The 55,693-nt window shown below is 69.4% G+C and carries 56 protein-coding genes (2 of these 56 only partly in view); 27 read left to right on the top strand and 29 right to left on the bottom strand.

The features are described from left to right. The 3 genes from HWD99_RS08070 to HWD99_RS08060 all read right to left on the bottom strand — a co-directional run. Window positions 1-124, bottom strand: partial view of a ZIP family metal transporter gene (locus HWD99_RS08070; RefSeq protein WP_241795712.1) — the start only. Its footprint begins 581 nt before the window's first position; 124 of the gene's 705 nt are visible here — the first part of the coding sequence; its start codon is at window positions 122-124; its stop codon lies beyond the left edge, outside the window. 71 nt (window positions 125-195) lie between these two features. After that, on the bottom strand, window positions 196-987 hold the full coding sequence (locus HWD99_RS08065) for an NAD(P)H-dependent oxidoreductase (protein ID WP_241795711.1): 792 nt from the start codon (window positions 985-987) through the stop codon (window positions 196-198). 49 nt (window positions 988-1,036) lie between these two features. Next, window positions 1,037-2,401 carry an MFS transporter gene (locus tag HWD99_RS08060; protein WP_241795710.1) on the bottom strand — a complete coding sequence of 455 codons (1,365 nt, stop codon included), beginning with the start codon at window positions 2,399-2,401 and terminating at the stop codon, window positions 1,037-1,039. A gap of 97 nt (window positions 2,402-2,498) precedes the next feature. Here HWD99_RS08060 and HWD99_RS08055 point away from each other — a divergent pair, with 97 nt between their 5' ends. After that, window positions 2,499-2,903 carry a helix-turn-helix domain-containing protein gene (locus tag HWD99_RS08055; RefSeq protein WP_241795709.1) on the top strand — a complete coding sequence of 135 codons (405 nt, stop codon included), beginning with the start codon at window positions 2,499-2,501 and terminating at the stop codon, window positions 2,901-2,903. A 51-nt stretch (window positions 2,904-2,954) separates the two neighbouring features. Then, window positions 2,955-4,400, top strand: a complete 1,446-nt coding sequence (gene argG, locus HWD99_RS08050; RefSeq protein ID WP_241795708.1) for an argininosuccinate synthase — start codon at window positions 2,955-2,957, stop codon at window positions 4,398-4,400. A 60-nt stretch (window positions 4,401-4,460) separates the two neighbouring features. Here the strand turns inward: argG and HWD99_RS08045 are convergent, their stop codons facing one another. After that, a complete protein-coding gene (locus HWD99_RS08045; RefSeq protein WP_241795707.1) occupies window positions 4,461-5,090 on the bottom strand; it encodes a GntR family transcriptional regulator in 630 nt (209 codons plus the stop codon). A 205-nt stretch (window positions 5,091-5,295) separates the two neighbouring features. Between HWD99_RS08045 and HWD99_RS08040 the strand changes: the two genes are divergently transcribed. The 4 genes from HWD99_RS08040 (at window position 5,296) to HWD99_RS08025 (ending at window position 11,372) form a co-directional block, all read left to right on the top strand. Beyond that, window positions 5,296-5,913: a TetR/AcrR family transcriptional regulator gene (locus HWD99_RS08040; RefSeq protein ID WP_241795706.1), complete on the top strand. Its 618-nt coding sequence runs from the start codon at window positions 5,296-5,298 to the stop codon at window positions 5,911-5,913. After that, window positions 5,910-6,716 carry a hypothetical protein gene (locus tag HWD99_RS08035; protein ID WP_241795705.1) on the top strand — a complete coding sequence of 269 codons (807 nt, stop codon included), beginning with the start codon at window positions 5,910-5,912 and terminating at the stop codon, window positions 6,714-6,716. Before HWD99_RS08040 ends, HWD99_RS08035 begins: the two co-directional genes overlap by 4 nt. Next, on the top strand, window positions 6,713-8,548 hold the full coding sequence (locus HWD99_RS08030; RefSeq protein ID WP_241795704.1) for a YhgE/Pip family protein: 1,836 nt from the start codon (window positions 6,713-6,715) through the stop codon (window positions 8,546-8,548). Before HWD99_RS08035 ends, HWD99_RS08030 begins: the two co-directional genes overlap by 4 nt. 145 nt (window positions 8,549-8,693) lie before the next feature. Beyond that, on the top strand, window positions 8,694-11,372 hold the full coding sequence (locus HWD99_RS08025; RefSeq protein ID WP_241795703.1) for a penicillin acylase family protein: 2,679 nt from the start codon (window positions 8,694-8,696) through the stop codon (window positions 11,370-11,372). Window positions 11,373-11,386: 14 nt separating this feature from the next. Here HWD99_RS08025 and HWD99_RS08020 read toward each other — a convergent pair whose 3' ends face one another. The 4 genes from HWD99_RS08020 to HWD99_RS08005 form a co-directional block, all read right to left on the bottom strand. Then, the gene (locus HWD99_RS08020) at window positions 11,387-12,007 is read right to left on the bottom strand and encodes a TetR/AcrR family transcriptional regulator (protein WP_241795702.1); all 621 of its coding nucleotides are present in this window, start codon (window positions 12,005-12,007) and stop codon (window positions 11,387-11,389) included. An 18-nt stretch (window positions 12,008-12,025) separates the two neighbouring features. Beyond that, window positions 12,026-13,324: an ABC transporter permease gene (locus HWD99_RS08015; protein WP_241795701.1), complete on the bottom strand. Its 1,299-nt coding sequence runs from the start codon at window positions 13,322-13,324 to the stop codon at window positions 12,026-12,028. Further along, window positions 13,321-14,037 (bottom strand): ABC transporter ATP-binding protein, encoded by a 717-nt coding sequence (locus tag HWD99_RS08010; protein ID WP_241795700.1) that lies wholly within the window; start codon window positions 14,035-14,037, stop codon window positions 13,321-13,323. The genes HWD99_RS08015 and HWD99_RS08010 overlap by 4 nt, the downstream gene beginning before the upstream one ends. Window positions 14,038-14,138: 101 nt before the next feature. Beyond that, entirely contained in the window at window positions 14,139-15,500 is a 1,362-nt protein-coding gene (locus HWD99_RS08005; RefSeq protein ID WP_241795699.1) for an MFS transporter, read from the bottom strand. A 105-nt stretch (window positions 15,501-15,605) separates the two neighbouring features. Between HWD99_RS08005 and HWD99_RS08000 the strand changes: the two genes are divergently transcribed. Next, the gene (locus HWD99_RS08000; protein ID WP_241795698.1) at window positions 15,606-16,367 is read left to right on the top strand and encodes an alpha/beta fold hydrolase; all 762 of its coding nucleotides are present in this window, start codon (window positions 15,606-15,608) and stop codon (window positions 16,365-16,367) included. Window positions 16,368-16,406: 39 nt separating this feature from the next. Here the strand turns inward: HWD99_RS08000 and HWD99_RS07995 are convergent, their stop codons facing one another. From HWD99_RS07995 to HWD99_RS07965, 7 genes are read right to left on the bottom strand one after another with little or no spacing between them, the layout of a single operon-like run. Beyond that, window positions 16,407-17,222 carry a DUF2510 domain-containing protein gene (locus HWD99_RS07995; protein ID WP_241795697.1) on the bottom strand — a complete coding sequence of 272 codons (816 nt, stop codon included), beginning with the start codon at window positions 17,220-17,222 and terminating at the stop codon, window positions 16,407-16,409. A gap of 15 nt (window positions 17,223-17,237) precedes the next feature. Next, window positions 17,238-17,627 (bottom strand): monovalent cation/H(+) antiporter subunit G, encoded by a 390-nt coding sequence (gene mnhG / locus HWD99_RS07990; protein ID WP_241795696.1) that lies wholly within the window; start codon window positions 17,625-17,627, stop codon window positions 17,238-17,240. Next, entirely contained in the window at window positions 17,624-17,893 is a 270-nt protein-coding gene (locus HWD99_RS07985) for a monovalent cation/H+ antiporter complex subunit F (protein ID WP_091228603.1), read from the bottom strand. The genes mnhG and HWD99_RS07985 overlap by 4 nt, the downstream gene beginning before the upstream one ends. Further along, on the bottom strand, window positions 17,890-18,468 hold the full coding sequence (locus HWD99_RS07980) for a Na+/H+ antiporter subunit E (RefSeq protein WP_241795695.1): 579 nt from the start codon (window positions 18,466-18,468) through the stop codon (window positions 17,890-17,892). Before HWD99_RS07980 ends, HWD99_RS07985 begins: the two co-directional genes overlap by 4 nt. Then, the gene (locus HWD99_RS07975; RefSeq protein WP_241795694.1) at window positions 18,465-20,018 is read right to left on the bottom strand and encodes a Na+/H+ antiporter subunit D; all 1,554 of its coding nucleotides are present in this window, start codon (window positions 20,016-20,018) and stop codon (window positions 18,465-18,467) included. The genes HWD99_RS07980 and HWD99_RS07975 overlap by 4 nt, the downstream gene beginning before the upstream one ends. Next, window positions 20,015-20,656 (bottom strand): Na(+)/H(+) antiporter subunit C, encoded by a 642-nt coding sequence (locus HWD99_RS07970; protein ID WP_241795693.1) that lies wholly within the window; start codon window positions 20,654-20,656, stop codon window positions 20,015-20,017. The genes HWD99_RS07975 and HWD99_RS07970 overlap by 4 nt, the downstream gene beginning before the upstream one ends. Continuing rightward, a complete protein-coding gene (locus HWD99_RS07965) occupies window positions 20,656-23,619 on the bottom strand; it encodes a Na+/H+ antiporter subunit A (protein ID WP_241795692.1) in 2,964 nt (987 codons plus the stop codon). The genes HWD99_RS07970 and HWD99_RS07965 overlap by 1 nt, the downstream gene beginning before the upstream one ends. A 168-nt stretch (window positions 23,620-23,787) precedes the next feature. Between HWD99_RS07965 and HWD99_RS07960 the strand changes: the two genes are divergently transcribed. Continuing rightward, the gene (locus tag HWD99_RS07960; RefSeq protein ID WP_241795691.1) at window positions 23,788-25,335 is read left to right on the top strand and encodes a hypothetical protein; all 1,548 of its coding nucleotides are present in this window, start codon (window positions 23,788-23,790) and stop codon (window positions 25,333-25,335) included. Between the two features lie 142 nt (window positions 25,336-25,477). Here HWD99_RS07960 and HWD99_RS07955 read toward each other — a convergent pair whose 3' ends face one another. Then, entirely contained in the window at window positions 25,478-26,539 is a 1,062-nt protein-coding gene (locus tag HWD99_RS07955; protein ID WP_241795690.1) for a LacI family DNA-binding transcriptional regulator, read from the bottom strand. A gap of 59 nt (window positions 26,540-26,598) precedes the next feature. On the opposite strand from HWD99_RS07955, the gene HWD99_RS07950 reads away from it, so the two are divergent. Then, window positions 26,599-27,849 (top strand): MFS transporter, encoded by a 1,251-nt coding sequence (locus tag HWD99_RS07950; protein ID WP_241795689.1) that lies wholly within the window; start codon window positions 26,599-26,601, stop codon window positions 27,847-27,849. 104 nt (window positions 27,850-27,953) lie between these two features. On the opposite strand, the gene HWD99_RS07945 is transcribed toward HWD99_RS07950, so the two are convergent. After that, a complete protein-coding gene (locus HWD99_RS07945) occupies window positions 27,954-28,301 on the bottom strand; it encodes a response regulator (protein ID WP_241795688.1) in 348 nt (115 codons plus the stop codon). A 147-nt stretch (window positions 28,302-28,448) separates the two neighbouring features. Between HWD99_RS07945 and nucS the strand changes: the two genes are divergently transcribed. Then, window positions 28,449-29,144 (top strand): endonuclease NucS, encoded by a 696-nt coding sequence (gene nucS / locus HWD99_RS07940; RefSeq protein ID WP_241795687.1) that lies wholly within the window; start codon window positions 28,449-28,451, stop codon window positions 29,142-29,144. 84 nt (window positions 29,145-29,228) lie between these two features. Further along, window positions 29,229-29,894 carry an HAD hydrolase-like protein gene (locus HWD99_RS07935; protein WP_241795686.1) on the top strand — a complete coding sequence of 222 codons (666 nt, stop codon included), beginning with the start codon at window positions 29,229-29,231 and terminating at the stop codon, window positions 29,892-29,894. Window positions 29,895-30,139: 245 nt separating this feature from the next. Here HWD99_RS07935 and HWD99_RS07930 read toward each other — a convergent pair whose 3' ends face one another. Beyond that, complete coding sequence (locus tag HWD99_RS07930; RefSeq protein WP_194764439.1) at window positions 30,140-30,346, bottom strand: cold-shock protein; 207 nt, start codon at window positions 30,344-30,346, stop codon at window positions 30,140-30,142. A gap of 552 nt (window positions 30,347-30,898) precedes the next feature. Between HWD99_RS07930 and HWD99_RS07925 the strand changes: the two genes are divergently transcribed. Then, window positions 30,899-31,717: a shikimate 5-dehydrogenase gene (locus HWD99_RS07925; RefSeq protein WP_308220697.1), complete on the top strand. Its 819-nt coding sequence runs from the start codon at window positions 30,899-30,901 to the stop codon at window positions 31,715-31,717. 20 nt (window positions 31,718-31,737) lie between these two features. Here the strand turns inward: HWD99_RS07925 and HWD99_RS07920 are convergent, their stop codons facing one another. Then, window positions 31,738-32,925 carry an MFS transporter gene (locus tag HWD99_RS07920; RefSeq protein ID WP_241795685.1) on the bottom strand — a complete coding sequence of 396 codons (1,188 nt, stop codon included), beginning with the start codon at window positions 32,923-32,925 and terminating at the stop codon, window positions 31,738-31,740. Between the two features lie 131 nt (window positions 32,926-33,056). Here HWD99_RS07920 and HWD99_RS07915 point away from each other — a divergent pair, with 131 nt between their 5' ends. Beyond that, complete coding sequence (locus HWD99_RS07915; protein ID WP_241795684.1) at window positions 33,057-33,506, top strand: MarR family winged helix-turn-helix transcriptional regulator; 450 nt, start codon at window positions 33,057-33,059, stop codon at window positions 33,504-33,506. Between the two features lie 24 nt (window positions 33,507-33,530). On the opposite strand, the gene HWD99_RS07910 is transcribed toward HWD99_RS07915, so the two are convergent. Together HWD99_RS07910 and fdhD are read right to left on the bottom strand one after the other, a co-directional pair. Further along, window positions 33,531-35,876: an FdhF/YdeP family oxidoreductase gene (locus HWD99_RS07910; protein ID WP_241795683.1), complete on the bottom strand. Its 2,346-nt coding sequence runs from the start codon at window positions 35,874-35,876 to the stop codon at window positions 33,531-33,533. Next, the gene (gene fdhD / locus HWD99_RS07905) at window positions 35,866-36,768 is read right to left on the bottom strand and encodes a formate dehydrogenase accessory sulfurtransferase FdhD (RefSeq protein WP_241795682.1); all 903 of its coding nucleotides are present in this window, start codon (window positions 36,766-36,768) and stop codon (window positions 35,866-35,868) included. The genes HWD99_RS07910 and fdhD overlap by 11 nt, the downstream gene beginning before the upstream one ends. A gap of 108 nt (window positions 36,769-36,876) precedes the next feature. On the opposite strand from fdhD, the gene HWD99_RS07900 reads away from it, so the two are divergent. The 5 genes from HWD99_RS07900 to HWD99_RS07880 all read left to right on the top strand — a co-directional run bounded on the left by HWD99_RS07900 (window position 36,877) and on the right by HWD99_RS07880 (window position 41,186). Next, entirely contained in the window at window positions 36,877-38,703 is a 1,827-nt protein-coding gene (locus HWD99_RS07900; protein WP_241795681.1) for a substrate-binding and VWA domain-containing protein, read from the top strand. 8 nt (window positions 38,704-38,711) lie between these two features. Next, complete coding sequence (locus HWD99_RS07895) at window positions 38,712-39,713, top strand: hypothetical protein (RefSeq protein ID WP_241795680.1); 1,002 nt, start codon at window positions 38,712-38,714, stop codon at window positions 39,711-39,713. Between the two features lie 38 nt (window positions 39,714-39,751). Further along, a complete protein-coding gene (locus tag HWD99_RS07890; protein WP_241795679.1) occupies window positions 39,752-39,997 on the top strand; it encodes a type II toxin-antitoxin system ParD family antitoxin in 246 nt (81 codons plus the stop codon). Further along, a complete protein-coding gene (locus tag HWD99_RS07885; RefSeq protein WP_241795678.1) occupies window positions 39,994-40,314 on the top strand; it encodes a type II toxin-antitoxin system RelE/ParE family toxin in 321 nt (106 codons plus the stop codon). The genes HWD99_RS07890 and HWD99_RS07885 overlap by 4 nt, the downstream gene beginning before the upstream one ends. 389 nt (window positions 40,315-40,703) lie before the next feature. Beyond that, the gene (locus HWD99_RS07880; protein ID WP_241795677.1) at window positions 40,704-41,186 is read left to right on the top strand and encodes a hypothetical protein; all 483 of its coding nucleotides are present in this window, start codon (window positions 40,704-40,706) and stop codon (window positions 41,184-41,186) included. A gap of 132 nt (window positions 41,187-41,318) precedes the next feature. Here the strand turns inward: HWD99_RS07880 and HWD99_RS07875 are convergent, their stop codons facing one another. Further along, window positions 41,319-42,014 carry an ABC transporter ATP-binding protein gene (locus HWD99_RS07875; RefSeq protein WP_241795676.1) on the bottom strand — a complete coding sequence of 232 codons (696 nt, stop codon included), beginning with the start codon at window positions 42,012-42,014 and terminating at the stop codon, window positions 41,319-41,321. Then, window positions 42,011-43,081: an FtsX-like permease family protein gene (locus tag HWD99_RS07870; protein ID WP_241795675.1), complete on the bottom strand. Its 1,071-nt coding sequence runs from the start codon at window positions 43,079-43,081 to the stop codon at window positions 42,011-42,013. Before HWD99_RS07870 ends, HWD99_RS07875 begins: the two co-directional genes overlap by 4 nt. A gap of 164 nt (window positions 43,082-43,245) precedes the next feature. On the opposite strand from HWD99_RS07870, the gene HWD99_RS07865 reads away from it, so the two are divergent. Together HWD99_RS07865 and HWD99_RS07860 are read left to right on the top strand one after the other, a co-directional pair. Then, window positions 43,246-44,430 carry a sensor histidine kinase gene (locus tag HWD99_RS07865; protein ID WP_241795674.1) on the top strand — a complete coding sequence of 395 codons (1,185 nt, stop codon included), beginning with the start codon at window positions 43,246-43,248 and terminating at the stop codon, window positions 44,428-44,430. Beyond that, a complete protein-coding gene (locus tag HWD99_RS07860; RefSeq protein ID WP_241795673.1) occupies window positions 44,427-45,053 on the top strand; it encodes a response regulator transcription factor in 627 nt (208 codons plus the stop codon). Before HWD99_RS07865 ends, HWD99_RS07860 begins: the two co-directional genes overlap by 4 nt. Window positions 45,054-45,117: 64 nt before the next feature. Here the strand turns inward: HWD99_RS07860 and HWD99_RS07855 are convergent, their stop codons facing one another. Then, entirely contained in the window at window positions 45,118-45,342 is a 225-nt protein-coding gene (locus tag HWD99_RS07855) for a type II toxin-antitoxin system prevent-host-death family antitoxin (protein ID WP_274618107.1), read from the bottom strand. A gap of 43 nt (window positions 45,343-45,385) precedes the next feature. Further along, window positions 45,386-46,351: a LacI family DNA-binding transcriptional regulator gene (locus HWD99_RS07850; protein WP_241795671.1), complete on the bottom strand. Its 966-nt coding sequence runs from the start codon at window positions 46,349-46,351 to the stop codon at window positions 45,386-45,388. 150 nt (window positions 46,352-46,501) lie between these two features. On the opposite strand from HWD99_RS07850, the gene HWD99_RS07845 reads away from it, so the two are divergent. The 7 genes from HWD99_RS07845 to HWD99_RS07815 all read left to right on the top strand — a co-directional run bounded on the left by HWD99_RS07845 (window position 46,502) and on the right by HWD99_RS07815 (window position 54,199). Further along, on the top strand, window positions 46,502-48,034 hold the full coding sequence (locus tag HWD99_RS07845) for a mannitol dehydrogenase family protein (RefSeq protein WP_241795670.1): 1,533 nt from the start codon (window positions 46,502-46,504) through the stop codon (window positions 48,032-48,034). Further along, window positions 48,031-49,035 carry an L-idonate 5-dehydrogenase gene (locus HWD99_RS07840; RefSeq protein ID WP_241795669.1) on the top strand — a complete coding sequence of 335 codons (1,005 nt, stop codon included), beginning with the start codon at window positions 48,031-48,033 and terminating at the stop codon, window positions 49,033-49,035. The genes HWD99_RS07845 and HWD99_RS07840 overlap by 4 nt, the downstream gene beginning before the upstream one ends. Before the next feature lie 47 nt (window positions 49,036-49,082). Then, on the top strand, window positions 49,083-50,474 hold the full coding sequence (locus HWD99_RS07835) for an MFS transporter (RefSeq protein WP_241795668.1): 1,392 nt from the start codon (window positions 49,083-49,085) through the stop codon (window positions 50,472-50,474). A gap of 97 nt (window positions 50,475-50,571) precedes the next feature. Next, window positions 50,572-51,798, top strand: a complete 1,227-nt coding sequence (gene manD, locus HWD99_RS07830; RefSeq protein WP_241795667.1) for a D-mannonate dehydratase ManD — start codon at window positions 50,572-50,574, stop codon at window positions 51,796-51,798. Beyond that, entirely contained in the window at window positions 51,788-52,441 is a 654-nt protein-coding gene (locus tag HWD99_RS07825; protein WP_241795666.1) for a bifunctional 4-hydroxy-2-oxoglutarate aldolase/2-dehydro-3-deoxy-phosphogluconate aldolase, read from the top strand. The genes manD and HWD99_RS07825 overlap by 11 nt, the downstream gene beginning before the upstream one ends. Further along, a complete protein-coding gene (locus HWD99_RS07820) occupies window positions 52,438-53,391 on the top strand; it encodes a sugar kinase (protein ID WP_241795665.1) in 954 nt (317 codons plus the stop codon). The genes HWD99_RS07825 and HWD99_RS07820 overlap by 4 nt, the downstream gene beginning before the upstream one ends. Window positions 53,392-53,431: 40 nt before the next feature. After that, the gene (locus tag HWD99_RS07815; protein WP_241795664.1) at window positions 53,432-54,199 is read left to right on the top strand and encodes a Pr6Pr family membrane protein; all 768 of its coding nucleotides are present in this window, start codon (window positions 53,432-53,434) and stop codon (window positions 54,197-54,199) included. Here the strand turns inward: HWD99_RS07815 and arr are convergent. The 4 genes from arr to HWD99_RS07795 form a co-directional block, all read right to left on the bottom strand. Further along, window positions 54,192-54,608 (bottom strand): NAD(+)--rifampin ADP-ribosyltransferase, encoded by a 417-nt coding sequence (arr, locus tag HWD99_RS07810; protein ID WP_274618075.1) that lies wholly within the window; start codon window positions 54,606-54,608, stop codon window positions 54,192-54,194. The two genes, HWD99_RS07815 and arr, sit on opposite strands and share 8 nt — an antisense overlap. 66 nt (window positions 54,609-54,674) lie before the next feature. Further along, window positions 54,675-54,923 (bottom strand): hypothetical protein, encoded by a 249-nt coding sequence (locus HWD99_RS07805; RefSeq protein WP_241795662.1) that lies wholly within the window; start codon window positions 54,921-54,923, stop codon window positions 54,675-54,677. After that, window positions 54,920-55,156, bottom strand: coding sequence for a hypothetical protein (locus HWD99_RS07800; protein WP_241795661.1), 237 nt, complete (start codon window positions 55,154-55,156; stop codon window positions 54,920-54,922). The genes HWD99_RS07805 and HWD99_RS07800 overlap by 4 nt, the downstream gene beginning before the upstream one ends. Window positions 55,157-55,272: 116 nt before the next feature. Beyond that, a protein-coding gene (locus tag HWD99_RS07795; protein WP_241795660.1) for a TetR/AcrR family transcriptional regulator C-terminal domain-containing protein crosses the window boundary here: on the bottom strand, window positions 55,273-55,693 show its 3' portion. The gene runs 146 nt beyond the window's last position; only the last 421 of its 567 coding nucleotides appear in the window; its start codon lies off the right edge, out of view; it ends in the stop codon at window positions 55,273-55,275.

The raw sequence follows: 55,693 nt of genomic DNA, 5'->3' as shown, positions 1-55,693 counted from the left end.
CGCCGGCGCCGAACCCCAGCACGATGCCGAGCCAGCGCGGCGGCCAGGTGCGCAGCAACGCGAGCACTGCGCCGACGAACAGGGGCGACGCGGCGACGAGACCCCAGAGGATCGCCTGTGACATGTGCGGCCTCCTTCTGCGGACACTCTGCTTCTGTGGACACTCTGTCACGCGACCGGCGGCGGTCGCAGCCCTCAGCCGCTCACGACACGATGGATGCCGAGGTCGGTGCGCCCGGGCAGCAGGTCCGCTCGCAGTGCGCGGGTGCCGCTGTAGTCGCCGTCTCGAAGGCGACGGTAGGGAGTGCTGGGCGATTCGTCGTCGATCCCGGAGAGCCGTTCGAGGAGCCGCGCGCTCTCGCGCTCGACCCCGGCCGCGTCCAGCGCGTCCGCATCGTGGACGACATGCAGGTCGAGCGGCTCGATCCCGGTGTACCAGAGCGTGCCGTGGGTGAGGGGGAAGAGCAGCGAGTCGATGTCGCCGCTGATGCCCCGGTCTCCGATCGAGCGGTCGTCCTCGCCGGCCGTGACGATCACGAGCGCGCGACGACCCGCGAGAGGGCCGTCGCCGTACCGCAGCGGAACACCCGTCTCGGGGTCGACGGGGCCGTACGCGAACCCGTTGGTGAGCACACGGTCGAGCCACCCCTTCAGGATCGCGGGCGTCCCGTACCACCACAGCGGGAACTGGAGCACGACGAGGTCGGCGGCCCGGAGCTTGCGCTGCTCCTCGGTCACATCCGCCGGCAGCCGCCCCGCGGCATACGCGTCGCCCATGAGGTCGACCACGCTGCCCTCCCTCCCGTCGGGGTCACCCAGATCGGCGGCGGCGAGCACCGGGTCGAACCGCTGCCGATAGAGGTCGGTCACCTCCATGTCGTGATCGCGCGACAGCGCCTCGACCCCGTCACGGAACAGCCGCGCGTTCAGCGAGTTCTCCTGGGGGTGGGCGTGTATCCAGTGGACGGTCGGACGTGAGAGGGACATGGGCGGCCTTTCTTCAGCGGGATTCGAGGCGTCAGCGGGATTCGAGACGTCAGCGGGATTCGAGGACGGGAGGCTTCGCCGCAGCCCTCCGGAGCGGCAGGAGCGCTGCGGCGACGACCAGGCCGGTCGCGACGAGGAGCGCGACGAGGAAGCCGCGGGACCCGACGATCGAGGCGATCGTGCCGAGCACGGCGATTCCGAGACCGCCACCGAGGGCGAAGCCGACCTCCTGGATCGCGCCCACCTGGCCCGCGTCGTCGTCGGTCGTCACGTCGAAGAGGGTCGTGGCGGCGAGTGTGGCGGCGATCCCGAACCCGACTCCCACGAGCACGAGAGGGAGCGCGACGAGGTCGACCCCCACGGCGAGCCAGGCGAGCCCTGCCCCCTGCACCACGAGCGCCCCCACCGTGAGCGTCGGTGACGTCAGCCACCGCAGGAACAGGGGCGCGAGCACCCCGCCGAGCGCGATCGCGACCGCCTGCGGAAGGATCGCGATGCCGGCTTCGGCTGCGCTGAAGCCCCGGGCATCCTGCAGGTGCAGACTCACCAGCAGCACGGATGCCGTCGACACACCGCTGCTCGCCACGATGCGCACGATCGCGGGGCTGAACCCCGGCACGCGGAAGAGTCTCATGTCGATGAGGGGATCGGCGAGACTGCGCTGCCGGCGGATGAAGAACACGAGGGTCGCGACCGCGACGACCCCGGCGATGCCCCCGGCGAGCGGCGCCGCGAGCACCTCGTGCAGCGCGAAGACGAGAGCCCCGAGGGCGACGATCGACGACACGATGCTGGGGATGTCCCAGGACGGAGCACGAGAGCTGCGGGAATCCGGCACGAGGCGGATCGCCAGCAGACCGGCGATCACCGCGAGCGGCACACTCCCGAGAAGCAGCCAGCGCCAGCCCGGTCCCTCTGTGACGAGGCCGCCGAGCACCGGGCCCAGAGCACTGCCGGCGCCGAAGGTCGCGGTCCAGAGCCCATACGCCAGCACGCGCTGACGTGCGTGATAGTGCGCACCGATCGTGGCGACGACCCCGGCCACGACGAAGGCCTCCGAGACGCCGAGGAGCGCGCGGACGACGATGAGCAGCATCCCGTCCTGCGCGAAGCCGCCGACGAGGTTGAGCGCGGCGAAGCCGGCCAGGCCGAACAGCACGATCCGCTTGCGGCCGAATGCGTCGCCGATGCGGGCGGCGATGATCAGGGTCGCCGCCAGAGAGAGGGCATAGATGTCGACGATCCACAGGGCACCGCTGTCGCTGAGCACGAGGTCGCCGCGGATCGCCGGCAACGCGGTCGACATGCTGCTGATCGCGAGAGCCCCGATCAGGATGCCGAGGAGCAGCGGGATCATGGCGAGCCACGGATGGAGGGTCGTGCGGGGTCGAGCGGAAGGCGTCGGGAAGGTCACCCCCTCAGTCTCGAGCGAAGGTACACTTCTGACAAGTACGGTCATTCAGGGTACATAGTGACCGAATGGATACCATGGTGCAGCGGAAGGCGGACCCATGAGGGAGAAGACGGAGCGCATCGTCCGGGAGTGGGGAGACGCCTGCGACGCCGAGGTCTCGATCGCCGTGCTCGGCGGGGCCTGGAAGCCCAGCATCCTGAGCCTTCTCGGCGAGCATGAGGTGCTGAGATTCGGCGAGCTCAGCCGGCTGCTCGACGAGCCGACCGCTCGTGTGCTCACCCGGCAACTGCGCGAGCTCGAAGACGACGGGCTGCTCCTCCGCACGGTCTACCGACAGGTCCCGCCCAAGGTCGAGTACCGACTGAGCGACCTGGGTCGGGGATCGATGCCGCTCGTCCAGGCCCTGACCGACTGGGGTGGCGGATACGCTGCGCACCAGCGACGCGAACTCGAACGACTCGACGCCGAGCCCGAAGCCCTCGACGCCGCCGACGCGCGGTGACCCCGACGGCGCGTCCGAAACAGCCGACACGCCGCCGATAGACTGGGAACCATGTCCAAGGTCCTCCAGTCACTTCCCGTCGGCGAGCGCGTCGGCATCGCCTTCTCCGGAGGACTCGACACCTCCGTCGCCGTCGCGTGGATGCGCGACAAGGGCGCCGTCCCCTACACGTACACCGGCGATCTCGGGCAGTACGACGAAGACGACATCGAGTCGATCCCCGGCCGGGCGCTCGAGTACGGCGCCGAGGCCTCGCGTCTGATCGACTGCAAGACCGCCCTGGTCGAAGAGGGCCTCGTCGCCCTCTCGTGCGGCGCCTTCCACATCCGCTCGGGCGGCAGGACCTACTTCAACACCACGCCTCTCGGTCGCGCCGTCACCGGCACGATGCTCGTGCGGGCGATGAAGGAGGACGGCGTCGACATCTGGGGCGACGGCTCGACCTACAAGGGCAACGACATCGAGCGGTTCTACCGCTACGGCCTGCTCGCCAACCCGCGCCTGCGCGTGTACAAGCCGTGGCTCGACGCCGACTTCGTCACCGAGCTCGGCGGACGCAAGGAGATGAGCGAGTGGCTCGTCGCGCATGACTTCCCGTACCGCGACTCCGTCGAGAAGGCGTACTCGACCGACGCGAACATCTGGGGCGCCACGCACGAGGCGAAGACCCTCGAGCACCTCGACGTCTCGCTCGAGACCGTCGACCCGATCATGGGCGTGAAGTTCTGGGACCCGTCGGTCGCGATCGAGACCGAAGACGTCTCCGTCACGTTCGAGGCCGGTCGCCCGGTCGCCCTCAACGGCGTCGAGTACACCGACCCGGTCGCGCTCGTCATGGAGGCGAACACGATCGGCGGACGCCACGGCCTCGGCATGAGCGACCAGATCGAGAACCGCATCATCGAGGCCAAGTCGCGCGGCATCTACGAGGCTCCGGCCATGGCGCTGCTCTTCATCGCCTACGAGCGCCTCGTCAACGGCATCCTGAACGAGGACACCCTCGCGACGTATCACGAGCAGGGCCGCCGTCTCGGCCGCCTGATGTACGAGGGACGCTGGCTCGAGCCGCAGTCGCTCATGCTGCGCGAGTCGATCCAGCGCTGGGTCGGCCTCACGATCTCGGGCACGGTCACGATCCGCCTGCGCCGCGGCGACGACTGGACGATCCTCGACACCACGTCGCCGAACCTGTCGTACGGCCCCGAGAAGCTCTCGATGGAGCGCGTCGGCGACGCCGCCTTCGGCCCGGTCGACCGCATCGGTCAACTGACCATGCGCAACCTCGACATCGCCGACTCGCGCTCGCGCCTCGAGCAGTACGCGGGCCTCGGCCTCATCGGCGGCGCGACCGGAGAGCTCGTCGGGCGTGTCACCGCGGGTGAGTCGAGCGAGATCACGGGCGCGGTGGAGGGCTCGGTCTCCGAAGCCGACGAGAACCTGGCGGATGCCGTCGACAACGCCTCCGAGGGCGCGGCCTTCGACTCCGGCACCGACTGACACGCGGTCGGCCGCAGCCGACTCGCGGCGCCCTCTCGGCAGCTCGTCGATGAGAGCCGCTCACTCGATGAGGTAGGCGGCGCGCGCGCTCCGTTCCGCGACGTCCCCGTCGCCGGCACGGAGCGCCGCACCGAGGTGCTGGAGCGCACCCTCCACCCGGCGGGCGACATGCGGTTCGACGACCCATGCGCGGAGCGCGCGGATCAGCGCGAACGACGTCTCCTCGACCAGCGCGCGATGCACATCGTTGAGCGACTGCAGAGCCAGATGGCCGTACAGGTCCACGGCGGCTCGGGCATAGCGATCGGGATCGGACACGCAGGTCGCCATCTCGTCCACCCGGCGCGCGGCATCCTCTCTGGCCGCATCGGCGAGGCGGATCGACGCGGTTCGGGAGAGCACGGAGAGCTGCTGGCCGATGAACTCGCGCCAGCCGGCGACCTCGTCGTCGGCGAGCGAGGTCACACGGGTGTAGCGACTCGGAGCGAGCACGATCATGCCGATCCGCTCGAGGCGCTGCAGCGCTTCGCGCACGGGCGTGCGGGAGACTCCCATCGCCGCCGCGATCGCGTTGTCGTTGACGGAATCGCCCGGAGACAGCTCGCCGTCGGCGATCTGTCGGCCCACCCGCTGGAACACGATGTCGGCGAGCGATCCCTGGGGCGCGGCCTGCCTGCCCAGATGGATCACGTCCGAGAACCCCGTGGTGCGTGCAGTGGCGCGAGGCCGGTGGCCCCCGTGAACGTCGAGATCACTCTGCTCCCCCTTCCGGGATACGTCATCGGCGAGCGCCTCCCACCCTCAAGACGCGCGAAGTGCCGATATATGACGCGGCAGGCGGGGAATCGCTCCCGCTATCTTGCACACTGCTGTGCATATTAAGTACCATGGAGGCATGACAACCCGTGCTCCCCGCCGCGACTCGGTCGAGAACCGCGCCGGAATCCTCGACGCGGCCCGTGCGACGCTGGCCGCCGACCCCCGCGCCTCGATCGACGTCATCGCTCGCAGCGCCGGCCTCTCGCGCCGCACCCTCTACGGTCACTTCGACGACCGCGACGCGCTGATCCGCGAGCTCATCGTCAGCGGCGCACGGCGCTTCAACGCGATCGCCGAGTCGGTGCAGGACGCCGATGCCCGCATCGCCCTCGCGCGCCTCGCCGCCCGACTCTGGCAGGAGGCCGCGCACGTGCAGGTCGCCGCCGCGCTCGCGCTCGACGAGGCGCACGTCGAGCACACCGCCGACGCACTCGCGCCCCTGCGCCGCAGCGTGGCCGCGCTCGTGCGACGCGGACAGGACGACGGCAGCTTCCGCACCGACCTCGCGGCACCGACGCTGGCCCGACTCATCGAAGAGGTCGCCCGCACGGTCGTCTCGCGCACCGACGCGTCGAGCACCGGCGCGGCGAATCTCGCGGTCCGCGCCCTGCTCAGCATCGCCGGACTCTCCTGGCGCGAAGCAGATGCGCTGCTGACCGCCAACCCGGAACTGATCGAGGAGGTCGGCGCATGAGGATCACCCTCCACGACGTCAGCAAGGGCAAGGGCGGCCAGGCGCTTCCGGCCATGAGCCTGGAGTTCCACACCGGCGCCGTGCGCTTCGCGATCGCCGAGACCGAGCAGCGTCCGACCGTGCTCGGGCTGATCGCGAGCGGACGCATGAAGCCCGAGACCGGACGCGTCACGATCGACGGCACGGCCGACAACCGGAAGCTGCGCCGCACCGTCGCGCTCGTCGACGCCCCCGACGTCAGCGATCCGCATCCCGATATCACCCTCGCCGGAGTCGTCGGCGAGGAGCTCATGTTCGCGGGCCTCGGCGCGACGCCCCTGCACGCGCGACGGTGGCTCACCCAGCTCGGCTTCGGCGAGCTGGCCGGCGTGCCGATCGGCAACGTCGACCCCGCCGCCCGCGTGCGCATCATGTGCGAGCTCGCGGTGCTGCGCGAGGGCACCCAGGCCGTCGTGCTGGTGACACCCGACAGGCACGGCGGCAGCCCCGACGGCTGGTGGCGCATCGCGTCGGAGTTCGCCGACCGCGGCTACGCGATGCTCGTCATCGTCGGCGGCTCGGCGGCCGTCGCCCTCGAGCGGATGCACGAGCTCGAGGCGATCAACGCCTCGGGTCCGATCGAGCCGCTCGTGCTCGCCGCACCGGAGCAGGAGCCGGAGCAGGAACCGGAGTCGGAGCCCGAGCAGGAACCCGAGCCGGAACCCGAGCCTGACACAGACACCCCCGCACCTGACACAGACACCCCCGCACCTGACACAGACACCCCCGCAGCAGACACCACCGAGAACGGAGCCGACCGATGAAGGTTCCCGCCATGATCGCTGCCGAGCTGCGGCGACTGACCGCCAGCAAGATGGGCGTGATCGCGCTGATCGCGCTGGTGTGCGTGCCGATCCTCTACGGCGGCCTGTACTTGTGGGCCAATCAGGACCCGTACGCGAAGTTCCCCGAGGTGCCTGTCGCCCTGGTCGTCGACGACCAGGGGGCGCCCGAACCCACCACGGGGACGGACGCTCCGACCGGCGAGACCGTCAACTACGGCGAGGACGTGGCCGACAACCTCATCGAGGGCAACGCCTTCGACTGGCAGCGCATGAGCGTCGACGAGGCGGCGGATGCTCTGCGCCAGGGCACCGTGGACTTCACGGTGACGATCCCCGCCGACTTCTCGGCGGCGCTCACCTCGGCCGCGGGCGACGACCCGCATCAGGCGCGCATCGAGCTCGAGACCAACGACGCGAACAACTATCTCGCGTCGTCGATGGGCACGCAGGCGGTCGAGAAGATCCGCAGCTCGGTCGCGCAGACCGTGGGCACGCAGGCCGCCGAGCGGCTGCTCACCGGTCTCAGCGACGTGCGCGACAAGCTCATCGAGGCGACAGACGGCGCGACCCAGCTGACCGACGGCGCCAACACCGCGTCGTCCGGCAGCACGACATTGGCCGACGGCACCGCGCAGCTCGCGGCCGGCACGGCGCAGCTCGCCGAGGGCGCCAACACCCTCGCCTCGGGTGCGCAGCAGGTCAGCGACGGCAACCGCCAGCTGGCGGACATCGCCGATCGCGCGGGCTCGGTCGTGCAGCAGGCGACGGATGCTCTGCCGCAGGTGCGCACCGACATCTCGAGCGTGCTCACCGAGCGGGGCCTCACCCCGGAGCAGATCGACGAGGTTCTCGCGACGCTCGACCCCCTCGCCTCACGCCTGCAGGACGGCAATGCGACGGTGCAGAGCGCGGTCGGCAAGGTCGACCAGCTCGCCGACGGGGCCGCCGCCGTGGCATCCGGCGCCTCGCAGCTGGCGTCGGGTGCGGGCACGGTGGCGGCCGGTGCGGCCTCGGCCAATGACGGCGCCGCGCAGCTGCGCGACGGGCTCGGCACTCTCGCGAGCGGCACGGCCGAGCTGCGTGACGGGCTGTCGAACGGCGTCGACGCGATCCCGGCATCCACTCCCGAGCTCCGTTCCCAGCAGGCCGACACGATCGCCGACCCCGTGAAGGTCTCGAGCGACAAGGTCGCCTCGGCCGAGGACTACGGCGCGGGCCTCGCCCCGTTCTTCGCGGCGCTGTCGGCCTGGATCGGCATCTACGCCCTGTTCCTCATCGTCAAGCCCATCTCCCGGCGTGCGGTCACCGCGCTCCACTCGCCGATCCGCGTCACGCTCGCGGGGTGGCTGACCCCCGCCATGCTCGGCGCCGTGCAGATGCTGGGCCTCATGGGCATCCTCGCCATCACGCTCGGATTCACGTTCGACAATCCGATCGGCACTCTCGGGGTGATGATCGTGGCGTCTGCCACGTTCGCGGCGATCATCCTCGCCCTCAACGTCTGGCTCGGGTCCGTCGGGCAGTTCGTCGGCCTGGTGCTCATGGTCCTGCAGCTGGTGACGGCCGGCGGCACCTTCCCCTGGCAGACCCTCCCGGCGCCCCTCGCCGCGCTGCACCATGTGCTGCCCCTCGGCTACGTCGTCGATGCGATGCGCCAGCTCATGTACGGGGGAGATCTCGCCCGAGCGGGCTGGGATCTCGCGGTGCTGGGCATGTGGCTCGTGGGCGCCTTGACGCTCGCCGCCATCGGCGTGACGCGCATGACCCATCGGCGCACCCTGCGTGATCTGCAGCCGAGCCTGATCGGGTGAGCGAGGTGCGGGGCCACCCCGTCCCGCACCTCACCCCCCTGTGGGCGATATGCCGGCTGTGGGTAGGATGCCGGGAGTGCAGTCGTGACACGCACTCGGGGGCTCTCTGGGACTGAGTCCCACCGCGCCACCGAAAGAGTTCTCGATGATGACAGCTGGTCCGACGGATATCGTCGACGTTCCGCACCGCCCGCACGACGACGCTCCGCGCCGTCCGCTCGCCGCCCGCATCGGTCGGATCGCCTTCGTCGTCGTGGCGGCCGTCGTCGTGATCGCGGTCGCCGCCGCGTTCTTCGTGACGTGGACGATCCAGCGATCCTTCCCGCAGACCGAGGGCGAGGTCGCGCTCGACGGGCTGCAGGCCGAGGTCACGGTGCAGCGCGATGCGCTCGGCGTGCCGACCATCACCGCCGATTCGACCGACGACCTCTTCTACGCGCAGGGGTTCGTGCACGCGCAGGACCGATTCTTCGAGATGGACTTCCGCCGGCACGTCACGGCGGGGCGGGTGGCCGAGATGTTCGGCGAGTCCCAGGCGGGCACGGATGCGTTCCTGCGCACGCTCGGCTGGCGCAAGGTCGCCGAGGCCGAGGTGGCCGCGATGGACGATGTGACGCTCGGGTACTACGAGGCGTACGCCGAGGGCGTCAACGCCTACCTGCAGTCGAGATCGGGCGCCGAGCTCTCGCTCGAATACGCCGTGATCGGCCTGCAGAACCCCGACTACTCCCCCGAGCCGTGGGAGCCCGCCGACTCCGTCGCCTGGCTCAAGGCCATGGCCTGGGACCTGCGGACCAACATCGAGGACGAGACCGAGCGCGCGCTGCTGGCCGCACAGCTCGCGGAGGGATCGGATGCCGCGACCACGCGCGCGACCCTCGACGAGCTCTACCCCGCATATCCGTTCGACGAGAATCCGGTCATCGTCCCCGAGATCTCCCGCGTCCCCGCCCTCGGCACCGACGCCGAGCCGGCGGCCTTCTCGAGCGACGACGACGGCGCCGAGATGCAGCAGGCCGTCACGACGATCGACTGGCGTGAGGCATCCGATGTCATCGAGGCCGCCAGTCTGCTGGTCGGCGATGTCGGCGAGGGCATCGGCTCGAACTCGTGGGTCGTCTCGGGCGACCTCACCGAGACGGGCAAACCGCTGCTGGCGAACGACCCGCACCTCGGCGCATCCCTCCCCTCGGTCTGGTATCAGGTGCAGCTGAAATGCTCCGAGGTCTCCGCCGCGTGCCCGTTCGACGTGGGCGGCTTCTCGTTCTCCGGCCTCCCCGGCATCGTGATCGGTCACAACCGCCAGGTCGCGTGGGGATTCACCAACCTCACGACCGACGTCACCGACCTCTACGTCGAGCGCATCGAAGGCGACCAGTACTGGCGCGACGGCGCCCTGGTGCCGCTCGAGACCAGCACCGAGACGATCGAGGTCGCCGGCGGCGACGACATCGAGCTGACGATCAGGTCGACCGTGCACGGGCCGATCATCTCGGGCCTCACCGACGACTTCACCGCCATCGCCGACGATCCCGAGCCCGGCCTCGCGGCCGCGGGCGCGGTAGCGGCGCCGACGCCGCCCGGCGGCGAGGAATCCGAGTACGCGCTGAGCCTGCGGTGGACCGCGCTGGATCCCGGTACCAGCGCCACCGCGATCTTCGCGCTGTCGACCGCGCAGGACTTCGACGACTTCCGCCGGGCGGCATCGCTGTTCGACGTGCCGGCGCAGAACCTGATCTACGCCGACGTCGAGGGCAACATCGGCTACCAGGCACCCGGGCGCCTTCCGGTGCGCGGTGCCGGAGACGGCTGGCTGCCGCAGCCCGGCTGGGACAGCTCCTACGACTGGACGGGCTTCATCCCGTTCGAAGAGCTGCCGGTGTCGTACAACCCCGCCTCGGGGTACATCGTGACCGCGAACAACGCGATCGTGACCGACGACTACGCCTACTTCCTCACGAAGGACTGGGACTACGGCTATCGCGCCGACCGCGTCGTCGACCTGATCGAACGACGCGCGGCTGCGGCGCCGCTGACCGCGCAGGACATGCGCGACATCCAGATGGACAGTGAGATGTGGATCGGCAAGCGACTGACCTCGGCGCTCGACGGCGTGGAGGTCGACGGCGCGGGCGTCGAGGACGCCGTCGAACTGCTCCGCACCTGGGACGCCCAGAACACGGCATCGTCCGCACCGGCCGCGTACGCGAACGTGCTGTGGTCGAACCTGGTGCAGAACATGTTCGCCGAACGTGACGAGCCGCTGCCCATCGGCGGCCAGGGGCGCCTGTTCACAGTGGTGTCCGCGCTGCTCGACGACCCGTCGAACCGGCTGTGGGCCAACCCGCAGCTCGGCGTCACCAACAGAGACGAGATGCTCGCGCTCTCGGCCGAAGAGGCGTACGACGAGCTGTCCGCGCTCCAGGGCACGAACGTCGATGCCTGGCGGTGGGGCGACCTGCACGCGATCACCCTCACGAGCGACACACTCGGATCCTCGGGGATCGCACCGATCGAAGCGCTCTTCAACCGCGGACCGTATGCGGTCGGCGGCGGCGCCTCTGTCGTCAACGCCACCGGCTGGGAGCTCGGAACCTCGTATGCGACGACCACGGTTCCCTCGATGCGCATGGTCGTCGACCTGGCCGACTTCGATCAGTCGACCTGGATCCACCTCACGGGCGCATCGGGGCACGCCTTCCACGAGCACTACATCGACCAGACCCCCGACTGGGCGGCCGGAACACAGCGGCCGTGGGCGTCGTCGACGAAGGCGGTGGATGCCGCGGCACGACAGACCCTCGTGCTCACTCCGGCGGGCTAGGGGCGGCGACGACGTCAGGCCAGCTTGGCCAACGCTCGGGACAGCAGAGCGGAGATGGACTCCGGATCGATCGTGGGGACAGCCCCCGCGGCCGCTTCCTCGGCCCACGAGAGTCCGACGTACCGCATCAGCCCTGCGACCAGCTGGGTGATGAGGGCAGCCTGCGCGCTGCGATCCGATTCGCTCTCGTCCGGATACTGGGCAGCGAGTCGGAGCTCGATCACTGCACGGAGCTCGTCATCGAGAGAGGTGATCCGCTCCATCTGCAGCGCCATGAGCGTCGCACTCGATCCGATCGCACGGATGCGGCGGGCGAGGTATGCGGGCTCCAGGCTGAGGTCGCCGGGATCCACCCGGATGAGCAGTGCGGCACCCGCCAGCAGCGGCCCCTTCGACGCGATGAACTCCTGAGCGGCGGCGGCGTCGAGCGTCGGATACTCGCTTCCCAGCAACGCCGCGTCCTTGGTGCGGAAGTGATTGAAGAAGGTGCGCTGGCTGACGCCGGCGCGCTCGCAGATCATGTCGACCTTGACCGCTTCGTAGCCGTGCTCGAGCACGAGGTCGGTCGCCGCCCGCTCGATGGCTGCGGCCTTCTCTCGTGCGTCCTTGCGGCGCTGGACTGCGGGGGTCGACATGATCTGCTGCTCCTAGGGTCACTCGTACCGTAGCGACTCGATCGGATCCTGACGCGCGGCGCGGCGGGCGGGCAGGACACCCGACAGGAACGCGATGAGCATGATCACGACGATCACGGCGATCACCGTCACCGGGTCGAACAGGAGGATCTGCAGACCGGGCAGCGCGGAGAGAACGGTGTCTCCCGCCACGCCGGCGATCGCCGATCCCGCTGCGATCGCGGCGAGCGCCCCGATCGCGGAGCCGAGGAACCCGATGACGACGGCCTCGAGGCTGAACAGCGCAAACACCCGCCCGTTCGACATGCCCATCGCCTTCATCAGACCGATCTCTCTCGTGCGCTCCTGGACGCTCATCAGCAGCGTGTTCACGATTCCGAACGACGCCGCGACGAGGGCGACGAGGGCGAACGCGCTCAGCACGCCGATGATGCCGTTGATCACGGTCTGCACGACCCCCAGCTGATCCTCGATCGTCTGCCCGGCGAGACCTGCGTCCGCCAGATCGGCCTTCGCTCGCTGCAGGGCGTCATCGCTCACGCCGCCGTCATCGTCGCCCACGAGCTGCACGACGGCGAGGGGCCAGGCCTCGGGCTGCCCCTCGGCCGTCTGCGCGGCCGCGATCGACTCCGTCAGCGCGGAGTTGGCTCCGGCGCCGGAGGCGAACAGGCTCTCTCGTGCGATGCCCACGACAGCGGCGGTGACGGTCTGCTGCTCTCGCACCGAGTCGGTGTATCCGAGCGTGATGGCGGCGCCGATCGCGGATTCCGCATCCGCGAAGCCGAGCGCGTCGACGTACTCCTCAGGGAGCACGATCTCGTTCTCCGTCGACTCCCGGTCCAGCTGCTCACCCGTGACGAGGTCGCTCTGTCCGATCGACGAGGTCGGATTGACATCGAGCTCGTACCGCGTGTCGCCCTCGTCGTCCGATGGGGCGATCCAATCGATGACGATCTGGGTGATCGGCTCGACGCCCCGCACTCCGTCGATGCCCTCCATCGTCTCGATGTCGTCCGCGTTCAGCAGCGTTCCACCGGTGAGCGGCGTCGCGGCCCCCGATTGCTGCCGACCGTCCGGATCCCACTCCGCGGGCCCGTCGGACGTGTCGACGGTCGTCGCCGGGCTGACGAGAAGGATGTCTCCGCTGCTCAGGGTCGCCACCTGACGCTCGACGTAGTCGTTGACGCCCGCGCCGAGAGCGGTCGTCAGGGTGAGCGTGAAGGCTCCGACGAAGAGGCTCGACACGGTGAGGGTCGTTCGGAGCTTGCTCCGGAAGGCGTTCCTGGTCGCCATTCGCACCACGTCTGCCGTCTTCACGCTGCGACCTCCGATCGGGAGATGATCCGCCCGTCGGCGATCGTGACGGTGCTGTCGCAGCGTGCCGCCAGATCGGAGTCGTGCGTCACGACCACGAGTGTGATGCCCCGCTCCCGTTGCAGCCCGAAGAGGATCTCCTCGACCTGCGCGCCCGTGGCGGTGTCGAGATTCCCGGTGGGCTCGTCGGCGAAGATCACCGAGGGCTCGTTCACGAGGGCCCGTGCGATGACGACGCGCTGCTTCTGACCCCCCGAGAGGTCCGTCGCCCTGTTGCCGGCCTTGTCCGCCAACCCCATGGCGTCCAGAGCGGCCAACGTCCTCTCCTTCCGCTGCCGAGCCGGCACGCCGGCGATCACGAGCGGAAGGCTCACGTTCTCGAACACCGACTGCCCGCCGGTGAGGAAGAACTGCTGGAAGACGAACCCGAACCTCTTGTTGCGGACGGTGGTGAGCTCGGCCGGACGAAGGGCGGATGCCGAGCGGCCGGCGACCTCGATCGTCCCCGCCGTGGGCCTGTCGAGGAGGGCGAGCAGGTGCATCAGCGTCGACTTGCCCGAGCCCGACTTGCCCACGATCGCGAGTGACCTCCCCTGCTGCACGGCGACGTCGACGCCGTCGAGTGCGGTGAAGGCGGCGTCGCCTCGTCCGTACGTGCGTGTCACACCCACCGCGCGCAGCGCCGGCGGGATGAGAGCATCTGCGTCCTCGGCCATGGATACCCCTTCGATAAGTTGCAGTGGCTGCAACTATAAAGTGCAGTCACTGCAAGTATCAACACCGGGTCGTCGACGAGGGCGGATTCACAGGTTCGACCTCAGGCAGGAACCGGCGCGGATGCCGCGGCGGCCCGGCGTGCGATCGCCCAGATGCCCGCTGCGGCAGCGAGGAAGATCGCGGCGAGCATCGCCCAACCGGCGAACCCGAAGGTGATCGCCGTGGCGTTGACGACGATCGGCGAGGCGAGCGCCCCGAGCGAGAACCCCATTCCGAACACGCCCTGATACGCACCGGCGCGCACCTGGTCGGCGAGCTCGAAGCTCAGTCCCCACGCTCCGGCCTGCGAGAGGATCTCGGCGAACGTGTGCGCCACCATCGCGACGACCAGCACGACCACAGCCGCCCAGGTCGGCAGGCCCGCCGCGAGCGCGTAGACGAGGCAGGCGGCGACCATCAGCCATCCCGCGATCATCGTGACCCGGCCCGCGACGCGCAGCTCGTGGGTGCCCCGCGAGGCCCGCACCTGGAACAGCACCACGAGCGTGGTGTTCACGACCAGGAGCAGTGCGACGGTCACCTCGGGTGCCTCGGTGTTCTCGGTCACCCAGAGCGGCATGCCGAGCTCGGCCACACCGAACTGCATCCCGAACACCGCAGACAGCACGGTCAGCAGCAGATAGCGGGGATCGCGCCACGGCGAGCGGCGGTTCCAGTCCCTGCGTTCCGAGAGGGCGGCCGCGGCGGCATCCGTGTCGATGGATCCGGTCTCGGTGCGCACGTCTCCGATGCGCGCCCTGGCCGGGGCGTCGACCGCGGCGGTGAGCCGCAGCAGCGGCAGGGACCCCAGCGCGCACACGATTCCCGCGCTCGCGATCACGATGCGGTACGCCTCGGGAGTGCCGAGCGCGAGGGCGATCGCGCCGAAGCCCGACCCCGCGGCGATCGACAGGTTGGTCACGGTGCGGAGCACCGCCCGTGCGTGCACGCGCTTCTCTGCCGCGAAGCCGCGCGCGATGATCGCCGAGCGCGCGGAATGCCCGATCGAGTCGAAGAAGCCGCCGAGACTCGCGAGCACGAGAGCAGAGACGAAGTCGCCCGCGAACGCGTAGGCGGCGAGCAGGAGTCCGCCGAGGAGCTCGAACGAGAAGGCGAGGCGCCGGGCGCTCCACCTGTCGGCGAGCCACCCGCCGAGGAAGGACGCCACGACACCGCATCCGCTCGACACCGCGAGCACGACCGCGGCCTGAGCCGCCGACAGCCCGATGATCTGCGTGAAGAACAGCACCGTCACCGCGAGGAACACCCCGCGACCGACGCGCGAGACGGCGGTGGCGGTGAACAGCGCCCGGAGCACCGGGTCGCTCAGACTGGCTGTCACGCGGGTGAGGAGTCGCGGCTTCGCGTCTCGCGTGGCCTCTCCCGGGGCGGTCTGATCGGCGTCGGGGTCGTGCGAGGTCACCCTTCATCCTCGCACGCGGCGACCGAGCGCTTTTCGGCGTATCGGCATGCGGCCGGCATCAGATCGGGATTCGGCGGCGGCCCCCCGCTCGGTTAACGTGGATGGGTGGTCTCCAGTTATCTCGCCCCGAAGGGCACACCCGTCACCCTTCTGGAGTTCGAGCACGCCGGGGCGACGCTGATCGCGGAGTCCTTCGGCGAGGGCCCGCGCACCTTCCTGCTGCTGCACGGCATCGGCATGGGCCGCAGTGTGTACCTCGACGTGGTGCAGCGCCTGCAGGGCCGCGTCGTCGCCCTCGATCTGCCCGGGTTCGGCGAAGCACCCGAGCCGACGCGCACCCTCACCATGGAACGCCACGCCGACCTCGTCGCCGCCTACCTCCGGCACGCGAGAGAGCGCCCGGTCGTCGTGATCGGACACTCGATGGGCAGCCAGATCGCGGCGGAACTCGCCGCGCGGCATCCCTCGCTCGTCGAGGGCGTCGTGCTCGCGGGGCCGACCGTGAACAAGGCGGCACGCAATCTCGGCGCGCAGGCCAGCTACCTGCTGACCGACCTCGTCGGCGAGCGGCCTCTCGTGATCTGGCGTGGGGCGCGCGAGTATCTGCGCGGCGGCCCTCACCTCATCCGGAAGATCAAGGCGACGATCGCCCACCAGCCCGAGAAGGCCTTCGCCCGCATCGACTGCCCGGTGCTCGTGCTGCGCGGCGAGAGCGACCCGCTGGCGCCGATGAGCTGGTGCCGCGAGATCATCGACGAGATTCCCGGCGCCGACCTGCGGGTGATCCCCGATCACGGGCACGGCACGTTGATCAGCGACTCCGAGCCCGCCGCGGCACTCATCCAGGACTTCGCCGACCGCCTCTGAGCGCGCTCTCGCCGCCGCTCCCCGACGTCGGCGCGCGGCTCAGCGCAGCGGTGGGGGTGCCGTCGGCAGCAGCAGCGCGTTGCGGCGCGACCGCGTGAGAAGAAGGATGAACGCGCCCAGAGCGCCCAAGAGCACGGCGAAGGCGAGGCCGAAGACGATCAGGAAGAGCGTGACGGGCCCCTGGTCCATGAAGCTCGCAGCCACCGCCACGATCACACCGATCACCGCGATCGCGGTCGCGCACCAGCCGATGATCATCGACACGAGGTAACCACGAGGCCCGGCGTGCCCGGGACGCACGCCGAAGCGGGTGCCGAGGTACCAGCTCCAGCGAGACCCGGTCCACCATCGGCTGACCTGCCTCGTCATCGGATACCAGCCGGCACCCGGCCCGTCGACCTCGCCGGGCAGCGGTCGCACGACCTCGTCGACGATCGGCGCCGACTGCGGAACCGCGAGCATGCGCACGGCTCGGGAGTGCGCGGCACCCAGGAGCCAGATCACGCCGACCGCCGTCAGGAAGACGGGGAGCACGAAGTTCCCCGGGTTCTGCGTGATCAGCGCCGCCGTCAGCTGCATCAGCCCCAGGACGACGAAGACGATGCCGAGGACCACTCCCATCGCCGGCGGCTCGACCGCGAGTGCATCCGGACGTGGCGTGCCGGCACGGACGCGGTACGGGGTCCACATCACGCCGTCCCACCAGCGGACGTCGGTCGTGCCCGGCACCGCGTACCATCCCGTCGCGGGAGTCGTCAGCGGCGTCTCGCGCTCATGGGCGGTCCACTGCGCTCCGTCCCACCAGCGCTGGCGTCCGGGCGTGCCCGCGTCGTACCAGCCCTGGGGTGTCGACATCGATCCGTCCGTCCCTCAGCCTGCGGCCGGCGGGGTCTGCTTCGACTCTGCGAGCTCGTCGACCACGAGACTCCGCTCGTCGGTGGTGCCGTTGCGATACGCCTGGCGTCCGACGATGTGCGCCGACAGCGGCGCGGTCGCGAACTGCATGAGCACGATCGGGGCGACGAGCGCGAGGCCGACCAGGATTCCGCCGACCGTGCGCATCGAGAGCGCGATGGCCAGGCAGATGAGCACGAGCCCGAGCACCTGAGGCTTCGTGGCCGCGTGAAGCCGCGAGGGCACGTCGCGGAACCGCAGCAGTCCGACGGCGGCCGAGAGGCAGAGGATGGCTCCGAGCAGGATCAGCACGAGCACCGCGACGTCGATCACGGAGTCGGGGATGCTGAGACCGAACACGTTCATGGTGTCGTGTTGTCCCTTCTCGCGACGAAGCGGGCGACGGCGATCGAGCCGAAGACGCCGACCGCGGCGATGATCAGCATCACCGGGATGTTGCGTGTGTGGCCGTTGATCGCCATCTCGGCGCCGAGCACGCACATGACCTCGGTGAGCAGCACGTCGGACGCGACGGCGCGGTCGAGGATCGACGGACCACGGACGATGCGGATGATCGTCAGGATCGCCGCGACGCCGAACACCACCATGATCGCCAGCAGCAGCACGTTCATCGGACACCGCCCTTCGCTGCACGCCCGTCGGCCTTGAGCGCACGGTACTGCGAGGGGGCACCCAGCGCTCGCACGACGCGACGCTCCCAGCGCAGCACGTTCTCGCGCTGCTTCTCGACATCAGCCAGGTTCCGCACCCCGATCACATGCAGGTACAGGATCTGCCGGTCGCGGTCGGCCTCGACGATGAGCGATCCGGGGATCAGCGACGACACCACCGAGACGTGGGTCATGATCAGATCGTCGGCGTACCTGAGCGGCACCGCGACGATCGCCGCGCCGGGCTGACGGCGGAAGTCGAAGACCTGCGCCGTGACCGACACGGCACCGCGGACCATCGCGAGCAGGAACTGCACCACGAACAGCGCCGCGTACCAGACGTTGATGCGCCCCGACAGCTCGACGGTCGGCAGTCGGAACACGCGCGTCACGAACACCGCCACGACCAGGCCCGACAGGAACGCCAGCACCGTGAACTGGCCCCACAGCAGCATCCACAGCACGATGAGCCACGCGAGGAACGGCAGCTGCACGCCGATGTCGCGCCAGATGTGACGACGGGTGTTCGGGCTCATCCGTCGACCTCGTCTTCCAGCTGCACGAGGCTCACGGGTTCGAGGAGGGCCGCGCCGATGCGGTCGCAGAGGGCGTAGAGAGGACCCGCGAACACCGTGAGGGCGACGGTCACGCCGACCATGCCGGCGGTCGCGACGGTCATGATGCGGGGGATGCGGCGCCGCTCCTGCTGCTCGTCGGCTGCGGGCGCGTTGCCGAGGTACGAGATGCGCCCCTCGGTCTCGCTCGAGTCCTCCTCCTCACGCCAGAACGCGAGGTTCCAGGCGCGCATCAGTGCGTAGAGCGTGAGGAGCGACGTCACGATACCGCCGACGATCAGCACGATCATGAGGGGCGTGCCGACGGATGCCGCGGCCTCGAACAACGCGAACTTGCCGATGAAGCCCGAGAAGGGCGGCAGTCCGCCGAGGTTGATGGCAGGGATGAAGTACAGGACCGCGATCACCGGGGCGACCTTGAGGAGTCCCTTCACCCGCAGGATCGAGGTGCTGCCCGCTCGACGCTCGATGAGCCCGACGGCGAGGAACAGGGTCGTCTGCACGATGATGTGGTGGACGATGTAGTAGACCGTCGCACCGATCGCCGCGGGCGTCGCGATCGCGAGGCCGAAGATCATGTAGCCGACATGGCTCACCAGGGTGAACGAGAGGATCCTCTTGAGCTCCGCTTGGGCGACCGCACCGAGCACTCCGACGATCATGGTCGCGAGCGCGATGATCAGCAGCAGCGTGTCGATGCTGTTGTCGGCGAACAGCTGCGTCTCGGTGCGGATCAGCGCGTAGACGCCGACCTTGGTGAGGAGTCCGGCGAAGACCGCGGTCACCGGCGCTGGCGCGGTGGGATACGAGTCGGGCAGCCAGAACGACACCGGGAAGATCGCGGCCTTGATGCCGAACGCCACGACGAGCATGAGGTGCAGCACGAGCTGCGTCTCCTGCGGGATCTCGGTCATGCGTTCGGCGATCTGCGCCATGTTGACCGTGCCGAGCGCTCCGTAGATCATCGCGATCGACGCGAGGAAGAGGATCGACGACACGAGCGACACGACGATGTACACGGCGCCGGTGCGGATGCGCGACTCGGTGCTGCCGAGCGTGATGAGCACGTACGACGCGACGAGGAGGATCTCGAAGCCCACGTAGAGGTTGAACAGGTCACCCGCGATGAAGGCGTTGAAGATTCCCGCCGCGAGGATCAGGTACGAGGGGTTGAAGATCGAGATCGGCGTCTCGTCGGTGCCGTCGGCGACGCCCTGGCCGATCGAGAAGAGCAGGACCGCGAGCAGCACGATGCTCGAGATGAGCACGAGCAGGGCGGCGAGTCGATCGACGTAGAGCACGATGCCGAACGGCACCGGCCAGCCTCCGACCGAGACCGCCAGCGGAGCACCGGAGTCGACGGCGACGAGCAGCACCGCGGCGATGACCGACACCACCGCGAGCGTCGCCACCGTCACGAAGACCTGCAGTCGCGCGTTGCGCCCGAAGACCAGGGTGATCGCGGCGCCGAGCAGCGGCACGGCGACGAGGAGGGGAACGAGAGCGCTCATCGGCGGTCCTCCCCTTCGTCCGGGTTCTCTTCGCGGGCTTCGGCTGGTCCGTCTTCCCCGGCATCGTCCGGGCCGTCGTCGCCGCCGCGTTCATCGCGACCGGCGTCCGCACCGTCGCCGTCATCCGCCTCGTACGAGGCGGGCCGATCGACCGGCGCATCGTCGTGGATGGCGGGGTGGTCGCGCATGTGCAGCACAGTGATCGGCGAGGTCTGCACGCCCACGAAGTCGGTAGTGGCCTCGTCGTCCGCCGTGTCGGCCTCGTCTTCCATGAGGTCCTCGTCGGCATCCGTGCGCTCGCGCAGTGCGATGTCCGCCTCGTCGTCCTCGACCGTGTCGGCCTGGCCGAGCTGCCAGGAGCGGTAGATCAGGGCGAGCAGGAACGCCGAGACGGCGAAGGTGATGACGATGGCCGTGAGTGTGAGCGCCTGCGGCAGCGGATCGCTGATCTCGCCCTCGGCTCCGTAGAACGGGGCGCTGCCGGGCACCCCCATCACGATGAGGAGCAGCAGGTTGGTCGCGTTGCCGAGCAGCAGGAACCCGATCAGGACACGGGTCAGGCTGCGCTCGAGCATCGCGTAGACGCCGCAGGCGAAGAGCACGGCCATGATCACGATGAGGGTCAGCGAGACGTCCATCAGATGCTCACCCCGCCCCGGGGTCCGGTTCCCTGCGACTCACGCAGGGCCGCCGACTGCCTGTCGACCTCGGCACCGAGGCTGCGGAGCACGTCGAGCACCAGACCGATGACGACGAGGTACACACCCACGTCGAAGATCGTCGACGTGACGAACTCCATGTGACCGATCCCGGGGATCTCCCACTCCCAGAACGTGCTGGTGAGAGGGGCCATGCCGAAGAACAGGGGAACGACGGCCGTGCCGACCGCGAGGATCAGGCCGGTGCCGAGCAGTCGTCCGGCATCCGTGGGCGCCGCGGCTCCGAGCTCCCACCGACCACCCGCGATGTAGCGCATGACGAGGGCCATGCCCGCGACGAGACCGCCCGCGAAGCCGCCTCCCGGCAGGTTGTGACCGGCGAACAGCAGGAAGATCGAGACCACGATGATCGTGTGGAAGAGGATGCGGACGATCACCTCGAGCAGGATCGACCGGTTCTCGGGCTTCACCTTCGCACCGCCGACAAGCCAGGCGCGCGGGTTGCTCTCGTTCTCGGTGGTCTGGAAGCGCACGCCCTCGGTCGTCTCGACGAGAGGACGAGCGCGGTTCGCGCGACGCTTCGACTTCGGCAGCGTCTTGGTCGCGGCGAGCATGTCGGCGCGGTGCGTGACGAACACGAGCGACGCGACACCCGTGGCGGCGAGCACGAGGACCGACAGCTCGCCCATCGTGTCCCAACCACGCAGGTCGACCAGCGCGACGTTCACGACGTTCTTGCCGTGCCCGATCTCGTAGGCGAGCTTGGCGAAGCCGGTGGAGATCGGCTCGGCGACGCGCGACTGGGTCGCGACGATCGCGACCAGCGCCATCGTGAGTCCCACGCCGACGCCGAGCAGCGCTCGCGGGATGCGGCCGACGGATGCGTTGTGCTCGCCCATGCGCGCCGGCAATCGCCGCAGCACCAGGGCGAAGGTGACCATGGTCACGGTCTCGACGAGGATCTGCGTGAGGGCGAGGTCGGGGGCGCCGCTGGTCGCGAAGAGCACCACCATGCCGAGTCCGGTGATCGAGACGAGGACCACCCCGGTGTATCTCTTCTGCGCCCGCACGGCGAGCACGCCGGCGACGGCCATCAGCGGGGCGACGACGAGCTGCGCCGGGGTGTGCCAGGCCGAGAGCTGGAAGCGGTCGATGTCACTCGCGAGCAGCGCCGTGACCTCGGCCGCCACGAACACGACGAAGATCGTGCCGACGTAGACGGGCAGCGAACCGCGCTGGGTCAGGGTCGTGCTGAGCACCGACAGGCGGTCGACGCCGCGCACGACGAGGTAGTACACATCGGCCGCCGTGAACGGGATCAGCCGCGCCTTGCGGTCCCACCCGGTGCGGATCGTCAGCAGGAAGAGGCCCGCGCCGAGAAGGATCGTCAGGATCGAGATCCCGAGCGCCGGTTCCAGACCGTGCCAGAGCGCGAGATGTCCCGGGCCCTCGGCCGCCACGCCCTCGGCATCCAGGCCAGGCGTCGCCGTGAGGGCGTAGCCCTGCAGCGCGGTGTCGAGCGCGGGGGCTCCGATGCCGGCGGCGATCGTGACGCCGGCCAGGATGATCGGCGCCGAGAGGAATCCGACGGGCGGGTCAGGCCAGGCGGTGTCGGGCAGGCGGTCGCCCATCGCATCGCGCTTGGTCCAGAACGCGCCCCACAGGAACCGGATGCCATATGCCGCGGTGAGCATAGAACCGAGAACCACTCCGATGATCGCGACGAGGCCCCAGGGCGAGCCGTGCAGCGCGTCGTCGAGAAGCGCCGTCAGCGTCGACTCCTTCGCCACGAAGCCCAGGGTCGGTGCGATGCCCGCCATCGACGCCACCGAGATGAATGCCGCGGTCGCCATGACCGGCGCCTGGCGGCCCACCCCGCTGAGCTCGGTGATGTCACGGGTCGAGAGCTGGCGGTCGATCACGCCGACGATGAGGAACAGCGCCGACTTGAACAGGGCGTGCCCGATCACGAGCGCCAGACCCGCGAGCGCGGTCGCCTGCGTGCCGTAGCCGACGACGATCGAGAAGAAGCCGAGCTGGCTGACGGTGCCGAACGCGAGGATTCGCTTGAGGTCGGTCTCCCGCAGCGCCTGGATTCCACCGAGCAGCATCGTGACCACGCCGAGGCTGATGATGATCGGTCGCCAGGGGCCGGTGAACGCGAAGATCGGGGCGAAGCGGGCGATCAGGTAGATGCCCGCCTTGACCATGGCGGCCGCATGCAGGTAGGCGCTCACGGGTGTCGGAGCGGCCATCGCACCGGGCAGCCAGAAGTGGAAGGGGAACAGCGCCGACTTGCTGATGGCGCCGATCAGCAGCATCACGACGGCGGTGTCGACCACCGCGCCGGTCGGCGCGAGCTCGAGGATCTCGCGGATGCTCGACGTGCCGGCATCGACCACCAGCAGCACCACGCCGACGAACATGATGAGACCGCCGAGCGTGGTCACCAGCAGCGCCTGCAGCGCGGCCCGTCGGCTCGCCGCGCGACGCCGGTAGTGCCCGATGAGGAGGTACGAGAGGATGCTCGTCACTTCCCAGAACATCACGAGCATGACCAGGTCGTCGGTGAGCACCAGGCCGTACATGGCGCCGGCGAACCCGAGCAGCACCGCGGCGAACTGGCCGATGCCCGCGGAGTCGTCGTGGAAGTACCAGCGGCAGTAGAGCAGCACGAGGGCACCGACACCCGTGACGATCAGCGTCAGCACCCAGCCGAGCACATCCATGTGCATCGAGAGATTGAGCCCGAGCTGCGGGATCCAGGCGACCGAGACGAACGGCGCCGGGCCGTCGAGCACCTGCGGTGTGAGCACGAGCGCATGGATGAATGCCGCTGCGGGAATGAGAGCCGCGATGGCGAATGCCTGAGACCCCAGCCAGCGCACCAGAACGGGCATCAGGATCGACCCGAGAAGGAACACAGCGAGGAGCGTCAGCATATACGCGGCTCCTCAAGGCTCGTCGGCCGGGGGATCGGCACAGGCGGGCGGGTGTCGGACATCAGTTTACCTGCCGTAAGGAAGTCGTAAGGCCACACGGACGAATTGGCCCGATCCTGCGGCATCCGTCGGGGCTCGCAGACGCCCTCGTCGTGGCAGAGTAGGGCCGTGATACGGGGGTGGAGGCGGGAGGCGGTCGGGTGGCTGCTCGCTGCGGCGATCGCCCTGATCGTCGCGGGCACCGTGGCATCCTCCGCTCGTTCCCTCATGCTTTTCGACGACGGCGACTCCCTCGTCGTCGCTCTGCTCTCCCGCTCTGTACTCGAGGGCGACCCCCTCGACTGGGCGATGTCGAGCGTGCTGTTCCTGCCCGAGGTCGCGGTGTTCCTGGGTCTTCAGGCGATCCTCCCGCTCGATGTCGATGGGCTTCTCGCGATCAGCGCGGTCATCAACCTGCTCGCGCTCTACGGAGCGATCCGTCTCGTGGCCGGTCGCGCGCGCAGCGGACGGACGCCGGTGCCGTGGTCGCTCACCGCCTTCGCCGCCTTCGGCGCCCTCGCGATGACGGCATCCTCACCCTCGCGCGACTCGTTCGAGCTCGCCTCGCTGCAGCTGACGACCACGTACTACTCGGCGACGGTGGTCGCGGTCGTGCTCACGATCGGACTCGTGCGGCGGATGCTCGACGCGGCGCCTTTCTCCGTGGCACTCGCGGTGGCCCTCGGCGCCGTCGCGACGCTCTCGACGCTCTCGAACCCGCTCTACGCGGCCTGGGCGACCGTGCCGCTCGGCGTGATCCTCGCCCTCCTGGCCTGGAGGTCGCCGCTCCGATCCCGCACCGTCGGCGTGGCCGTCATCCTCGTGGGCGGGAGCGCGCTGGGCATGCTCGCTCGCATTCCCCTCTCGGCATGGATCGCGAACACCGGGGCCGGGTATGCGGATCCCGCGCGGTGGCGGGAGTCGCTCCTCTCCTATGGCGGGGTGATGGTCGAGCGGCTGCAGACTCCCCCGGGGCTCGTGGCGGCGCTGATCGTGATGGCGCTCGTCGTCGTCGCGGCGATCCGGACCCGGAACGCGGGCGACGCCGGCGAGCGACTGGTCGCCGCGTCGTCGTGGGCCGTGCCTCTTCTCGTCGGCGTGGGAGCGATCGCCCTCGGCACGCACGCCGCGCGCTACCTGCAGCCCGTCGCGTTCGTCCCGGTGCTGGCGCTGGTCGCGCTGTCCGGGCCGCTGCACCTGCGCGGCCCGCACCTGCACCGCCTGAGGCTGCACCGTCTGCGCCCGAGTTCCGGCCTCGTGCACGCGACCGCCGCCGTCGCCGCCGTGCTGCTGCTGGTCGGAGGCAGCCTGAGCGTCCCGCGGCTCGCCGCCGCCGCGCACCGGACCGACGACGACCTCGCGTGCGTCACCGACTGGGTCGACGCGTCCGGCCGCACCGGCGCCGGACAGTTCTGGACCGTCCGTCTGCCGAAGCTGCATCTCACCGATCCGTCGCGGCTCGTGCAGGTCGACCATCAGCTCCACGGCTACGCCTGGCTCGTGAACCGCACCGACTTCACGGCCGACCACGTGACGTTCCTCGTCGAGGACGCGCAGACCGTGCCGTGGGAGCTCCCCACGACAGCCGAGCCACAGCGGACGATCGACTGCGGGCGCTACACGATCCTCGACTTCGGCGGCGATGCGTCGCTTCCGATCGGGCCCGCGCACTCGTGAAGGCCCGCGCACTCGTGAGGGCCCGCGCACTCGTGAGGGCCGCACACTCGTGAGGGCCGCACACTCGTGAAGCACCGCGCACTCGCGAAGCACCGTGACCGGACAGGGCCCGCATCACCGCACGAGGCCTGGGCCTCACCCCTCAGCGCGAGGGTGGCGCCGTGGTCGTCCCCTGCCGGAACGTGCAGGTCAGGTGCAGGGTCACGGCCTCTTCGCCGCGCAGCATCCGGGCGACCTGCTCGCCGGCCGCCCGCCCCTTCTCGACCGCGGGCTGCACGCTGGTGGTGAGCACGAGCCCGCCGAGCCCGTCGACGTCGACACCGTCGAAGCCGGCGACGGAGAGATCCTCGGGCACTCGCAGGCCGAGCTCCTCGGCGGCCCGGATGATCCCGACCGCCAGCAGATCACTCTGGGCGAGGATCGCCGTCGGGCGTGACGACGCGTCGGCCAGCAGCTCGCGGCCGACCGCCAGACCCTCGTCGATGAAGCTGCCCGATGCCGAGACCGCCGGCGCGTCGGGGAAGATCTCCCGCATGCCCGAGAGGCGGTCGATCGTGACGTCGACCGTCGCCGAGGCGAGCCGTTCGGGTGTCACGGTCCCCCGTTCGCGATCGTTGTCGAGCGGAAGGGTGACGAGCGCGACCTCGCGATGACCGAGATCGCGCACGTGCCGCGCGACATCGGCAGACGCGTCGGCGTTGTCGAGCATGACCCGCGGGATGCCGTCGCCCGCGTCGCCCTCGATCACGACCACCGGAAGACCGCGTCCGCGCACGATGTCGAGCGATGAGCGGGTGCGGCCGGAGCATCCGATCAGCACGACCGCGTCGACCGGCGCGTTCACCAGCGAGGCTCCGTCGTCGCCCGGCTCGTCGCGCATGAGCAGGATGCCGGCGCTGAGATCCGCCAGGCCGTCGGTGAGCCCGTCCATCAGCGCGGTGCTCACGGGATCGAGGAATGCCGTGCGCAGATGACCTTCGAGCACGACCGCGACGATGCCGCTGCGTCCGCGGCGCAGAGAGGCAGCCCGGGGGTCGGGTCCGGCGTAGCCGAGGTCCGCCGCCGCCGCCAGGACCCGCTCGCGAGTGGCCGGCGCCACCTTCGCCTTCCCGCTGAACACCACGGAGGCGGTCGAGGTGGCGACTCCCGCGCTGCGCGCGACATCGGCGATCGTCGCGCGACGCGGGGCGTCTTGACTGGTCATACCTTGAGGATAGCCTCCGGGCTTTCGTCCAGTCGAATCGATTCGATAGACTCTCCGTCATGCACACCGCCCTCTCTCGTTCGCAGTACGTCCGCTGGCGCACCGCGATCTTCGCGATCTTCCTCGCCAGCGGCCTGTCGATCGCGACCTGGGCGTCTCGCGTGCCGTCGATCAAGCTCGCTCTCGACATCGACAAGGCCCAGGTCGGCATGCTGCTTCTCGGCGCCGGCATCGCATCGATCATCGGCATCTCGACCAGCCCCGCGATCATGGCGCGCACCGGCGCTCGCCTCGGCATGATGGTGTCGATCTTCACGTTCGCGTCGGGTGTGGCACTGATCGGCATCGGCGCCAACGTGCTCGGCTCGTATCCGGTCGTCCTGATCGGCCTGGTGCTGTTCGGGCTCGGCAACGGCTGCGTCGACGTCATGATGAACGTCGAGGCCACGGCGATCGAGCAGCACTCCGGCAAGACGATCCTGCCGCTGTTCCACGCGTTCTTCAGCTTCGGCACCGTGATCGGCGCAGGCCTCGGCGCCCTCGCGGCACAGCTGCAGATCGACGTCTTCACCCACACCCTCGTCATCGCGGTGCTGATCGCCGCGATCGGCGTCGTCAGCATCGCCAACGTGCCCCGGCGCCAGGAGGCGCTGGATCCGAGCACCGAAGACGGCGAGAAGCCGCACTGGCGCGAGCGGATGCACGTCGCCCTGTCGGCCTGGCGCGAGCCGCGCACCTACGCGATCGGCGTCGTCATGCTCGGCATGTCGTTCGCCGAGGGCGGGGCCAACGACTGGCTCGCCCTGGGTGTCGCCGAGGACCACGGTGGCGGCACCGCGCTCGGCGCCGCGGCCCTCGCCACGTTCTCGGTCGCCATGACCGCCGTCCGCATCTTCGGCGGACCTCTCGTCGACCGCTTCGGCCGCGTGGCGGTGCTGCGGGTTCTCGCCGTGGCCGCGGCATCCGGCATCCTGCTGTTCATCCTCGCGCCGAGCCTGCCGCTGGTCTTCGCCGGCGCGGCACTGTGGGGCATCGGCGCGTCGCTCGGCTTCCCGCTCGGCATGTCTGCCGCGGCCGACGACCCCGCCAAGGCTGCCGCCCGCGTGAGCGCCGCGGCGACCATCGGCTACATCTCGTTCCTCGGCGGCCCGCCCGTGCTCGGCTTCATCAGCGAGCACATCGGCCTGCTGAACACGCTCTACATCCTGGTCGGCCTCGTCGTGCTGTCGGGCCTGTTCTCGGGCGCGGCCCGCCCGCTGCGCACGGAGGAGATGTCGGAGCAGCCCGCGCCGGCGACGACGCGGAACTGAGAGTCAGCCGTCGTCACGGGTTCCCTCATCGTCCCATCCATCGCCACAGGTGTCGGGTCGTTCCAGACGCCCGGGCGACCGCCGTCGGCCGCTGGCGACGACCGTCACCGCGCGACGAGAAGGCGCTGTGCCGGGCCCTCGAGTCGCGCGACGGCGACCTTCACCTCGCCGATGTCGGCCTTGACCTCAGCGATGTCCGCCTCCACGCGGGCGAACCGCGCATCCGCCCGCTGCTCGGACTTCTCGAACCGCGCATCCGCCCGCTGCTCAGCCCTCTCGAACCGCGCATCCACTCGCTGCTCGAAACCCGCGAACCGAGCATCCACCCGCTGCTCGAAACCCGCGAACCTCGCGTCCATGCGACTGATCACCCATCCGAATCCCGACGCCAGTCCCAGGATCGTGGACGCGACAGACACGATCATCGTCACCAGTTCGATCGACACGGTCATCTCCTCATTCTTCGCCGTCCCGCCCAGAATGTCAGGATCCAGTTCCGCATGATCGCGCGGAAAGACAGCAGCCCGGGATGTGTGGAAACACCAGGAGCGACACCCACCGCCGCAGAAGCACCCCACCCGACGAAGTAGGCTCGACGGGTGCGTCTCGTCATCGCCCGCTGCTCCGTGGATTACACCGGTCGGCTCAATGCCCATCTCCCGCTCGCTACACGTCTTCTCGTGCACAAGGGCGATGGGAGCCTGCTCGTGCACTCCGACGGCGGCAGCTACAAGCCGCTGAACTGGATGAGCCCGCCGTGCTCGCTCTCGACGGAGGAGCCCGGTGAAGAGGAGTCGATCGCGGGCGTCACCGAGGTGTGGCGAGTCACCCACAAGAAGACCGGCGACGCGCTGCGCGTGCAGATCTACGAGATCATCCACGACACGAAGCACGACCTCGGCATCGATCCCGGCCTGCAGAAGGACGGCGTCGAGGCCGATCTGCAGCGGCTGCTCGCCGAGCAGGTCGACCGCGTCGCCGAGGGCGCGACCCTCGTACGCCGTGAGTATCCGACCGCGATCGGTCCCGTCGACCTGCTCGTGCGGGATGCCGACGGTGCGGCGATCGCCGTCGAGATCAAGCGCCGCGGCGACATCGACGGCGTCGAGCAGCTGACGCGATACCTCGAGCTCCTCGGCCGTGACCCGCACCTCGCTCCGGTGCAGGGAGTCTTCGCCGCCCAGGAGATCAAACCCCAGGCGCGCGTGCTGGCCGAGGACCGCGGCATCCGCTGCCTCGTGCTCGACTACGACGACATGAAGGGCATCGAGTCCGGCATCCCCCGCCTCTTCTGAGGCCGCGCGCGGCGGGCAGCGGAGCGCCTGCACACATGTTCACGGTCGTCCGAGGCCTTCCGCACAGCCCATAGGCTGGAAGGCATGGCTTCTTCCCCCTACTCCTGCGTGCTGTGGGACGTCGACGGCACGATCGTCGACGCCTCGGTCGGCATCCTCCGCCGACTGAATGTCGCTCTCACCCACTTCGGCCACCCGGCCCCCACGCGCGAAGAGCTGGTGCACTGGATCGGCCCGCCGATGTTCCAGTCGTTCCAGGCTCAGGCGGGCATGACTCCCGAGCAGGCAACCGAGGCGGTGTCGTTCTACCGCACCCTCGGCAAGGCCGACGGATACACCACCGACGTCAAGACCTACCCTGGCGTCCCCGAGATCATCCGCGATCTGCATGAGGCCGGCGTGCCGCAGGCGACCGCGAGCTCGAAGCCCGAGATCCAGGTCGATGCCCTGGTCGACCACTTCGAGCTGCGCCCGTACTTCCTCACGACGGTCGGGTCGACTCCCGACGAGTCCACCCTCGCCTCCAAGACCGACATCGTGGCCGAGGCGCTGCGCCGTCTGGCAGAGCGCGGCGCAGACATCTCGCGTCCCGTGCTCATCGGCGACCGCCACCACGACGTCGAGGGCGGCAACGCCAACGGTGTGCCCGTGATCTTCGTCGAGTGGGGCTTCAGCGATCCGGACGAGGGCGACGAGGCGGCGTTCCGCGCGGCATCCGTCGACGACCTGCGCGCGCTGCTGCTCGTCTGAGGCGAGCGCCGGCACGCGCTCAGTCACCGTGTCGGGCGGAGAACTCCCCGTCGGGCGGCGACGCTCACGCCGAGCCTCCGCCCATCACGGATTCCTCCGCCCGTCGCGGTGCTCGCGATCCGGCGCCAGGCCCGGCGTAGACACAGAACTCCCCGCCGGGGGGTCGCGCCGTACGGCCGACCTCCCGGCCGGGGGGTCGCGCCGTACGGCCGACCTCCCGGTCAGGGAGTTCTCGTTTCGTCCGGTCAGACCGGACGGATGTTCTCAGCCTGCAGGCCCTTCGGGCCCTGCGCGACCTCGAACTCGACTCGCTGGTTCTCTTCGAGAGACCGGTAGCCGGATGACTGGATGGCGGAGTAGTGCGCGAAGACGTCAGCGCCGCCGTCGTCGGGGGAGATGAAGCCGAAGCCCTTCTCCGAGTTGAACCACTTGACCGTGCCCTGGGTGCTCATGTACTGCCTGTTCTGCTGCGGGAAAAGAAGAGCCGACGCAGGATGCACCGACGAGACCCACGCTAGTGGAGCACGCTCAGAGCGGAAGAGGCGAGGTCAGCCCGTAACCCAAATGTTGCACGAGATGTCATCTCGCGTCACACAAGGCCATGCCACGGCATCGTGGGCGGCCCGGAAAATGGTGTGGCCCTCACCGCGGGGGGAGCGATGAGGGCCGAAGACGACCGGAGGGTGCGTCAGATACCAGCGTAACCCCTCCGCGAGCCTTTTGTCCCCCATTTGGGGGACAAAAGTCAAAAAAGTTTGGAGATCCGGGTAGACAGCGGCCCTCTCGAGCGGCCCGTTGGGGACAGAACCACTCGAGAGGGCCCAATCGCATGCACGGATCACCCTTGCCTCTGGGGAAGGCAGCCCGTCATCTGGGGTAGACGGAGGCGATCAATCCCCTGTGCATGCACCACAACACTATGGGAGAGGTCGCGATCACGCTACGGGTTTCCAGGGGTTTCTGAGCCTCGATGATCCGCGCGCTCCCGCGAGTACCCTGGATCCGTGACCATGCTCAACAAGGACATGACCCTGTGCATCTCGCTGTCGGCGCGACCCAGCAACAACGGCACCCGGTTCCACAACTTCCTCTACGAGGAACTGGGCCTCAACTGGATCTACAAGGCCTTCGCCCCCACCGATCTGTCGCAGGCCATCGCCGGTGTGCGCGGGCTCGGGATCCGCGGATGCGCGGTCTCGATGCCCTACAAGGAAGACGTCATCGCGCTCGTCGACCACATGGATGCCTCCGCCACGGCGATCGAGTCGGTGAACACGATCGTCAACGACGACGGGGTGCTCACCGCATACAACACGGACTACAGCGCGATCGCCGAGCTGATCGAGCGCAACGCGCTGGAGCGGTCGGCATCCGTGCTGCTGCGCGGCTCGGGCGGGATGGCGAAGGCCACCGCCGCCGCCTTCCGCGACGCCGGTTTCTCGCGGGTCACGATCGCGGCGCGAAACGAAGAGCGCGGTCGCGGGCTCGCCGATCTCTACGGCTTCGACTGGACGGCGGATGCGGATGCCGTGACCGCCGACATCATCGTCAACATCACGCCGATCGGCATGGCCGGGGGCAGCGAGGAGCGCGCGCTGTCGTTCTCGGAGGCGCAGATCGCGGCGGCATCCGTGGTGTTCGACGTCGTGGCGCTGCCCGCCGAGACCCCGCTCATCGCTGCGGGGCGCTCGGCAGGCAAGACCGTGATCACCGGCGCGGAGGTCGCGACGCTGCAGGCGCTCGAGCAGTTCGTGCTCTACACCGGCATCCGGCCGACCCCTGAGCAGGTCGCCGCCGCGGAGGAGTTCATGCGGGCGCAGTAGCACCGCGACGCGCCGAGGCGTCAGACGGCGACGGCCTGCAGGGTGTCGGTGTCCGCCGGCGCGGGGCGCCGTGCGGTGACCACGGCGATCACCATGACGACGAGGGCGGATGCCGTGATCGCGGCGCCGATCCAGATGGGAGAGGTGTAGCCGAGCCCTGCGGCGATGCCGAGTCCGCCCGCCCAGGCGCCGAGCGCGTTGCCGACGTTGAACGCGCCGATGTTCGCGCCGGAGGCGAGGGTGGGCGCCCCGCCCGCGTAGTGCATGATGCGACTCTGCAGTCCGGGCACCGTGCCGAAGCCGAACGCTCCCATCAGCACGAGGATCGCGATCGTCGCCGGCTGCGACCGGGCGAAGAGGCCGAACAGCACGAGCACGACCGCCAGGGCGGCGATGAAGATCAGGAGGGTGCGGTCGATCGAGCGGTCGGCCAGCCGTCCGCCGATCGCGTTGCCCGCGACGAGTCCCACACCGAAGAGCACGAGCAGCCACGGCACGGCGGTGTCGGCGAAGCCGGTCACGCCCGTGAGCGTGTAGGCGATGTAGGTGAAGGCACCGAACATCCCGCCGAAGGCGAGCGCGGTGACGATCAGCGACAGCCAGACCTGTCCCGAGCGGAACGCGCGGAGCTCGCTGCGCAGGCTCACCTGATGGCCGGTGACCTTCGGCGCCGTGACGAGAAGAGCGATACCGGCGAACGCGACGACGCCGATGACCGAGATCACCCAGAACGTCGAACGCCACCCGAACTGCTGGCCGAGGAACGTGCCGAACGGCACCCCGAAGACGTTGGCGGCCGTGAGACCCGTGAACATGATGGCGATCGCCCGCGCCTTCTTCTCGGGAGCGACGAGATCGGCCGCGACGACCGACCCGATGCCGAAGAACGCGCCGTGGCAGAGAGCGGCGATGATGCGGCCGATCATCGCGACCGAGTAGTCCGGGGCGAGTGCGGTCAGCACGTTTCCTGCGATGAAGAGCACGACGAGGCCGAGCAGCACCGGCTTGCGCGGCAGTCGCGTCGTGGCCGCGGTCAGGCCGAGTGCCCCGACGACCACGGCCAGGGCATAGCCCGAGATGAGCCAGCCGGCGGTTGCCTCGGTGACACCGAAGTCGGTGGCGACCTCGGGAAGGAGGCCCATGATCACGAACTCGGTGAGTCCGATCCCGAAGGCGCCGATGGCGAGTGCGATGAGTCCGAGTGGCATGGGTGTGCTCCGAAGTCCTCTGTTAAAGTTGTTGCAGACGCGGGATATTGCGTCACGAGGGATAATCATTGCACACGCAACTATCCCGCGCAAGCAACTACTTATGCGCCCGCGTGGCGCGGGAGGTCACCATGGGAATCTCAGACGACGCCGTCGAGATCCGGGCGCGCGGATGGCGCACCCTCGCGGCCCTGCACGGCATCATCGAGGCCGAGCTCGAGAAGGCGCTCGCTGCGTCTGCGGGGCTGTCCGTCGTCGAGTACACCGTGCTCGACGCCCTCAGCCGGCAAGACGGCTGGCACATGCGGATGCAGCAGCTCGCCCGCGCGACCGCCCTCAGCCCCAGCGCGACCACGCGGCTCGTGACGCGCCTCGAGGACCGCGGGCTGCTCACGCGCATCCTCTGCGCCGACGACCGCCGCGGCATCTACACCGAGCTCACTCCGGCCGGCCTGGCGCTGTACGAGAAGGCGCATCCGATCCACGACGAGACCCTCGAGCGCACCCTCGGCGACGCGGTCACGCAGCCCGAGCTCGCGCCCGTCGTGCACGCGCTGCAGGGCGCGACGGTCGGCGCCTGACCACCGCCTCCGATCCGGTCCGGGTCAGGATCCTGTTCGAGCGACGGTGACCTGGATGCTCTTCATCAGCGGCTGATCGCTCTGGGCGCTGAAGTCCTTGCGGCCGATCAGCACGTTCATCTCGGGCATGTACCCCGCCGCGCTGCCGCGGGGAAGGTCGTAGGGCACGGCGCGGAACGCGCGCAGCATCCGCGTCGAGCCGTCCTTCGACGTCGACACGATGTCGACGAGGTCGCCCTCGACGAGTCCGCGGTCGCGCATGTCGTCCTCGTGCAGGAACACGAGCTCGCGCAGGTTCTTCACGCCCCGGTAGCGGTCGTCGTTCGAGTAGATGGTGGTGTTCCACTGATCGTGCGATCGCACGGTCTGCAGCACCAGGGTGTCGGCCGACTCGGGGATGACGTTCGGCAGTGGCGCCTGCGAGAACTCCGCGCGCCCTGACGGCGTCTCGAACACGCGCTGCCTCGCGGGTTGCGGGATGCGGAACCCGTGCCGGTCGCGGATGAGGTCGTTGAACCCCTCGAATCCCGGCAGCACCTTCGCCATCACGTCCCGGATGGTGTCATAGTCGCCGACGTACCGGTCCCACGGGGTCGCGGTGTGCGGCAGCGTCGCCTTCGCGAGCCCGGCGATGATCGCGGGCTCCGACTTCAGATAGGCGGAGGCCGGCTGCTTGCGTCCGATCGAGAGGTGCACCATGCTCATCGCATCCTCGACCGTGACCCCCTGGGGCCCCTCCGCCTGCTGGTCTCGCTCGGTGCGGCCGAGGCAGGGCAGGATCAGCGCCCTCTGCCCGTGCACGAGGTGACTGCGGTTGAGCTTGGTGCTCACCTGCACGGTCAGCCGACACTTCTCGAGGCCCTGCGCCGTGAACGGGGTGTCGGGGGCCGCGAGCACGAAGTTGCCGCCCATGCCGACGAACACCGTCACGCGGCCGTCGTGCATCGCCTCGATCGTGCGCACGGTGTCGAGCCCCGGATGCCGCGGCGGATCGATGCGGCAGACCTCGGCGAGGCGGTCGAGCCAGGCATCCGTCGGCCTGTGGTCGATGCCGCAGGTGCGGTTGCCCTGCACGTTGCTGTGCCCCCGGATCGGTGACGGGCCCGCGCCCGCACGCCCGATGTTGCCCCGCAGGAGCAGCAGGTTGACGATCTCGCGCACGGTGTCGACGCCGTGCTCGTGCTGACTCACGCCGAGGCACCAGCTGATGATCGTGCGCTCCGACGTGAGGTACACCGCCGCGGCCGCGCGGATCTGCTCCTCCGTCAGCCCCGACTGCGTGACGAGGTCGGCCCACGTCGTGGCCTCCACCAGCGCGCGGTACGCCTCGACACCGTTCGTCAGCGATGAGAGGAACTCGGAGTCGAGCACGGAAGGGTCGTGCGCCGCGGCCTCGAAGACCACCTTCGACATGCCGCGGATCAGTGCCAGGTCACCGCCGGGGCGCACCTGCAGGTTCATCGTGCTCGTGCCCGTGGCCTTGAAGCGCGCCATGTCGACGAAGTCGTGCGGCACGATCGTGCGCGTGGCGCCGGCCTCGACGAGCGGATTCACGTGCACCACCTGGGCGCCGCGCTTCACGGCATCGGCCAGCGCGGTCAGCATGCGCGGGGCGTTCGACGCCGCGTTCACGCCGAGCACGAAGAGAGCGTCGCAGTCGCCCCAGTCGTGCATGTCGACCGTGCCCTTGCCGGTGGCGATCGAGGCCTTGAGGGCGCGCCCCGACGCCTCATGACACATGTTCGAGCAGTCGGGGAGGTTGTTCGTGCCGTACTCGCGCACCATCAGCTGATAGAGGAAGGTGGCTTCGTTGCTGAGCCGCCCCGACGTGTAGAAGGCCGCCTCGTCAGGGCTGTCGAGACTCTGCAGTTCGTCTCCGACCAACGCGAACGCGTCGTCCCACGAGATCGGCACATAGTGATCGGTGGCCGCGTCGTAGGCCATCGGCTCGGTCAGGCGACCCTGGTCCTCGAGGTCGAAGTCAGGCCAGGTCGCGAGCTCGGTGACGGAGTGCTCGGCGAAGAAGCGTCGATCGACCCGCTTGCGCGTCATCTCCCAGGTGACGTGCTTGATGCCGTTCTCGCAGATGTCGAGCTTCAGGTTGCCGAGGTCGTCGGGCCAGGCGCACCCGGGGCAGTCGTAGCCCGAGATCGGGTGATTCATCTGGAACATCGCCAGGGGGCCGGCGATCGGCTGGCTCTCCCTGAGCACCACACGTCCGACCGACACCGCCGCACCCCACCCCGCCGCGGGGTGGCGGTACGGCGTGCGCGACCAGGCGCGGTCGGTGCGCGGGCCGTACCCGCCCTGGCGCGGCTCGACCGGCATGAGCCCGAACGCCGTGCCGGCGGTTCCGTGACTATCGAGCATGGCTCGCTCCCTCCGCGGCGGGCTCGGACGCGCCGATCCCCTCGCCGTCTGCTCCGGCATCCGTCCGCACCCGGTGCGCGTGCGTGTAGATGTTCATCGACCGCCCGCGGACGAATCCGACGAGCGTCACCCCCGACTCATCCGCGAGCTCCGCGGCCAGGGACGAGGGCGCCGACACGGCGCTGAGCATCGGGATGCCGGCCATCGCCGCCTTCTGCACCAGCTCGAAGCTCGCGCGCCCCGACACCTGCAGGATCTGCCGGCGCAGGGGCAGCCTGTCGTTCAGCAGCGCCCAGCCGACCACCTTGTCGACCGCGTTGTGCCGGCCCACGTCCTCACGCAGCACGAGCATCTCGCCCGTGTCGGCGTCGAAGAGCGCCGCCGCGTGCAGGCCGCCGGTCTTGTCGAAGGCCGCCTGCTCGGCACGCAGTCGCTCGGGATAGGCCGCGATCCGGTCGGCGCCGACCAGGATGTCGTCGTCGCCCCGCGGGTGCCGCGACACGGTGCGCACCGCGTCGATGCTCGCCTTGCCGCACACCCCGCACGAGCTGGTCGTGTAGAAGCGCCGAGCCGCGTCGGGGTCGGGAAGGGGAATCCCCTGCGCGAGGGTGAGGTCGAGCACGTTGTAGGTGTTCTCTTCCCCGCCCGTGCCCGGTCCGCCGCAGTGGATCGCCGAGTGGAAGTCGGAGGCCTGCGCGATGATCCCCTCGGACACGAGGAAGCCGGCGGCCAGCTCGACGTCGTGCCCTGGCGTGCGCATCGTGACCGCGAGCGGTGCGCCCGCCACCCTGATCTCGAGCGGCTCCTCCACGGCGAGCGTGTCGGCTCGCCGGATGACACCCTCGCCGAGGGTGAGCTTCAGTATCGGTCGCCTCGTCGTGATCCGCCCCACACGAGCGAGCGTACTCCGACGCATGTGCGAGCCGGCCGCCGGATCGAGCGGGTCACAAGATCGGACCGATCCGTGATCACCCGCTCCATACCTCGGTAGCCTGGGCGCATGAGCGCGCCTCGCACCGCACGACGCATCCCCGCCGCCCTCGCCATGACGGCGATCGCGGCCCTGGCACTGTCCGCCTGCACGGGCGGTGGCGACGAGGGCACGTCCACCGACGGGGCGCAGGGATTCCCCGATGACGGCTGCACGCACATCACCGTCGCGACCTCGTCGGAGAAGGTCAACATGCTCGACGAGCTCGCGAAGGCATTCAAGGACTCGCCCGAGCACGAGGGGCTCGAGACCTGCGCGACGGTGCGTCCGACCAACGTCTCGTCCGGCAACGCCACGCGCTTCCTCACCTCGGGCGACGACTGGCCGAGCGACGACCGGTCGCTGTGGCCGACGCTGTGGTCTCCGGCGTCCACGGTCTGGACCGACCGCGTCGCCGCGGCGGCGTCGCCCGGCCTCGTCGGCGATCCGCAGTCGTTCACCCGCACGCCCGTCGTGTTCGGGATGCCCGAGCCCATGGCCACCGCGCTCGGCTGGCCGAACACCCCCGTCAGCATCACCGATCTCGAGAACCTCTGCCAGGACCCGGCCGGATGGGGCAGCGTCGGCAAGGACATCTGGGGTGCGTTCAAGATCTCCAAGACCAATCCGAACACATCGACCACGGGCCTCTCGACGATCCTCATGCAGTCCTACGAGGCCACGGGCAAGGCCGAGGGCCTGACGTCCGCCGACGTCGAGGCATCCGCCGACTTCTCCCGCGTGTTCGAGGAGTGCGTCATCCACTACGGCGACACCACCGGCAACGTGCTGTCGACGCTCTACGACGAGACGCAGAACGGCTCGAACGGCTCGGCGTACGTCTCGGCCGTCGCGCTGGAGGAGACCTCGCTGCTCAACTACAACCAGGGCAACCCCGACTCGCACACCGTGCAGCCGGGTGAGACCCTGACCCCGCCGAAGACCAAGCTGGTCGCGGTCTACCCCGAGGGCGGATCCATGTGGTCGGACAACCCGATCACGGTGCTGGGCGCCGACTGGGTCACCGCCGAGCAGCGCACCGCGGGCGAGGCGTTCGCCGCCTTCGTGCAGACCACCGCGGCCCAGAAGATCCTGCCCGACTACGGCTTCCGCCCGCTCGACGAGTCTGTGCCCCTGGGCGACCTGTTCACCGCGAAGTTCGGTGTCGACCCGGCGCAGCCCGCCGTGACGCTGCCGAAGCCCGAGGTCGACGTGATCTCCACGGCGATCGACCAGTGGACCCAGGTGCGCAAGCCCTCGTCGGTGCTCGAACTCATCGACATCTCCGGCTCGATGGACGACCCGATCGGCGACGGACGCTCACGCCTCGACGGCGCGATCGAGGGCGCGCAGACGACTCTCGACCACTTCCGCTCGACCGACGAGATCGGGGTGTGGGCGTTCACCACCGGCATCTCCTCCGATGAGGGCGACGGAATCCAGGTGCTGCGCGACGTCAGTGCGCTCGGCTCGGACGGCGAGAAGCTCGACTCCTCGCTCGACGACCTGCGCTACGCCCAGCGCAACGGTACGCCGCTCTACGACTCGATCCTCCTGGCGCACGAGGCGATGAGCGAGCGCGCCGAGCCGGGGCGCATCAACGCGATCGTGCTGCTCTCGGACGGCGAGGACACCGACTCCGCCACGTCGCTCGATTCGCTCATCGCGAAGATCGGCACGAGCACGAAGGAGGGCGGCGACGACGCTCCCGTGCGTATATTCCCGATCGCGTATGGAGAGGGAGCCGACACGTCGGCCCTGCAGCGCATCGCCGACGTGACCGGCGGTCAGCTCTTCGATGCCTCTGATGCCGAACGGATCGACCTCGTCTTCGCGTCCGTGATCAACAACTTCTGAGGTTCCGAATGCCGTCTCTCTCCGGGTCCGACAACCCCTGGCTCGATGATGCCGTCTCGGGCATATCCACGCAGAACGTCTACGTAGACTCCGCGGTGAGCGGCGCGACCGGGCTCACGGATGCCCTCTCTTCCGTCGTCCCCGACGATGGGTCCATCGCGGTGGTCGTCCTTCCGGCCGCGGCGAACCGCGAGAATCAGTACGACGGCTACGTGCTCGACCAGCTCACGGCCGCGGGCGGGCAGAAGACGGTCATCGTGGCGGTGGGCGACAACCTCATGGCCGACTCCGTGGCGATCGACGGCGAGCGTGCGATGACCATCGCGAACGAGAACGAGTCCTCGGGCGGGAGCCTGCAGGACAAGCTCATCGAGACGGTGAATGAGATCTCCGCCGAGACCCCGACCTCGCCGGGCGGCGGCGACGTCGGCGGCGCCGATGTCCTCCTGCCCGTGGTCATCGGCGGTGTCGTCCTGCTCGCCGCCGCGGGCACCGCGATCGGCCTCATCGCGCGCCGTCGCCGCACGCCGGCCCCCTCCGCCGACCCGGTGCCGGCAGGCATCCGTCTTCGCGTCACCCGGCTGCGTGAGCTCCGCGCCGACTATGCGGCGGTGCCAGGCAGCCCGGTCGCCGCCGAGACCGCCGCGGGGATCGACGCCCTCGCCTCGCACGTCGAGCAGCTGTTCATCCGCCTCGATGCGAAGGCGGGCGAGGATCAGAGCGTGCTCGCCGAGGCCGAGTACTCCGACAAGCTCGCTCGTCTCGTCGCCGCCCTCGACCGCGACTATCTGCTCGACCTGCTCACCCGGCCGGACCTGTGGGATGCCCCGGACGAGCGCATCGCCGAGGTGCGCGAGGCGCTGGCCGCCGTGACGACGCAGATCGTCGACAACATCAAGCAGGTCAACGCCCGCACGGGACTGCTCTTCCAGGTGTCGCTCGACTCGCTGATCGGACGCAGCGAGCTGCGCGACTGGGAGCGTCAGTTCAAGCAGAGCTCCGGCGAGTAAGGAATGACAATCTTTGCCAACGGTCGTAGAATAGGCAGATGGCAACGATGAACGTCTCTCTTCCTAACCCCCTCAAAGACTTCGTCGAAGGACAGGTGTCCGAGCGCGGGTTCGCCACGAGCAGCGAATTCGTCCGCGACCTCATCCGCGATGAGCAGGCCCGCACCGAGCTGCGCGGGCTCATCCTGGCGGGTATGAAGTCCGGTCACGGGTCTGAAATGGATGATGAGTACTTCGATCGTCTCCGCGACAGCGTCGACGAAACGGAAACCGACACGCAGTGACAGGACGCCGGGTCGTCACCACTGCGATGGCCGACGACGACATCACCAACGCCGTGAGCTATCTTCGACGCACCGCTGGACGAGACGTCGCACGTCGACTGATCGATGCTCTGCAGAGCGCCCGGAAACACATCGGCGAGTTCCCCGCGATCGGATCCTCACGATTCGCGATCGAGACGAAGATCCCCGAGTTGCGCGACTTCGCCCTACACCGCTTCCCGTACGTCGTGTTCTACACCGATGACGAGGATGCCGTCCGGATCCACCGTGTTCTCCACGCGAGCCAGGACATTCCTGCGGAGCTCGTGCGCACCTAGCCCCGAAGACCACAACGACGGGGCTCCACAGGCCGTCGCATCAACGTCGCATCGGGCGCGAACCCGCGATCGGATTGGTCCCGATTCTCTGGAGAGGACTCCACACGCGGGTGTGGGTGTGCGGGCGTATGGGTGGGTCGTGCATCGCCGTAGGGTGTGTGTCGAGTAAGCCGTACGGATAGATAGCGTCGCTTCGGGACAGATCGAGAGGGAGTGCGATGGTGTATTGCTCTAGGGCGCCGCAGAATGGGCATGACCCGGGATCCACCCGGGGAAGGCTGTGCCCCGAGTGCGGAGGGGCAGCTGTCCGGTCGACCGGATCCTCTGCGACTCCCGGGACGGTGTTTCCGGTACCCACCCTTTCGGTGTCGACGGGCACTCCCCTTGACATGGACGATCTGTCCGAGAGCGCGGAGCATCTGGTCGCTCTGTTGTTGGAGAGCGATGACCAAACTCGCGTGAGGTCGGCTGCGTGGGATCTGTTGGATGCCGCACTTGACGATCCCGCCGAGCTGCGAGCTGCCCAAAAAGCCGGCTCGCATGCGTTGTGTGAGGTCTTCGAAGCGCTCGCTGTTGTGATCCGCGAGATCCTGTCCGTACCCGACCTTCTGGTCGACGTGATTCTCGAGCAGCTGCCGGTCCACTGGCTTCCTCGAACCGCCGTGAAGGTAATCGTGAAGAAGCTGCTGGCGGCGGTACTTGCTGCGGATCCGAGTGTAACCGCGCTCTGCGCGTTGCGGGCGAAGTGCAGCCTCCTCGCTGTCGGTCTCTGCCCGGACACGGATCAGCACTCGTCCCTCGCACAGACGTGCGCGCTGCCCCTGGCCAAGACCATCGTCGGAGACGCGGATTCCGGGTCGGTTCTTTCCTGACGGTCGGCGCGTCCGCTAACGCTCGAACCGTGGAGCGGACGCGCGTGTGGAACGTCGACGGCACCCCGGGCCTGAGTCGCGCGAACCCGAACTAGCCTCGCAAGTGGCGACGCTCCGGCGAGTGGCCGGCTCTCAGCCTCTCGCGACGGCGGCGTCGACGACACGACCGTCCACGAGGTGCAGCACACCGTGCATCCGCGGCAGGTGCACGAGGTCATGCGTGACGAGGAGCGTCGAGGTGTTCCGCTCGTCGGTGAGCCGCAGGATGAGGTCGATGATCGCGGCCCCGCGTTCCTGGTCGAGAGCGCTGGTGGGCTCGTCGACGAGGAGCACGCTCGGGTCGTTCATCAGGGCGCGAGCGATGTTGACGCGCTGACGCTGTCCGCCGGAGAGCTGGTGCGGTCTCTTGTGACCGTGCTCGGCGAGGCCGACCGCGGCGAGCAGCTCATCCGCACGAGCGGCCGTCCTGGTGCGATTGCGACGGCTGCGCGGGGCGCCGAGCTCGTTCATGACGCTCAGCTGTTCCCGGGCGGTCAACGAGGGGATGAGGTTGGGCTGCTGGAAGACGATCCCGATGCGGTCGCGCCGCAGACGCGTCGCCTCGGCGGAGCTGAGAGCGGTGACGTCGTTCCCGTCGATGAGGATCTCGCCGGAATCGGGGCGCAGAAGGGTGCCCGCGACCGCGAGCAGACTCGACTTGCCCGAACCGCTCGGACCCGTGATGCCCGTGACGGTTCCGGGGTGGGCGGTGAGGGAGACGCCATCCACGGCGGTCACGCGCGATTCGCCGTCGGGGAAGGTCAGGGTGATGTCGTTCAGGCGGATCATCGGTTGCTCCCGAGGGCGGTGAGGGGGTCGGCGGAGGTGACGGATCGCAGGGCGAAGGCGGCGCCTGCGAGGCCGAGCGCGATCATGATGGCGCCCGGAAGGAGGGTCGTGACAGGGCTCAGCAGGAACGGGAGCGCGGTGCCGGCGAGCAGGCCGAGCACGGTGACCAGCCCCAGACCGATGCCGATGCCCGCCACCAGGACGAGCAGCGCCTGACCCAGCGCGTCGCGGATCAGGGATCGTGTGCTCGCGCCGAGCGCCTTGAGCACGGCGACGTCGCCCTTGCGCTGCATGGTCCACACGGTGAAGAAGGCCCCGATGACGAGTCCCGAGATGCCGAACAGCATGGCCACCATGAGCAGGAGCGATCCGATCTCGGAGCGGAAGGCGCTCAGGGCCGTCAGCGACCCGAGGGTGGTCTCCGAGATCGTGTCGTTCGCCGCATCCGCGGCATCCCAGTCGGGGGCGCCCGAGACAGCCAGGACCGTGGCGTAGGCGTCGGGGGTGCCAGTGGATGCCGAGTACGCCTGCCAGTCGTGCAGGGTCATCTGCACGACCGGCGTGTGGCTGTACCACGCGTCTCCCTCGACCGTCTCGACGGCGTAGGAGACGCCGGCGATCTCGACCTCGTCGCCGACCGTCACTCCGAGCGCATCGGCAGCGGGCACCGACAGGCGCAGCTGACCGTCGCCGGAGGGCGCATCCTCGTCGAAGCCGGGCTCCACACCGAACACCGCGATCGCGGCACGGGTGTCATCGGTCTCGGCGCGGGTCTGGCTGATGCCGAGCGGACGCGCATCGGTCACACCCGCCGTCGCCGCCCAGTCGGTCGCCTGCTGCTCGGTGATCGTCGAGTCGGCGAAGCTGACCGCCCCGTCTCCGCCCGATGGCGAGGAGAACACGATCCGGTCTGCGGGCAGCGCAAGCACACCCGAGACGTTCTGGATGGCGAGGCCCCCCGTCAGTCCACTGAGGAACCCCACGAGAAGGGTGATGAGGGCGACGACGGAGCCGATGAGGACGAATCGCCCTCTGGCGAAGCGGAGATCGCGTAACGCGACGAACATGTGGGTGCCTTTCCTGTCTCCGATGCGGGGACCTTTCCACTTTCGCCGTCGGCCTCGTCGTGGTCATCGGCCACGGGAACGGGCTTTCGCGCCCGGGAGGAGGACGCCCCGATCCTCCTTTCGGACGATGCCGCCGCTCGGTGCGGCGGCGTAGAGTTCGATCCATGGCGCATACCGCTCTGACCCCGGTGTTCGTGGGTCTGCGGACGGGCCTCCACGTTCTCTTCTTCGCCCTGACGGGGGTCGTCATCGCCCGCGCGGTGCTCGATCCGACGGAGTCGAGCGTCGCGGCGACGGTCCTGGCGCTGATCGTGGGCGCCACGTACGCATCGGGTCTGCTGCTCGCTCGCCTCTCGCATCGACGGCGGCCGGTGTCGCTGATCTGGTTGGCCGTGCTCTCGCTGGAGTGGCTGGCTCTGCTGTGGGTGAGCGCCGATGCCGCCTACCTCGTCTTCCCCCTCTTCTTCCTGTTCCTCCATCTGCTGGGGCGCTGGGCGGGATCGGCCGCGATACTCGTGTCGACGATCGTCGCGGTGTGCGCACTCGGAATCCACGGCGGGTGGAGCGTCGGCGGGGTCGTGGGCCCGTTCGTCGGCGCGGGCGTCGCCCTCCTGATCGGCCTCGGCTATCAGGCGCTGGCGAACGAGGCCCGGCAACGCGAAGCGCTGGTCAGCGAGCTGCTCGCCACCCGCGGACAGCTGGCCGCGCAGGAGCATGAATCAGGGGTTCTCGCGGAACGCGCCCGGCTCGCTCGCGAGATCCACGACACGCTCGCGCAGGGTCTCTCCAGCATCCAGATGCTGCTGCATGCCGCGGAACGCGCCGATGCCACGCGCCCGGGGATCGAGCACATCCGGCTCGCACGCGAGACCGCTGCCGCCAACCTCGTCGAGGCGCGGCGGTTCATCCGCGAGCTGACGCCTCCCCAGCTCGACGATCAGACCCTCGGCGGAGCGCTGCGTCGCCTCGCCCGAACGCAGTGGGCGACGCAGGGACTCGACGTGCAGGTGCGGGTGTCCGACGCGGTCGTTCTGCCCATGCACCTGCAGACGGCGCTGCTGCGCATCACCCAGGGAGCCATCGCCAACGTCCTCCAGCATGCTCAAGCGACGACGGCGACGGTCACCATCGTCATCGAGGGAGACCACCTGCGCTTCACCGTCGAGGATGACGGAACCGGGTTCGATGCAGAGCTCCCTGCGCCGGGGAGCACCGAGAAGTCGGATTCGTTCGGTCTGCGCGCCACCGCCGAGCGAGTGCAGCAGCTCGGCGGACGACTCGAGATCGACAGCGCGTCGGGGCGCGGAACGACACTCACCGTCGACCTCCCCCTCACGGAGTTCGCATGATCCGGCTCGTGATCGCCGACGACCACCCCATCGTCCGTGCGGGCCTCACGGCCCTGTTCAGCCTCGAAGCCGATCTCGAGGTGGTCGCCGAAGCGGGCACCCCCGAGGAGGCGGTCGCCTGCGCCGAGCGCGAGAATCCCGACGTGGTGCTCATGGATCTGCAGTTCGGCTCTCAGGCCCAGGCCACGGGTGTGGATGCGACGCGACGCATCCGTGCGCTCGAGGCTCCGCCCTACGTGCTCGTGCTCACGAACTACGACTCGGATGCCGACATCCTCGGAGCCGTCGAGGCCGGCGCGAGCGGCTATCTGCTGAAGGACGCCCCGCCGCACGAGCTGACCGCCGCCGTGCGCGCGGCCGCCGCCGGAGAGAGCGCGCTCGCGCCGATGATCGCCTCCCGCCTGCTCGACCGCATGCGCGCACCGCGCGTGAGCCTCAGCAGCCGCGAGATCGAGGTGCTCGAGCTCGTCGCAGCCGGGCGATCGAACAGCGAGGTGGCCGACCAGCTCTTCGTCAGCGAGACGACCGTGAAGTCGCACCTCGCGCACATCTTCTCGAAGCTCGACGTCAGCTCACGCACCGCCGCTGTCTCGGCGGCCCGCCAGAGAGGGATCATCCGCTGAAAGGTCGTGTGTCGACCGCGGATCTCTCTGGCAGCGGCAGTGGTGAACTCGATTCGAAAGCGCGTCACGCGACTTCCGCGCGCAGCTCATCCAACGACACGCGCCCACCGTCATCGGCCGCTCGAGCGGCGGCGAACTCGGCGACGTCTCGGGCCGCTTCGAGTTCTTCGAGCAGCTCGAGATCATCGACACTGATCGCCACGGCCGTCAGCTTGCCGTGGCGCGTGACGCCCACTCGCTCCGAGCCGTAGGCGACCCCGCTCAGGACATCGGCAAGGCTGTCACGCAGATGCCAATATCGTGCATTGTTGACCGTCGCGAAAACGCGCCGCTCAGAGGGCAGGCGGCGGAGCGGTCGACGCGCGCACGATCAGCTGCGACCCCAGGGTCACGACGTCGTCGATCGTGCCGCCCGACATGGCCTGCAGCAGCAGATCCACCGCGAGCGCGCCGCTGCGTTCGATCGGCATCCGCACCGTCGTGAGCGCCGGCGTGACCGCGCCCGCCAGATCGATGTCGTCGATGCCGACGATGCTGATGTCGGCGGGGCATCGCTTGCCGAGCTCGAGCATCCCGGCCTCGAGCCCGAGGGCGACCAGGTCGTTGTAGGCCACGACGGCGGTGGCACCGCTCGCCGCGGCGAGCGCGGCTGCGGCTCGGCCGCCCTGGATGGATGCCGCGTGGTGGCTGAGACGGGTGAGGCGGATGCCGTGGCGCCCGCACGCCCGGGCGACCGTGTCGGCGCGGCGGATGTCGGCCCAGGAGCCGCGGGGTCCTGAGGCGTAGGCGATGTGGGTGTGGCCGAGTGCGACGAGGTGCTCGATCGCCTGGCCGGGGCCGTTCTCGGTGTCCATGAGCACGCACGCGGCGCCGTCGATCTGACGGTTGACCACCACGTAGGGGGTGTCGCCGACGAGCGCGAGCACCTCGTCGTCGGGAAGTCGGGGCGAGCACAGCAGCATGCCGTCGAGCTTGCGCGCCTGCTCGATCTGCTCGCGCTCGCGCCGCAGGTCTTCGTCGGCGTCGAACAGCACGATGCGGTGATGCCCGTGCCACGCCTGCCCCTGGATCGCCTTGAGCAGCGTGGCGTACACGGGGTTCGACACGTCGGGCACGACGACCCCGAAGGTACGGGTCGCGGTGGCGGACTGCGCGGCGGCGTATCCCAGTTCGGTCGCCGCCTCGAGAACCCGCCCGAGCGTGCCGGGAGCGAGGCGGTCGGGCTCACCGAAGGCGCGCGACGCGGTGGCGATCGACACGCCTGCGTGCCGTGCCACATCGGTCAGTGTCGCCGCCATGTTCTGCTCCCGCCCTCTCCGTCATCCTACGGTCCCGGGGCGTGATGAAAGATGGCTTGACAAGTTTGTACAACTCATTCACACTGTTTGCAGGACGATCATCGCCGATCACCCATCAGGGTGCGCGGCCCAGAGCGAAGGAGCCGACGCGTGAGCATCGACACACCGGTCCTGCGCCGCACCACTCCCGCGAGCGCCACCCCCGGAGCCACCCCCTCGGCCGCAGGCATCCTGCACCTCGGACTCGGCAGCTTCCACCGCGCACATCAGGCCGTCTACACGGCGGCCGCACTGCAGTCCGCCGGCGGCGACTGGGGGATCATCGGCGTCGCCTCGCGCTCGCGCTCGATTGTTGACGCCCTGCACGCACAGGACTTCCTCTACTCGGTCGCGACCATCGCACCGGGCAGCACATCGCTCTCGATCCCCGGCGTGCACACCGACGCCTTCGTCGGCGCCGAGCAGCCCGAACGCGTCGTCGCGCAGATCGCCGATCCCGGCATCCGCATCGTAACCCTGACGGTCACCGAGAACGGCTACAGCTACTCGCCGGCCACTCAGCGCCTCGACCTCGACGACGACGCCGTGCGATCCGACCTCCGCGGCGGCGCACCGCGCTCGACCATCGGACAGCTCGCCCGCGGCCTCCAGGCTCGCGCCGCGGCAGGCGGAGCCCCGATCTCGATCCTCAGCTGCGACAACCTCGCCGCCAACGGCAAGCACACCGCCAAGCTCGTGCGCGAGTTCCTGCAGGAGCTCCCTGCCGCCGAGGGCGCGGACGCACTCGCGTTCCTCGATCGCGGCGTGACGTTCCCCTCGAGCATGGTCGACCGCATCGTCCCGTCGACCACTCCCGAACTCCGCACCAGGGTCAGCGCACTCCTCGGCGCGCGGGACGACATCCCCGTACCCGCCGAGCCGTTCACCATGTGGGCCGTCGAAGACGCGTTCGCGGCCGGTCGTCCGGCGTGGGAGGCCGGCGGCGCCGTGTTCACCGACGAGGTCGCTCTCTACGAGCAGATGAAGGTGCGACTGCTCAACGGCACGCACTCCCTCATCGCCTACCTCGGCGCCCTGACCGGCGTCGGCACGATCCCCGAGGCGATCCGCGTCGACGGCATCGCGAAGGCGGCCCGCGCCGTGCTGAACGACGAGTATGAGCCGTCGATCGAGGTGCCGACCGGCGTCGACATCCGCGCCTACGAGACCGAGCTCTTCGAGCGCTGGGAGAACACGGCCCTCGGCCATCGCACCAGCCAGGTCGGCACGGACGGCTCGGTCAAGCTGCGCCAGCGCATCCCCGAGCCCGCGCTCCTCGCGCTCGGCCGCGGCGACATGCCGCACCTGATCGCCCTGACGGTCGCCGGCTACCTGTCGTGCATCGCGCCCCTCGCCGGATTCGACCCCGGCCTGCACGCCGCCGCGATGACCGACTCCTCGCGCGAGCGCCTGGCCGGATTCGCCGCCACCGCCCGCGACGGTCGCGAGCTCGCGACGCGCGTGATCGCCGAGCTCCACCTGTTCGGGGCGGAGCTCGGGGCGGAGGATGCTTTCATCGCACGAGTCGGCGACCTGATCGACACCATCCGTCGCCGGGGCGTCGACGCCGCGATCACCGATGCCGTCTCGGCATCGCAGACCCCCACATCATCACCCACCAGGGCAGAGGAGATGCAGCCATGAAGGCTCTCGCCATCCACGGCAAGGAAGACATCCGCTGGGAGGACCGCGAGGTCCCGACCCCCGGCGACGGCGAGGTGCGCCTGCGCGTGAACTACGTCGGCATCTGCGGATCCGACCTGCACTACTACTTCCACGGCGCCAACGGCGAGTACACGATCCGCGAGCCGCTGACCCCCGGTCACGAGCTCTCGGGCGTCGTCGACCTCGACCCGTCGGGCCGCCTGGCCCCCGGCACCCCCGTCACCGTGCACCCCGCGCGCTACGGCCCCGAGGTCGCGGGCCTCGAAGACCGCCCGCACCTGCGCCCCGGCGGCGACTACTTCGGCAGCGCCGCGGCGAACCCGCACCGTCAGGGCGGAGCATCCGAGCTCCTGATCGTCGAGGACCACATGGTCCGCGTGCTGCCGGCGTCCCTGCCGCTCGAGCGCGCAGCCCTCGCCGAGCCGCTGGCGGTCGCGATCCACGCCGTGAACCTCGCGGGCGACATCACCGGCGCGCGCGTGCTCGTGATCGGCGCAGGACCCATCGGACTCCTCGTCGTGGCCGCCGCCGTCAACGCGGGAGCATCGGTCGTGGGCGCCAGCGATGTGCGCGACGAGCCGCTCGACCGTGCGAAGGCCCTCGGCGCGACCGAGGTCTCGCTCGTCGGCCGCGACACGATCGAGAACGAGTCGTACGACGTCGTGTTCGAGTGCTCCGGCGTCGGAGTCGCTCTCACGTCGGCTGTCCGCGCCGCTCGCCGCGCGGGCACCATCGTGCAGGTCGGGATGCTCCCCAACGCCGACATCGGAGTGAACCTCGCGCCGATGCTCGCCAAGGAGCTCACCATCCGCGGCGCCTTCCGCTTCTCCACCGAGATCGACGACGCGGTCGCGCTACTGGCCGCATCCGACTCGCTCGACTCCGTCATCTCGCACGTCCTCCCCGCATCCGACGCCGTGCAGGCGTTCGAGCTCGCTCGCGACTCGTCCGCCTCGGCGAAGGTCCTGCTGTCCCTCTAGCGACACCCCACCCGACACCCTGTTCCTGGTCCGAAGGAGTACCTCCCATGTCAGAACCGCAGACGACGGCCACGGCCGCCGACCCCACCGCGAAGAGGTCCGTCAAAGACCTCGTCCGCGCCGCCATCTCGGGATGGCTCGGCACGGCCCTCGAGTTCATGGACTACCAGCTGTACTCGCTGGCGGCCGCTCTCGTCTTCGCCGACCTGTTCTTCTCCTCCGAGAACCCGGCCGTCGCCGTGGTCGCCGCGATGGCCACGTACGGTGTCGGCTACGTCGCCCGCCCGGTCGGAGCGTTCTTCTTCGCGCGCCTCGGTGACAAGACCGGCCGCACGAAGGTGCTCTTCTACACGATCCTCCTGATGGGTCTCGCGACCACCCTCATCGGCTTCCTGCCGACGTACAACCAGGTGGGTGTGCTCGCGCCGATCCTGCTCGTGCTGCTGCGCATCGCGCAGGGCTTCGGCGCCGGCGCGGAGATCTCGGGCGCGGGCGTCATGCTCGCCGAGTACGCACCGGCGAAGCGCCGTGGCATCATCGCCTCGCTCGTGGCGCTCGGCACCAACTGCGGAACCCTGCTCGCGTCGGGCATCTGGGCGATCCTGCTCGTCGCCTACAGCGAGCAGGAAGTCATCGACTGGGCATGGCGCATCCCGTTCATCGGCAGCGCGATCATCATGCTCTTCGCGATCTGGGTGCGCTTCAACCTCAAGGAGACCCCCGTCTTCGAAGAGCGCGACGACGTCGTCGACGGCAAGGCGCTCTCGCGCGAGGAGACGATCCAGCTCGCCACCGAGACCGGCGACGTGCGCACCCTCGAGGCGATGAACCGCAAGCCGTGGAAGGCGTTCTCGATCGCCCTCCTGCTGCGCTTCGGCCAGGCCGGCAACTCCGGCATGATCCAGACCTACCTGATCAGCTACATCACCGTCGTGCTGCTGCTCGACCGCTCGATCGGCGTCAACGCCGTGATCGTCTCGTCGCTCGTCGCCTTCATCACCGTTCCGCTCTCGGGCTGGCTCGGCGACCGCTTCGGCCGCAAGCGCATGTACATGATCTGGGCGATCGTCGCGCTCATCATCATCGTCCCGACGATGCTCATGATCAGCAGCGGTGTCACCCTGCAGGTCTTCATCGGCTACGTCGTGCTGCACAACCTCGCGGTGATGAGCTTCGCGTCGCTCGAGAACCTCACGCTGCCCGAGCTGTTCGGTGCTCGCAACCGCTACACGTTCACGGCCATGGCACGCGAGATCGCCGCCATCATCGCGACCGGTGCGGGCCCCGTCATCGCCGCCGCCTGGGTCTCGGCCGCCACCGGCTCGTTCATCCCGATCATCATCATGCTCTTCATCTTCACGCTGAGCGCGCTGGTCGCCTCGATCTGGATGCCCGAGGTCGCCGGCCGCGACCTGACGGACCCCCGCGACGCGATCTGATCGCCCCGCACATCACGACCAGGGGTGCGGACGCCCGAACGTCCGCACCCCCACACCTTCCCCACGCCTCGTCCCCGCATCACCAGGAGAGAACGACATGACCATCGAGCTCGTCGACGTCATCATCACCAGCCCCGGACGCAACTTCGTCACGCTCAAGATCACGACCTCCGACGGCATCGTCGGCTGGGGTGACGCCACGCTCAACGGGCGCGAGCTCGCCGTCGCGTCGTACCTCTCCGACCACGTCGCCTCGACGCTCATCGGCCGCGATGAGGACAGGATCGAAGACACCTGGCAGTACCTCTATCGCGGACCGTACTGGCGCCGTGGGCCCGTGACCATGGCGGCGATCGCCGCTGTCGACATGGCCCTGTGGGACATCAAGGCCAAGAAGGCCGGGATGCCGCTGTACCAGCTGCTCGGCGGCGCCAGCCGCGAGGGAGTCCGCGTCTACGCGCACGCCTCCGGCACCGACTACGCGGCGCTCAAGAACGCGATCACCGGCTACGAGGAGCTCGGCTACACGGCCGTGCGCGTGCAGACCGGCGTGCCCGGCCTCGGCCAGATCTACGGCGTCTCGTCGACCGGCCCTGGCGTGCGCTACGACTACGAGCCCGCCAAGCGCTCGGGCGACCGGCCGAGCGAGGAGACCTGGGACACCCGCAACTACCTCAACCACATGCCCGGGATCTTCGCGCAGATCCGCGAGGACTTCGGCACCGACCTGCGCATCCTGCACGACGGCCACCACCGGATGTCGCCGATCGAGGCCGCGCGCTTCGCGAAGGACATCGAGCCCTACGACCTGTTCTGGCTCGAGGACTGCACCCCGGGTGAAGACCAGACCGCGCTGCGCCTCGTGCGCCAGCACTCGACGACGCCGCTCGCGATCGGCGAGGTGTTCAACTCGGTCTTCGACTACCAGACCCTCATCACCGAGCGGCTGATCGACTACGTGCGCTCCGCGGTCACCCACACGGGTGGCATCACGGCCATGAAGAAGCTGCTCGACTTCGCCGCGATCTACGGCATCAAGTCCGGCATCCACGGCCCCACCGACATCTCGCCCGTCGGCATGGCCGCAGCGCTGCACCTCGACCTCGCGATCCACAACTTCGGCATCCAGGAGTACATGCCGCACAACGAGCAGACGCTCGAGGTGTTCCAGACCTCCTTCACGTTCGACAAGGGCTTCCTGCACCCCGGTGACCAGCCCGGTCTCGGTGTCGAGCTCGACGAAGAGGCGGCGGCCGGCCACGAGTACACCAAGGCGTACCTGCCGGTGAACCGCCTGCTCGACGGGACCGTCCATGACTGGTGAGCTCCGCCGGGTCGCCCTGCCGCAGCGCACCGTCGACTCCCGACTGATCGTCGTGGCCCGCGCGACGCGGGCCGAGGACTACGACGCCGTGCTCGACGTGCTGGTCGATGCCGGCATCCGCAGCGTCGAGCTGACGCTGACGACCCCCGGCACGTTCGCACACTTCCCGCACCTGCTCGCGCGGTTCGGCGACGCGATCGACCTCGGCATCGGCACCGTCACGAACACCGACGACCTGGCGCGGGCGATCGCGGTGGGCGCCGCCTACATCGTGACCCCGATCACCTCGACCGACTTCGTCACGCAGGCGACGGATGCCGGCGTGCCGATCGTGCCCGGCGGGCTGACCCCGACCGAGCTGTTCGCCTCGTGGGCGGCTGGCGCCTCGGCGGTGAAGGTGTTCCCCGCAGGGCAGGTGGGCCCGTCGTATCTCAAGGACCTGCGCGGTCCGTTCCCCGACCTGGTCGCCGTGCCCTCGGGCGGCGTCGATCTCGCCGGAGCCGACGCCTGGCTGCGTGCCGGGGCGGTGGCCGTGAGCGTCGGCGGACCCCTGCTCGGCGACGCCTTCGCCGGCGGTGACCTCGGCGCCCTGCGCGAGCGGGCTGCCGCCTTCGTCGAGGTCTGCGCACGGAGCGCTGCGTGACCTCGTCGTCGGTCGTCACCCTCGGCGAGACCATGGCGCTGGTGCGCACGACCGAGATCGGCTCGCTGCGTCACGCGAATGCGATGGCGTTCGGCATCGGCGGCGCCGAGAGCAACGTCGCGATTGGGCTCGCACGGCTCGGCGTGGCGGTGTCCTGGCTCGGACGCGTGGGCGACGACTCCCTGGGTGAGCGCGTGGCCCGTGAGATCCGCGGCGACGGCGTGCAGGTGCATGCCGTGATCGACGCCGAGGCGCGCACCGGCCTGATGGTCAAAGAGCGCCCGTCGGCATCGTCGACCGCCGTGCACTACTACCGTGCCGGATCGGCGGGATCCCGCCTGCGCCCCGAGGACCTGCCCGAGGGCTGGGTCGAGTCGGCCGCATTGCTGCACCTCACCGGGATCACTCCCCTGCTCTCCGACACCGCACGGGAGGCGCTGCACGCGGCGATCGACCGCGCACGCGCATCCGGCGCGATCGTGACCTTCGACATCAACTACCGGTCGGCGCTCGCGCCCGCGGCGACGGCCGGTCCTGTGCTGCGCGAGCTCGCCGAGCGCTCCGACATCGTGTTCGGCGGCGAGGAGGAGTTCGCGGTCCTGTACCCCGAGACGTCGGTCGCCGACGCCGCCGCGCGGCTGCGGGATGCCGGATGCGCGACGACCGTCGTGAAGCTCGGTCCGGCGGGGGCGGCGGTGATCACGGCCGACACGGTCGTCGAGGCCGGCGGGTTCGCGATCGAGGCCGTCGACACGGTCGGCGCCGGCGACGCGTTCGTCAGCGGCTATCTGAGCGCCCTGCTCGAGGACCTCGACACGGATGCCACGCTGCACCGCGCGAACGCCTGCGGCGCCATGGCCTGCCTCGTGCCCGGCGACTGGGAGGCGGCGCCCACCCGGCGTGAGCTCGAGCGCTTTGCAGACCGGGATTCCGATCCTGTACGTCGCTGACCCGGCGCGGCCGTCACGTCAGGACGCGTAGCCTCGAAGTATGTCGAAAGCCGTCGTCTCGCCGTCCGCGGCTTCCGCCCTCCCCTCCACCGCGTCACCGCGTCCGTCGCTGTTCGCGCGCGCCGGGGTCAACTCCCGCCCGGTCGCGCTCGCCTACCGCGTCGTCGCACTGGCCGTCATCGTGACCGGTGTGGTGCGTCACTCCGACCTCCTCACCGGGCAGCCGGCGTGGACGACCGTGCTGTTCTACACGATGCTCAGCAACCTGCTCTGCCTGGTCTGGATGCTGCTGCTCGTCATCCGCACGGTGCGCGACCTCCCGCACTCCGGCCCTCGGGGCACGTCGACGCCGAGCGCGCGCGTCAGCGGTGCGGTGATGATGGCGATCACGGTGACGATGCTCATCTACCTGGTCGTGCTGGTGCCGACGCGATTCGCCGACGGCGACACCGACGTGTTCTCGCTCACCGACAACCTCATCCACATCATCACTCCCGTGCTGATGATCGTCGACTGGCTGCTGTTCGTGCCGAAGGGATCGTTCCGGTGGACCGATCCCCTGCTCTGGACGCTCATCCCCTACGTGTATCTGGTGTGGGCGTTCGCCTACGGCGCCCTCGGCGGCGAGTTCACGCCCGGTCAGAAGTATCCGTACCCGTTCATGGACGTCGATGCGCTCGGCGTCATCGGCGTCGCCCAGTGGGTCGTCGCGCTGACGGTGGCCCTCATCGTCGTCGGGCTGGTGTTCGTCGTGGTCGACCGCGCGCTCGGGGCTGTGGCGCGGCGGAGCGCACGCCCGATCAGTTGATGATCTCGCCGCGCTCGTCGCGGATCACGGCCAGGCGTTCCCGCCACGCGGCGAGCGCCTCGGGAGTCAGACGCGTCCAGTCGTGCACCTCGCGGACCACGCGCAGCGGCGCGCTGCTGCGGTAGGAGCGGGTCGGGTTGCCCGGGAACTTCTTGTCCGTGACGTTCGGGTCGTTCTCGAACTCTCCCGTGACCTCGACCTCGTAGACGCGCGGTTCTCGATCACCGGGGGCGAGCTCGGCGGCGAGACCCGCACCGTCCGCCACCGCCGTGAAGTAGATGTGGTTCATCACGATCTCGGGGCGGTAGTTCGAGGGGAACCCCGCGGTCAGCAGGTCGCCGGGGCGCAGATCGGCCTTGGTTCCATGGAAGAACGGCCCGTCGTCGAGTGCATCGCTCACGCGCAGCATCCTACGGGCAGGGGTCGCTGAGCCTGTCGAGGTGCGTTCCTCCGACAGGCTCAGAGGCCCCGACGATCACTCGGCGCCGCGCGGACCGACGCCGGGCTCGTCGTTGTGCACCGACTGCTCGGTGTCGACGCCTTCGGCGTTCTCGTCCCACGAATCCGGTTCCACCCGGACAGTCTCAGCGGGCCCGGAATCGGCCCCACCGCCACCGGCGGGAATGCCCTGGACGAGATGCGGATCCTCTCCGCCTCTCTCCTTCATCTGCTCGGCGATGCGCTTCTGGGCGTCGCTCGTCTCGGGTCCGGCGCCGCCGCTCACTCGGTGCCGTCCCTCAGGTCACGGGGTGCGTCGCCGGTGGCGGCATCCGGTTCGTCCTCGGGCGCGAGATCGCCCTGTCCGTCTTCGCCCAGCTCCGCCGCGAGCGGATCCTCTCCCTGGGTCTCCGGCGCCTCGGTGTCGGTGGGGAAGGTGCCGTCGGTGAAGTCGTCGACCGGAGGGATGCCCGGCATCTCCGGCGGCAGACTGTTCGCGAATGCATCGATGTTCGTCATGGTGCCTCCTGAGTTCGTTTCCGAGTTCCTCATGATCCCCCGGTTGCGCGGCGAGCGCAGGGCGGTTGACAGCTCGGTCCCGGGCGGGGAGGATTCCCGCCCTGCGGCCGGGGTCGTCAGCGAGAGAGCCCGAGCGTCTGCAGCACCGCGTCGACCTGCGCGTCGATCTCCTGCGGCGTCGGAGGTCCGGCGAGTCCCAGCAGCCGACGACGATGCGGTTCGCCGAGGAGCGCGGCGAAGAGGAGCTCGGGCGACACCGGGGCATCCGCGAGGAGGTGCGAGGCGAGGAAGCCCTGCGCACGACCGGGCCCCTCGTCGTAGAACTCCTGAGCGAGGGACGGATGCAGGGCCGCGGCCGCGATGATCGCGCGGTGGATGCCGACGGCTTCATCTCCGAGCAGGTGCTGGAGGATCGCCCGGGATGCCGACCGCAGATCGCTCGACCCGCTCCCCGCGTCGCCGAGATAGGCATGCTGTCGGCGGATCGCGGCCCGCACGAGGCCGGCGCGGTCGCCGAACACGCCGTACAGGGTGCGC

Source organism: Microbacterium sp. C5A9, assembly GCF_022627955.1.
Lineage (GTDB): Bacteria > Actinomycetota > Actinomycetes > Actinomycetales > Microbacteriaceae > Microbacterium.
The sequence above is the reverse complement of the archived record's forward strand: the minus strand, read 5'-3'. Positions and strand labels throughout refer to the sequence as shown.

What these genes read in the sequence shown, in the direction of transcription:
- HWD99_RS08065 (WP_241795711.1), bottom strand. Translation starts at nt 987, where the DNA reads ATGTCCCTCTCACGTCCGACCGTCCACTGGATACACGCCCACCCCCAG.
- HWD99_RS07935 (WP_241795686.1), top strand. Translation starts at nt 29,229, where the DNA reads ATGGCTTCTTCCCCCTACTCCTGCGTGCTGTGGGACGTCGACGGCACG.
- arr (WP_274618075.1), bottom strand. Translation starts at nt 54,608, where the DNA reads ATGCTGCGCGTGAGCGATGCACTCGACGACGGGCCGTTCTTCCATGGA.
- HWD99_RS08010 (WP_241795700.1), bottom strand. Translation starts at nt 14,037, where the DNA reads ATGGCCGAGGACGCAGATGCTCTCATCCCGCCGGCGCTGCGCGCGGTG.
- HWD99_RS08040 (WP_241795706.1), top strand. Translation starts at nt 5,296, where the DNA reads ATGACAACCCGTGCTCCCCGCCGCGACTCGGTCGAGAACCGCGCCGGA.
- HWD99_RS07950 (WP_241795689.1), top strand. Translation starts at nt 26,599, where the DNA reads ATGCACACCGCCCTCTCTCGTTCGCAGTACGTCCGCTGGCGCACCGCG.
- HWD99_RS07850 (WP_241795671.1), bottom strand. Translation starts at nt 46,351, where the DNA reads ATGGCGGCGACACTGACCGATGTGGCACGGCACGCAGGCGTGTCGATC.
- HWD99_RS07835 (WP_241795668.1), top strand. Translation starts at nt 49,083, where the DNA reads ATGTCAGAACCGCAGACGACGGCCACGGCCGCCGACCCCACCGCGAAG.
- HWD99_RS07995 (WP_241795697.1), bottom strand. Translation starts at nt 17,222, where the DNA reads ATGTCGACACCCCAGGGCTGGTACGACGCGGGCACGCCCGGACGCCAG.
- HWD99_RS07875 (WP_241795676.1), bottom strand. Translation starts at nt 42,014, where the DNA reads ATGATCCGCCTGAACGACATCACCCTGACCTTCCCCGACGGCGAATCG.
- argG (WP_241795708.1), top strand. Translation starts at nt 2,955, where the DNA reads ATGTCCAAGGTCCTCCAGTCACTTCCCGTCGGCGAGCGCGTCGGCATC.
- HWD99_RS07955 (WP_241795690.1), bottom strand. Translation starts at nt 26,539, where the DNA reads ATGACCAGTCAAGACGCCCCGCGTCGCGCGACGATCGCCGATGTCGCG.
- HWD99_RS07975 (WP_241795694.1), bottom strand. Translation starts at nt 20,018, where the DNA reads ATGAGCGCTCTCGTTCCCCTCCTCGTCGCCGTGCCGCTGCTCGGCGCC.
- HWD99_RS07800 (WP_241795661.1), bottom strand. Translation starts at nt 55,156, where the DNA reads ATGACGAACATCGATGCATTCGCGAACAGTCTGCCGCCGGAGATGCCG.
- HWD99_RS07970 (WP_241795693.1), bottom strand. Translation starts at nt 20,656, where the DNA reads ATGGACGTCTCGCTGACCCTCATCGTGATCATGGCCGTGCTCTTCGCC.
- HWD99_RS07910 (WP_241795683.1), bottom strand. Translation starts at nt 35,876, where the DNA reads ATGCTCGATAGTCACGGAACCGCCGGCACGGCGTTCGGGCTCATGCCG.
- HWD99_RS08025 (WP_241795703.1), top strand. Translation starts at nt 8,694, where the DNA reads ATGATGACAGCTGGTCCGACGGATATCGTCGACGTTCCGCACCGCCCG.
- mnhG (WP_241795696.1), bottom strand. Translation starts at nt 17,627, where the DNA reads ATGAACGTGTTCGGTCTCAGCATCCCCGACTCCGTGATCGACGTCGCG.
- HWD99_RS08030 (WP_241795704.1), top strand. Translation starts at nt 6,713, where the DNA reads ATGAAGGTTCCCGCCATGATCGCTGCCGAGCTGCGGCGACTGACCGCC.
- HWD99_RS08035 (WP_241795705.1), top strand. Translation starts at nt 5,910, where the DNA reads ATGAGGATCACCCTCCACGACGTCAGCAAGGGCAAGGGCGGCCAGGCG.
- HWD99_RS08020 (WP_241795702.1), bottom strand. Translation starts at nt 12,007, where the DNA reads ATGTCGACCCCCGCAGTCCAGCGCCGCAAGGACGCACGAGAGAAGGCC.
- HWD99_RS07895 (WP_241795680.1), top strand. Translation starts at nt 38,712, where the DNA reads ATGCCGTCTCTCTCCGGGTCCGACAACCCCTGGCTCGATGATGCCGTC.
- HWD99_RS07815 (WP_241795664.1), top strand. Translation starts at nt 53,432, where the DNA reads ATGTCGAAAGCCGTCGTCTCGCCGTCCGCGGCTTCCGCCCTCCCCTCC.
- HWD99_RS07840 (WP_241795669.1), top strand. Translation starts at nt 48,031, where the DNA reads ATGAAGGCTCTCGCCATCCACGGCAAGGAAGACATCCGCTGGGAGGAC.
- HWD99_RS07930 (WP_194764439.1), bottom strand. Translation starts at nt 30,346, where the DNA reads ATGAGCACCCAGGGCACGGTCAAGTGGTTCAACTCGGAGAAGGGCTTC.
- HWD99_RS07870 (WP_241795675.1), bottom strand. Translation starts at nt 43,081, where the DNA reads ATGTTCGTCGCGTTACGCGATCTCCGCTTCGCCAGAGGGCGATTCGTC.
- HWD99_RS07860 (WP_241795673.1), top strand. Translation starts at nt 44,427, where the DNA reads ATGATCCGGCTCGTGATCGCCGACGACCACCCCATCGTCCGTGCGGGC.
- HWD99_RS07865 (WP_241795674.1), top strand. Translation starts at nt 43,246, where the DNA reads ATGGCGCATACCGCTCTGACCCCGGTGTTCGTGGGTCTGCGGACGGGC.
- HWD99_RS07985 (WP_091228603.1), bottom strand. Translation starts at nt 17,893, where the DNA reads ATGAACGTGCTGCTGCTGGCGATCATGGTGGTGTTCGGCGTCGCGGCG.
- HWD99_RS07965 (WP_241795692.1), bottom strand. Translation starts at nt 23,619, where the DNA reads ATGCTGACGCTCCTCGCTGTGTTCCTTCTCGGGTCGATCCTGATGCCC.
- HWD99_RS07900 (WP_241795681.1), top strand. Translation starts at nt 36,877, where the DNA reads ATGAGCGCGCCTCGCACCGCACGACGCATCCCCGCCGCCCTCGCCATG.
- HWD99_RS07880 (WP_241795677.1), top strand. Translation starts at nt 40,704, where the DNA reads ATGGACGATCTGTCCGAGAGCGCGGAGCATCTGGTCGCTCTGTTGTTG.
- HWD99_RS08055 (WP_241795709.1), top strand. Translation starts at nt 2,499, where the DNA reads ATGAGGGAGAAGACGGAGCGCATCGTCCGGGAGTGGGGAGACGCCTGC.
- HWD99_RS07945 (WP_241795688.1), bottom strand. Translation starts at nt 28,301, where the DNA reads ATGACCGTGTCGATCGAACTGGTGACGATGATCGTGTCTGTCGCGTCC.
- HWD99_RS07980 (WP_241795695.1), bottom strand. Translation starts at nt 18,468, where the DNA reads ATGAGCCCGAACACCCGTCGTCACATCTGGCGCGACATCGGCGTGCAG.
- HWD99_RS07825 (WP_241795666.1), top strand. Translation starts at nt 51,788, where the DNA reads ATGACTGGTGAGCTCCGCCGGGTCGCCCTGCCGCAGCGCACCGTCGAC.
- manD (WP_241795667.1), top strand. Translation starts at nt 50,572, where the DNA reads ATGACCATCGAGCTCGTCGACGTCATCATCACCAGCCCCGGACGCAAC.
- HWD99_RS07890 (WP_241795679.1), top strand. Translation starts at nt 39,752, where the DNA reads ATGGCAACGATGAACGTCTCTCTTCCTAACCCCCTCAAAGACTTCGTC.
- HWD99_RS07915 (WP_241795684.1), top strand. Translation starts at nt 33,057, where the DNA reads ATGGGAATCTCAGACGACGCCGTCGAGATCCGGGCGCGCGGATGGCGC.
- HWD99_RS07920 (WP_241795685.1), bottom strand. Translation starts at nt 32,925, where the DNA reads ATGCCACTCGGACTCATCGCACTCGCCATCGGCGCCTTCGGGATCGGA.